Source organism: Kitasatospora humi (assembly GCF_020907985.1).
In the GTDB taxonomy this organism is placed as follows: Bacteria; Actinomycetota; Actinomycetes; order Streptomycetales; family Streptomycetaceae; genus Kitasatospora; species Kitasatospora humi.
This window is the reverse complement of sequence record NZ_JAJJPA010000038.1, coordinates 1-55,812: the sequence shown is the minus strand read 5'-3', so window position 1 is coordinate 55,812 and position 55,812 is coordinate 1. Positions and strand designations below refer to the sequence as shown.

54 protein-coding genes and 4 tRNA genes (1 of these 58 only partly in view) are annotated in these 55,812 nt (G+C 72.7%); 41 read left to right on the top strand and 17 right to left on the bottom strand.

The window, feature by feature from the left end:
* Nucleotides 1-736, top strand: the 3' portion of a protein-coding gene (locus LN042_RS27525) for a beta-ketoacyl-ACP synthase III (protein ID WP_230054088.1). It extends 209 nt beyond the left edge of the window; only the last 736 of its 945 coding nucleotides appear in the window; its start codon lies off the left edge, out of view; its stop codon occupies nt 734-736.
* A gap of 210 nt (nt 737-946) precedes the next feature.
* Here LN042_RS27525 and LN042_RS27520 read toward each other — a convergent pair whose 3' ends face one another.
* On the bottom strand, nt 947-1,594 hold the full coding sequence (locus LN042_RS27520; RefSeq protein WP_230054087.1) for a TetR family transcriptional regulator: 648 nt from the start codon (nt 1,592-1,594) through the stop codon (nt 947-949).
* Between the two features lie 406 nt (nt 1,595-2,000).
* Between LN042_RS27520 and LN042_RS27515 the strand changes: the two genes are divergently transcribed.
* A complete protein-coding gene (locus tag LN042_RS27515; protein WP_230054086.1) occupies nt 2,001-4,475 on the top strand; it encodes an outer membrane protein assembly factor BamB family protein in 2,475 nt (824 codons plus the stop codon).
* A 202-nt stretch (nt 4,476-4,677) separates the two neighbouring features.
* Entirely contained in the window at nt 4,678-5,730 is a 1,053-nt protein-coding gene (locus tag LN042_RS27510; protein ID WP_230054102.1) for a S1C family serine protease, read from the top strand.
* A gap of 84 nt (nt 5,731-5,814) precedes the next feature.
* Here the strand turns inward: LN042_RS27510 and LN042_RS27505 are convergent, their stop codons facing one another.
* A complete protein-coding gene (locus LN042_RS27505) occupies nt 5,815-6,987 on the bottom strand; it encodes a sensor histidine kinase (protein ID WP_372495830.1) in 1,173 nt (390 codons plus the stop codon).
* Nucleotides 6,988-7,236: 249 nt separating this feature from the next.
* Between LN042_RS27505 and LN042_RS27500 the strand changes: the two genes are divergently transcribed.
* From LN042_RS27500 to LN042_RS27445, 12 genes are all read left to right on the top strand, one after another.
* Nucleotides 7,237-7,653 (top strand): NADH-quinone oxidoreductase subunit A, encoded by a 417-nt coding sequence (locus LN042_RS27500; RefSeq protein WP_230054085.1) that lies wholly within the window; start codon nt 7,237-7,239, stop codon nt 7,651-7,653.
* Nucleotides 7,644-8,291 (top strand): NADH-quinone oxidoreductase subunit B, encoded by a 648-nt coding sequence (locus tag LN042_RS27495; RefSeq protein WP_230054084.1) that lies wholly within the window; start codon nt 7,644-7,646, stop codon nt 8,289-8,291. Before LN042_RS27500 ends, LN042_RS27495 begins: the two co-directional genes overlap by 10 nt.
* A complete protein-coding gene (locus LN042_RS27490; protein ID WP_230054083.1) occupies nt 8,288-9,478 on the top strand; it encodes an NADH-quinone oxidoreductase subunit C in 1,191 nt (396 codons plus the stop codon). Before LN042_RS27495 ends, LN042_RS27490 begins: the two co-directional genes overlap by 4 nt.
* A 2-nt stretch (nt 9,479-9,480) precedes the next feature.
* Complete coding sequence (locus LN042_RS27485; RefSeq protein ID WP_230054100.1) at nt 9,481-10,437, top strand: complex I subunit 1/NuoH family protein; 957 nt, start codon at nt 9,481-9,483, stop codon at nt 10,435-10,437.
* A gap of 50 nt (nt 10,438-10,487) precedes the next feature.
* Nucleotides 10,488-10,970, top strand: a complete 483-nt coding sequence (locus tag LN042_RS27480) for a 4Fe-4S binding protein (RefSeq protein ID WP_230054099.1) — start codon at nt 10,488-10,490, stop codon at nt 10,968-10,970.
* A complete protein-coding gene (locus LN042_RS27475) occupies nt 10,967-11,629 on the top strand; it encodes an NADH-quinone oxidoreductase subunit J family protein (protein WP_230054082.1) in 663 nt (220 codons plus the stop codon). The genes LN042_RS27480 and LN042_RS27475 overlap by 4 nt, the downstream gene beginning before the upstream one ends.
* Nucleotides 11,630-11,635: 6 nt before the next feature.
* Nucleotides 11,636-12,007 carry an NADH-quinone oxidoreductase subunit NuoK gene (nuoK, locus tag LN042_RS27470; RefSeq protein ID WP_230054081.1) on the top strand — a complete coding sequence of 124 codons (372 nt, stop codon included), beginning with the start codon at nt 11,636-11,638 and terminating at the stop codon, nt 12,005-12,007.
* A complete protein-coding gene (locus tag LN042_RS27465; RefSeq protein WP_230054080.1) occupies nt 12,004-13,980 on the top strand; it encodes an NADH-quinone oxidoreductase subunit 5 family protein in 1,977 nt (658 codons plus the stop codon). The genes nuoK and LN042_RS27465 overlap by 4 nt, the downstream gene beginning before the upstream one ends.
* Before the next feature lie 183 nt (nt 13,981-14,163).
* The gene (locus LN042_RS27460) at nt 14,164-15,723 is read left to right on the top strand and encodes a complex I subunit 4 family protein (RefSeq protein WP_230054079.1); all 1,560 of its coding nucleotides are present in this window, start codon (nt 14,164-14,166) and stop codon (nt 15,721-15,723) included.
* 3 nt (nt 15,724-15,726) lie between these two features.
* Entirely contained in the window at nt 15,727-17,259 is a 1,533-nt protein-coding gene (locus LN042_RS27455; protein ID WP_230054078.1) for an NADH-quinone oxidoreductase subunit N, read from the top strand.
* 153 nt (nt 17,260-17,412) lie between these two features.
* Nucleotides 17,413-18,270: a zinc metalloprotease HtpX gene (htpX, locus tag LN042_RS27450; protein ID WP_230054077.1), complete on the top strand. Its 858-nt coding sequence runs from the start codon at nt 17,413-17,415 to the stop codon at nt 18,268-18,270.
* A gap of 16 nt (nt 18,271-18,286) precedes the next feature.
* Nucleotides 18,287-18,583, top strand: coding sequence for a YciI family protein (locus tag LN042_RS27445; protein WP_230054076.1), 297 nt, complete (start codon nt 18,287-18,289; stop codon nt 18,581-18,583).
* 60 nt (nt 18,584-18,643) lie between these two features.
* On the opposite strand, the gene LN042_RS27440 is transcribed toward LN042_RS27445, so the two are convergent.
* Together LN042_RS27440 and LN042_RS27435 are read right to left on the bottom strand one after the other, a co-directional pair.
* A complete protein-coding gene (locus tag LN042_RS27440; protein WP_230054075.1) occupies nt 18,644-19,660 on the bottom strand; it encodes an MASE1 domain-containing protein in 1,017 nt (338 codons plus the stop codon).
* 59 nt (nt 19,661-19,719) lie between these two features.
* Nucleotides 19,720-20,568 (bottom strand): PP2C family protein-serine/threonine phosphatase, encoded by an 849-nt coding sequence (locus tag LN042_RS27435; protein ID WP_230054074.1) that lies wholly within the window; start codon nt 20,566-20,568, stop codon nt 19,720-19,722.
* 266 nt (nt 20,569-20,834) lie between these two features.
* Here LN042_RS27435 and LN042_RS27430 point away from each other — a divergent pair, with 266 nt between their 5' ends.
* Complete coding sequence (locus LN042_RS27430; RefSeq protein ID WP_230054073.1) at nt 20,835-21,236, top strand: YccF domain-containing protein; 402 nt, start codon at nt 20,835-20,837, stop codon at nt 21,234-21,236.
* Nucleotides 21,237-21,407: 171 nt separating this feature from the next.
* On the opposite strand, the gene LN042_RS27425 is transcribed toward LN042_RS27430, so the two are convergent.
* Nucleotides 21,408-22,559, bottom strand: a complete 1,152-nt coding sequence (locus LN042_RS27425) for a citrate synthase/methylcitrate synthase (protein ID WP_230054072.1) — start codon at nt 22,557-22,559, stop codon at nt 21,408-21,410.
* Nucleotides 22,560-22,697: 138 nt separating this feature from the next.
* On the opposite strand from LN042_RS27425, the gene LN042_RS27420 reads away from it, so the two are divergent.
* Complete coding sequence (locus LN042_RS27420; protein ID WP_230054071.1) at nt 22,698-23,927, top strand: citrate synthase; 1,230 nt, start codon at nt 22,698-22,700, stop codon at nt 23,925-23,927.
* Here LN042_RS27420 and mug read toward each other — a convergent pair.
* The 4 genes from mug to LN042_RS27400 all read right to left on the bottom strand — a co-directional run bounded on the left by mug (nt 23,897) and on the right by LN042_RS27400 (nt 27,060).
* Nucleotides 23,897-24,490: a G/U mismatch-specific DNA glycosylase gene (mug, locus tag LN042_RS27415; protein WP_230054070.1), complete on the bottom strand. Its 594-nt coding sequence runs from the start codon at nt 24,488-24,490 to the stop codon at nt 23,897-23,899. The genes LN042_RS27420 and mug overlap by 31 nt on opposite strands.
* Nucleotides 24,487-25,542, bottom strand: coding sequence for a phosphatase PAP2 family protein (locus tag LN042_RS27410; RefSeq protein WP_230054069.1), 1,056 nt, complete (start codon nt 25,540-25,542; stop codon nt 24,487-24,489). Before LN042_RS27410 ends, mug begins: the two co-directional genes overlap by 4 nt.
* A gap of 273 nt (nt 25,543-25,815) precedes the next feature.
* Complete coding sequence (locus tag LN042_RS27405; protein WP_230054068.1) at nt 25,816-26,496, bottom strand: alpha/beta fold hydrolase; 681 nt, start codon at nt 26,494-26,496, stop codon at nt 25,816-25,818.
* A gap of 192 nt (nt 26,497-26,688) precedes the next feature.
* Nucleotides 26,689-27,060 (bottom strand): winged helix-turn-helix transcriptional regulator, encoded by a 372-nt coding sequence (locus tag LN042_RS27400; RefSeq protein ID WP_230054067.1) that lies wholly within the window; start codon nt 27,058-27,060, stop codon nt 26,689-26,691.
* Nucleotides 27,061-27,270: 210 nt separating this feature from the next.
* On the opposite strand from LN042_RS27400, the gene LN042_RS27395 reads away from it, so the two are divergent.
* Nucleotides 27,271-28,305 (top strand): zinc-binding alcohol dehydrogenase family protein, encoded by a 1,035-nt coding sequence (locus LN042_RS27395; protein ID WP_230054066.1) that lies wholly within the window; start codon nt 27,271-27,273, stop codon nt 28,303-28,305.
* 233 nt (nt 28,306-28,538) lie between these two features.
* Here LN042_RS27395 and LN042_RS27390 read toward each other — a convergent pair whose 3' ends face one another.
* A complete protein-coding gene (locus LN042_RS27390; RefSeq protein WP_230054065.1) occupies nt 28,539-28,997 on the bottom strand; it encodes a MarR family winged helix-turn-helix transcriptional regulator in 459 nt (152 codons plus the stop codon).
* Nucleotides 28,998-29,097: 100 nt separating this feature from the next.
* Between LN042_RS27390 and LN042_RS27385 the strand changes: the two genes are divergently transcribed.
* The 4 genes from LN042_RS27385 (at nt 29,098) to LN042_RS27370 (ending at nt 34,897) form a co-directional block, all read left to right on the top strand.
* The gene (locus tag LN042_RS27385) at nt 29,098-30,366 is read left to right on the top strand and encodes an alpha/beta hydrolase (RefSeq protein WP_230054064.1); all 1,269 of its coding nucleotides are present in this window, start codon (nt 29,098-29,100) and stop codon (nt 30,364-30,366) included.
* A 178-nt stretch (nt 30,367-30,544) separates the two neighbouring features.
* Nucleotides 30,545-31,543 carry a 1-aminocyclopropane-1-carboxylate deaminase/D-cysteine desulfhydrase gene (locus tag LN042_RS27380; RefSeq protein ID WP_230054063.1) on the top strand — a complete coding sequence of 333 codons (999 nt, stop codon included), beginning with the start codon at nt 30,545-30,547 and terminating at the stop codon, nt 31,541-31,543.
* Between the two features lie 243 nt (nt 31,544-31,786).
* Nucleotides 31,787-32,353, top strand: coding sequence for a CYTH domain-containing protein (locus LN042_RS27375; RefSeq protein ID WP_230054062.1), 567 nt, complete (start codon nt 31,787-31,789; stop codon nt 32,351-32,353).
* Nucleotides 32,354-32,608: 255 nt separating this feature from the next.
* Nucleotides 32,609-34,897 (top strand): NACHT domain-containing protein, encoded by a 2,289-nt coding sequence (locus LN042_RS27370; protein ID WP_230054061.1) that lies wholly within the window; start codon nt 32,609-32,611, stop codon nt 34,895-34,897.
* 112 nt (nt 34,898-35,009) lie between these two features.
* Here the strand turns inward: LN042_RS27370 and LN042_RS27365 are convergent, their stop codons facing one another.
* Nucleotides 35,010-35,498, bottom strand: a complete 489-nt coding sequence (locus tag LN042_RS27365) for a YajQ family cyclic di-GMP-binding protein (RefSeq protein ID WP_230054060.1) — start codon at nt 35,496-35,498, stop codon at nt 35,010-35,012.
* A gap of 190 nt (nt 35,499-35,688) precedes the next feature.
* Between LN042_RS27365 and LN042_RS27360 the strand changes: the two genes are divergently transcribed.
* Nucleotides 35,689-35,769: transfer RNA gene (locus tag LN042_RS27360), tRNA-Tyr, on the top strand.
* A gap of 308 nt (nt 35,770-36,077) precedes the next feature.
* Here LN042_RS27360 and LN042_RS27355 read toward each other — a convergent pair.
* Nucleotides 36,078-36,548, bottom strand: coding sequence for a hypothetical protein (locus tag LN042_RS27355; RefSeq protein WP_230054059.1), 471 nt, complete (start codon nt 36,546-36,548; stop codon nt 36,078-36,080).
* A 444-nt stretch (nt 36,549-36,992) separates the two neighbouring features.
* Here LN042_RS27355 and LN042_RS27350 point away from each other — a divergent pair, with 444 nt between their 5' ends.
* The 3 genes from LN042_RS27350 (at nt 36,993) to LN042_RS27340 (ending at nt 41,585) form a co-directional block, all read left to right on the top strand.
* Nucleotides 36,993-37,214, top strand: coding sequence for a hypothetical protein (locus LN042_RS27350; RefSeq protein WP_230054058.1), 222 nt, complete (start codon nt 36,993-36,995; stop codon nt 37,212-37,214).
* Nucleotides 37,215-37,519: 305 nt separating this feature from the next.
* Nucleotides 37,520-39,571 (top strand): APC family permease, encoded by a 2,052-nt coding sequence (locus LN042_RS27345; protein ID WP_230054057.1) that lies wholly within the window; start codon nt 37,520-37,522, stop codon nt 39,569-39,571.
* A gap of 460 nt (nt 39,572-40,031) precedes the next feature.
* Nucleotides 40,032-41,585 (top strand): GlnX family signal transduction membrane protein, encoded by a 1,554-nt coding sequence (locus LN042_RS27340; RefSeq protein WP_230054056.1) that lies wholly within the window; start codon nt 40,032-40,034, stop codon nt 41,583-41,585.
* Nucleotides 41,586-41,625: 40 nt separating this feature from the next.
* Here the strand turns inward: LN042_RS27340 and LN042_RS27335 are convergent, their stop codons facing one another.
* The gene (locus LN042_RS27335; protein WP_230054055.1) at nt 41,626-42,942 is read right to left on the bottom strand and encodes an amidohydrolase family protein; all 1,317 of its coding nucleotides are present in this window, start codon (nt 42,940-42,942) and stop codon (nt 41,626-41,628) included.
* A 224-nt stretch (nt 42,943-43,166) separates the two neighbouring features.
* On the opposite strand from LN042_RS27335, the gene LN042_RS27330 reads away from it, so the two are divergent.
* The 6 genes from LN042_RS27330 (at nt 43,167) to LN042_RS27305 (ending at nt 45,901) form a co-directional block, all read left to right on the top strand.
* Nucleotides 43,167-43,239: transfer RNA gene (locus tag LN042_RS27330), tRNA-Thr, on the top strand.
* A 40-nt stretch (nt 43,240-43,279) separates the two neighbouring features.
* Nucleotides 43,280-43,352, top strand: a tRNA-Met gene (locus tag LN042_RS27325).
* Between the two features lie 82 nt (nt 43,353-43,434).
* Nucleotides 43,435-43,599, top strand: coding sequence for a 50S ribosomal protein L33 (gene rpmG / locus LN042_RS27320; protein WP_014144273.1), 165 nt, complete (start codon nt 43,435-43,437; stop codon nt 43,597-43,599).
* A 133-nt stretch (nt 43,600-43,732) separates the two neighbouring features.
* Complete coding sequence (locus tag LN042_RS27315) at nt 43,733-44,200, top strand: MaoC family dehydratase N-terminal domain-containing protein (RefSeq protein WP_230054054.1); 468 nt, start codon at nt 43,733-43,735, stop codon at nt 44,198-44,200.
* Between the two features lie 4 nt (nt 44,201-44,204).
* Nucleotides 44,205-44,627: a MaoC family dehydratase gene (locus LN042_RS27310; RefSeq protein WP_230054053.1), complete on the top strand. Its 423-nt coding sequence runs from the start codon at nt 44,205-44,207 to the stop codon at nt 44,625-44,627.
* A 377-nt stretch (nt 44,628-45,004) separates the two neighbouring features.
* The gene (locus LN042_RS27305; protein WP_230054052.1) at nt 45,005-45,901 is read left to right on the top strand and encodes a thioesterase domain-containing protein; all 897 of its coding nucleotides are present in this window, start codon (nt 45,005-45,007) and stop codon (nt 45,899-45,901) included.
* 142 nt (nt 45,902-46,043) lie between these two features.
* Here the strand turns inward: LN042_RS27305 and LN042_RS27300 are convergent, their stop codons facing one another.
* A complete protein-coding gene (locus LN042_RS27300) occupies nt 46,044-46,673 on the bottom strand; it encodes a MerR family transcriptional regulator (RefSeq protein ID WP_230054051.1) in 630 nt (209 codons plus the stop codon).
* 60 nt (nt 46,674-46,733) lie between these two features.
* Between LN042_RS27300 and LN042_RS27295 the strand changes: the two genes are divergently transcribed.
* Nucleotides 46,734-47,777, top strand: a complete 1,044-nt coding sequence (locus tag LN042_RS27295) for a UDP-N-acetylmuramate dehydrogenase (protein ID WP_372495829.1) — start codon at nt 46,734-46,736, stop codon at nt 47,775-47,777.
* A gap of 4 nt (nt 47,778-47,781) precedes the next feature.
* Here the strand turns inward: LN042_RS27295 and LN042_RS27290 are convergent, their stop codons facing one another.
* From LN042_RS27290 to LN042_RS27280, 3 genes are all read right to left on the bottom strand, one after another.
* Nucleotides 47,782-47,988 (bottom strand): hypothetical protein, encoded by a 207-nt coding sequence (locus LN042_RS27290; RefSeq protein ID WP_230054049.1) that lies wholly within the window; start codon nt 47,986-47,988, stop codon nt 47,782-47,784.
* Nucleotides 47,989-48,002: 14 nt separating this feature from the next.
* A complete protein-coding gene (locus LN042_RS27285; RefSeq protein WP_230054048.1) occupies nt 48,003-49,028 on the bottom strand; it encodes an adenosine deaminase in 1,026 nt (341 codons plus the stop codon).
* A 97-nt stretch (nt 49,029-49,125) separates the two neighbouring features.
* Entirely contained in the window at nt 49,126-50,364 is a 1,239-nt protein-coding gene (locus LN042_RS27280) for a pyridoxal phosphate-dependent aminotransferase (RefSeq protein ID WP_230054047.1), read from the bottom strand.
* A 218-nt stretch (nt 50,365-50,582) separates the two neighbouring features.
* Between LN042_RS27280 and LN042_RS27275 the strand changes: the two genes are divergently transcribed.
* The 8 genes from LN042_RS27275 to rplL form a co-directional block, all read left to right on the top strand.
* A tRNA-Trp gene (locus LN042_RS27275) sits at nt 50,583-50,655 on the top strand.
* A gap of 109 nt (nt 50,656-50,764) precedes the next feature.
* Entirely contained in the window at nt 50,765-51,130 is a 366-nt protein-coding gene (gene secE, locus LN042_RS37830; protein ID WP_230054046.1) for a preprotein translocase subunit SecE, read from the top strand.
* Between the two features lie 182 nt (nt 51,131-51,312).
* A complete protein-coding gene (gene nusG / locus LN042_RS27265; RefSeq protein WP_372495828.1) occupies nt 51,313-52,179 on the top strand; it encodes a transcription termination/antitermination protein NusG in 867 nt (288 codons plus the stop codon).
* 157 nt (nt 52,180-52,336) lie between these two features.
* Nucleotides 52,337-52,771, top strand: coding sequence for a 50S ribosomal protein L11 (rplK, locus tag LN042_RS27260; RefSeq protein WP_230054045.1), 435 nt, complete (start codon nt 52,337-52,339; stop codon nt 52,769-52,771).
* Nucleotides 52,772-52,847: 76 nt separating this feature from the next.
* Complete coding sequence (gene rplA / locus LN042_RS27255; RefSeq protein WP_230054044.1) at nt 52,848-53,570, top strand: 50S ribosomal protein L1; 723 nt, start codon at nt 52,848-52,850, stop codon at nt 53,568-53,570.
* A gap of 147 nt (nt 53,571-53,717) precedes the next feature.
* A complete protein-coding gene (locus LN042_RS27250) occupies nt 53,718-54,458 on the top strand; it encodes an SCO4651 family lipoprotein (RefSeq protein WP_230054043.1) in 741 nt (246 codons plus the stop codon).
* Nucleotides 54,459-54,779: 321 nt separating this feature from the next.
* Nucleotides 54,780-55,343: a 50S ribosomal protein L10 gene (rplJ, locus tag LN042_RS27245; protein WP_230054042.1), complete on the top strand. Its 564-nt coding sequence runs from the start codon at nt 54,780-54,782 to the stop codon at nt 55,341-55,343.
* Between the two features lie 93 nt (nt 55,344-55,436).
* Nucleotides 55,437-55,812, top strand: a 376-nt coding sequence (rplL, locus tag LN042_RS27240) for a 50S ribosomal protein L7/L12 (RefSeq protein ID WP_230054041.1), incomplete at its 3' end; no start/stop codon positions are given.

Here is a 55,812-nt window from a genome sequence, read left to right as displayed (position 1 = left end):
CGCCGAGATCGACCTGGTCGTGGTCGCCACCTGCACCGCCCTGGAGCGCAGCCCCAACACCGCTTGCGCGGTCGCGGCCCGGCTCGGCATCAGCACCCCGGCCGCCTACGACATCAACACGGTCTGCTCGGGCTTCTCCTACGCGCTGGCCACCGCCGACCACGCGATCCGGGCCGGCGCGGCCGGCCGGGCCCTGGTGATCGGCGCCGAGAAGATGAGCGACACCCTCGACTGGACGGACCGCTCGACGGCGGTGATCTTCGCCGACGGCGCGGGCGCCGCGGTGGTCGAGGCCCAGCCGGAGGGCGCGGAGCCGGGCATCGGGCCGGTGCTGTGGGGCTCGGAGCCGGAGAAGGGCGACGCGGTGACCATCACCGGCTGGCAGCCGGTGATCGCCCAGCAGGGTCAGGCGGTGTTCCGGTGGGCCACCACCAGGATCGCGCCGCTTGCCCGGCAGGCGTGCGAGCGGGCCGGGATCGAGCCGAGCGAGCTCAAGGGCTTCGTGGCGCACCAGGCCAATCTGCGGATCATCGACGCGATCGCCGGCAAGCTGGGGCTGACCGGTGCGGTGATCGCCCGCGACGTGGTCGACTCCGGCAACACCTCGGCGGCCTCGATCCCGCTGGCGTTCAGCAAGCTGGTGGAGCGCGGCGAGCTGACCACCGGCGACCCGGTGCTGCTCTTCGGCTTCGGCGGCGGGCTGGCCTACGCCGGCCAGGTGGTGCGCTGCCCCTGACCAGGGGCGGGGTGCGGACGACGCGACGGCGGTGCGTGGCCCTGCCCGGGCCGCGCACCGCCGTCGTCTGCCTGCGCGCTGCGGTACGTCGGCGAACCTCCCCCGAGGACACGGCCGCCGCCCGACGTTCCACCGGACAGGAGGCCGGGGCCACGCGCGAGCAAGGTGTTCAGTTGGTACTGCTCGATTCCGTATCGATGGTGGGCCGGACTACCGGGGCACCTTCTTGCCGGTGATGCCCAGGTAGACCAGCGGGGCGAGAGTGGGCTTGAGGTCCTTGACCTTGACGCCCCAGGAGGTGAAGGCCTTCTGGTGCTCGGCCGCCGAAGCGAGCAGTGAGATCAGGGACCCGGCCACGGCCGCGGCGTCCTGCGCCTTGTCGGCCTGGCCCTTGGCCTGGAGTTCCTTGATGGCATCCGCGAGCGGCTTGGCGACCGAGTTGAGGACGGTCATGCGGATCTTGAAGAACCGCTTGTCCCCTTCAGCGGCACCGAGCGTGACCACTCGCAGAATGGCATCGTTCTTGCGCCAGAAGGCGAGGAATCCGTCCACCAGTTCTTCGGAGGTGGTGGCGCCGGACTTTCCCGCCCAGGACTTTCCATCGATGAGCTCTTTGAGCTCGACGCTGTCCTTGGCCATTTCCTCGGCGATCTCGAGGACGGCGCCCTCGACATCCGGGAAGTACTGGTAGAAGGTCGCGGGGGAGGTACCCGCCATACGGGCGACGTCGATGACCTTGACGTCCCGGTAGGGCGACGTGCTGAGCATCTCGCGGAGGCAGTCGAGCAGCTTCTGCCGCGTCTCCTGTCCGCGTCGCCCGGCGACGCGACCGTCGACGGTGCGAACTTGTCCTGTCATGCCGTCAGCTTACCGCGCACCGATCATGGCGCGATTCGGTGATGCGACTATTAGTCCGCCCGGGGGTGGTTATCGGGTGGGAGATAGCGATATTCGAAGCCCCCCCGTGTGCTGATGGCGGCACAGAGTGACGGCGTGTGGGCTGAAGGGGACTCGGGTTGCTCTCAGTAGCGTGACCCATGAATGCGGTGACGCCGGAAAGCCCGTCAGAACGGTCCGGAAGTCATCGAGCTGACGAGGTGGCCGGAACAGGACGGCGGCACCCGACACGGTGGGGCCCCGGCGGCGGGGGGAGATTGGCTCAGACGGCGGGCGCATTGGAGAATCGGTTCCGGCCCCCCGCTGGGGGCACCTCCCGGCCGAAGGCCGGGTGGGGGTGGCGCGCGGACGGGGAGGTGGTAGCCGAGTGGACCAGCTGACGGCGCAGGATCCGAGACGGATCGGGCCCTTCGAGGTGCTCGGGCGGCTCGGCGCCGGCGGGATGGGGCTGGTGTACCTGGCACGGTCCGCCTCCGGCCGCCGAGTGGCGATCAAGACGGTGCGCGGGGAACTGGCCGAGGACGAGCTCTTCCGGGTCCGGTTCGCCCGTGAGATCGCGGCGGCCAAGACGGTCGGCGGCTTCTACACCGCGGCCGTGGTCGACGCCGACGCGGACGCCCGGGTGCCCTGGCTCGCCACCGCCTACGTGCCGGCCCCCTCGCTGGAGGACCTGGTCGAGGAGTGCGGGCCGCTGCCGGTCGACGCGGTGCGCTGGCTGGTGGCCGGCATAGCGGAGGCGCTGCAGTCCATCCACGCCGCCGGCCTGGTGCACCGAGACCTCAAGCCGTCCAATGTGCTGGTGGTGGAGGACGGCCCGCGGGTGATCGACTTCGGGATCGCCGCCGGCGTCTCGACCAGTCGCCTGACGATGACCAACGTGGCGGTCGGCACGCCCGCCTACATGTCGCCGGAGCAGGCCAAGGACAGCCGCAGCGTGACCGGCGCCAGCGACGTGTTCTCGCTCGGCTCGCTGCTGGTCTTCTGCGCCACCGGGCATCCGCCGTTCCGCGGTGGCAACCCGGTGGAGACCGTCTTCAAGCTGCTGCGCGAGGAGCCCGACCTGACCGGCCTGCCGGCCGAGCTGGCCGACCTGGTGCAGGCATGCATGCGTCCGGCCCCCGAGCACCGCCCGACGCCCGCGCAGATCCAGGCCGAGCTCGCGCCGCACCTGTTCTCCCGGGACGGCGCGGGCGAGGAGGGCGGCGACTGGCTGCCGAACGCCGCACTGGAGCTGATCGAACGTCGGCGCGGCCGACGGCCCGCCGCGGCCGCCCGGCCCGCCGCCCAGCCGCCGGCGCGGCCCGAGCCGGCGCGGGTGCCGGCCCCCGAGGCCCCGCTGCCCCCGGTGCCGAGCGTCCCGCCGCTGGTGCCGGCGCCCTACCTGGCCAACACCCCGCCGAACGGGGCGCACGCCGGGGCGCCGGCGGCCGAGAGCCCGTGGGGGGCTCCGGCGCAGCCGTCCCGGGCGCAGACGCTGGACCCGCGGACCGGCGCGCACGGCACGGTCGGCGCGGACGGCGAACCGGTCACCGCCAAGCTGGGCGCCCGGCGGCACCGGCGCGACCCGGTGCAGGAGGTCCAGCTGTCCGGCGGTCCGGTACGGATAGGACCCGGCCCGCAGGCGCACACCGACGCCGGGCAGGCCGGTGCCGCGATCGGCACCGACTGGATCCGCCGGGCACCGGGGGCGACCGACGGCTCCTCGGCGCCGGCCGCACCCGCACCGGAGTCGGCCGGCGGGCGCTGGCGGCCCTGGCGGTTCCGGATGTCCAACGACGTCTGGGGCACCCCGCTGGTGGCCGGCGGCATCCTGTTCATCTCCAGCTTCGAGGTGCACGCGCTGGACATCGCCACCGGCCGGCGCCGCTACAAGACCCGCGACGTGGCCTGGGCGGTCGCGGTGGACGCGGGCCGGCTGCACGCGGCCGACGGCCCGCACCTCTACACGGTGGACGTGGCCGACGGCACCGAGCGCTGGCGGACCTCGCTGGACGGCTGGGTCTACTCGCTGGACGCCGCCGACGGCGTGCTGCTCTGCGGGCTGCGCGGCGGCGGGGTGCAGGCGCGCTCCAGTGCCAACGGCGCCGAGCTGTGGCGGGCCGAGGACGCGCAGCAGGACTACGAGAACCCGCAGTCCGGCCCCGCGCTGGTCGGCGGCGCGGCCTACTACTACGGCGGCGGCCGGCTGCGCTGCACGGACGCCCGGGGCGGGCTGCTCCGCTGGACCTTCCGGGTCGGCGAGGACGTGCCGTCGCGCCCCGCGGTGCGCGGCGGCCAGGTGCTGGTGACCGCCGGCAGCGCGGTGTACGCGCTGGACGCGGCCAGCGGGGCGCAGCGCTGGCGGTTCGACGCCCCGGTGGTGCTGTTCACCCCGCCGGTGCTGGACGACGGCCCGTCGCCCGCCGTCTACGTCGCCGACTACCTGGGCACCCTCTACGCGCTGGACGCGGCGACCGGCCGGGTGCGCTGGCAGGCGCGCACGGCCAGCCGGCAGGGCGCGGAGCCGGTGGTGCTGGCCGGGCGGACCGCGCTGATCGCCAGCGGGGACACCCTCTACGCCTTCGACACCGCGGACGGGCGGGAACTGTGGCGCTACTCGGCGCGGGGCGAGGTGGTCGGCGCCCCGGCGGTGGCCGACGGCCTGGTGCACCTGGGCAGCCGGGACCACTCGCTGCACACCGTGGACCTGGCGACCGGCCGGCTGCGCTGGGAGCTGGGGACCAAGGGCGAGCTGACGGGGTCTCCGGTGGCCGCGCTCGGCCGGGTCTTCGTGAGCAGCAAGGACCGCTGCGTCTACGCACTGGACGCGGTCTACGGCACGGCCGTCCCGGAGCCGCGGTAAGGCCGTTCGGGGCGGCACCCGGCCGACCGGTCGGCGTGCCCTGCCAAGGATCCGGACATACCGGTGAAATGCTGACAAAGCCCGGCTCTGGTCGGGCCAGCACGCCGTATGCACGGAACCGGAGGCAGTCCAGGTGCAGCCCACGAAGGATCCCACCCGCCCGAGTCCGTCCGGCCCCCGTCCCACCGGCCCCAGGACCGCGCTGCCCGCGGCCGTGCTGGCCCTCGGCGCGGTGCTGGTGCTCGGCGGCTGCACCAGTTCCAGCAAGTCCTCGTCCTCCACCGCCAGCACCCCCACGAGCGGCTCCTCGCCGGCCCCCACCGCCAGCAACCAGCTGCAGGACGACTACGAGCGGGTGATCGCCCAGGTGCTGCCCTCGGTGGTGCAGATCACCACCGCCTCCGGGCTGGGCTCCGGGATCATCTACGACGGCAAGGGCGACATCGTCACCAACGCCCACGTGGTGGGCAGCGCCACCAGCTTCCAGGTGAGCCTGGTCAACAGCACCAGCCTGCTGAACGCCACCCTGGTGGGCAGCTACCCCGACGACGACCTCGCGGTGATCAAGCTCAGCAGCCCGCCGGGCGGACTGCGGCCCGCCGTCTTCGGGGACAGCGGCAAGGTCCAGGTCGGCCAGATCACCCTCGCCATGGGCAGCCCGCTGGGCCTGTCCAGCAGCGTCACCCAGGGCATCGTCTCCGGGACCGGACGGACCGTCACCGAGCCCAAGACCTCCGACTCGCCCGGCGCGACCATCGGCAACATGGTGCAGACCTCGGCCGCGATCAACCCCGGCAACAGCGGTGGCGCCCTGGTGAACCTGTCCAGCCAGGTGATCGGCATCAACACGCTGGCCGCGGTGGACCAGCAGCTGAACGGCAGCGCGGCCCCCGGTATCGGCTTCGCGATCCCCAGCGCCACCATCACCAGCATCGCCAACCAGCTGATCCAGAACGGCAAGGTGACCAACTCCGGCCGGGCCGCCCTGGGCATCAGCGCCCGCACCTACTACGGCAACGACTTCAAGCCGGCCGGCGTGCTGGTGGTGGCCGCCGCCTCGGGCGGCCCGGCCGCCAACGCCGGCATGCAGCCCGGCGACGTGATCACCAAGGTCGGCGACACCCAGATCACCGAGCTGAGCGACCTCACCACCGCACTGGCCTCGCTGTCGCCGGGCGCCAACGTCAGCGTCACCTACATCCGCAACGGCCAGACGATGACCGCCAACGTCACCCTGGGGACGCTCGGAGCCTGAGCCCCCGTCGGAGCAGGTCCGGCGGCGGACCGCGCAAGGGCAGCCGCCGGACCGTCGTCGCGGGACACCGCCGCTGGGGGAGCGTCAGCGGACGGCGCGGCCCGCCCGGGTGTGCCAGGGCAGCTCCACGGTCACCGTGGTGGGGCCGCCCGCCGGGCTCTCCACGACGAAGACCCCGTCGACCGAGCCGACCCGCTCGGCCAGCCCGGCCAGCCCGCCGCCCGGGCGCGGGTCGGCCCCGCCCCGGCCGTCATCGGTGACCTGGACCATCAGCCGGTCCGCCGAGCGCCACACGTCCACCGCGGCGTGCCGGGCGCCGGCGTGCTTGGAGGTGTTGGTCAGCAGCTCGCTGACGGTGAAGTAGGCGATCCCCTCCACCGCCGAGTCCGGGCGCTCGGGAGTGCCGTCCGGGCCGGCCAGCTCCACGTTGACCCGCACCCCGCCGGGCACCGTGCAGCGGGCCGCCACCGAGGAGAGCGCCGCGTCCAGGCCGCGGTCGGTGAGCACCGCCGGGTGGATGCCGCGGGCCAGGTCGCGCAGCTCCTGCAGGGCCAGCTTCACCTCGCCGTGCGCGGCGTCGACCATCCGCGCGGCCGAGACCTGCTCCGGCGACAGCTCGCTGTCCAGCAGCTTCTCCTTGGCCAGGCCCAGGTCCATGGCCAGCGCCACCAGGCGGGCCTGGGCGCCGTCGTGCAGGTCGCGCTCGATCCGGCGCAGGTCGGCGGCGGCGGTGTCGACCACGGCGCCGCGGTCCTCCTCCAGCTCGCGCACCCGTGCCGTGAGCTCGCTCGGCGCCAGCAGCAGCTCCACCAGCACCCGGTGCGCCACCGCCAGGTACCGCACCGCGAACGGCAGCAGCGGGAAGCACGCCACCAGCAGCACCAGGGTGACCGCGAAGCTGATGATCCCCCAGGGCAGCATCAGCACGCAGTAGAGCGCCGAGCGCCAGCTCAGGCCGTCGGCGAGGGAGGCGGTCACCCGACCCGCGGCGCCCGGGCGGGACGGCCGAACCGGCTCCGGCTCCTCGACCCGGGCGCCGAGCGCGACCCGGGCCCGGCTCCGGGCCCGGCCGCCGAGCCGGCGGCAGCCGCGCAGGCCGGCGGCCAGGACCGGCAGCCCGATGAAGGTGACGCTCAGCCCGGCGCCCACCGCGAAGGTGGTCACCGTGAACACGAAGGCGGCGATGCCGAACGGCAGCCCGAGCAGGTGGTGGCGGGCCTCGCGCCACATCTGCGCGCCGTAGAGCGGTCTGGCCATCGTCTGCCGTCCATTCGTTCGTACCGGTGGGACAGCCAAGCTTGACGGGTGGCGGCCGCCTCGCGCACGGGGGTCGGCGCCCGGAGATCCCGGGGGTTAACCCCACCGGGGCGCACCCGGCCGGGCCCGGTGATCGTCTTGCGGATCGTCTCGCAGGTCGGGCAGGGTGCCGGGGGACCATGGCAGTGGTCATAGACTCACGCCATACCGAAGGTTGTGAATCAGCTGAAAACCGCTGGAGGCGAACGCATGGAGGGGCCAGGGGCCGCGGCCCTCGCGGCCGACCCCACGATGGGGAGCGGGTACTTCGACGCCTACGCGGCGATCGGCCTGCTCGCGGTGGTCGGGGTGCTCTTCGTGGCGGTCGCGTTCAGCGCCAACCGGCTGCTGCGCCCGGTGATCTACTCGCCGGAGAAGCTGCTCACCTACGAGTGCGGGGTGGACCCGGTCGGTGAGGGCTGGGCGCACACCCAGATCCGGTACTACATCTATGCCTTCCTCTATGTGATCTTCGCGGTGGACGCGATCTACCTGTTCCCGTGGGCGACGGTGTTCGCCGCCGCGGGCTACGGCGCGGGGACGCTGGTCGAGATGTTCGTCTTCCTCGGCTTCCTCGCGGTGGGGCTGCTCTACGCCTGGAAGAAGGGCGTTCTGGAATGGACGTGACCCACAGCCACAGCCACAGCCACAGCCACGGCTCGGCGGGCGGTCCGGTGCCGCTCGGGCTGCCGGACCCGGGCCGGCCCGGTCCCGGTGCGCTGGAGCAGCGCCGGCTCGGCCCGCTGGCCCGGCTCGCCCCGGACCCGGTCAAGGTGGTGCTGAACTGGGGGCGCCGTTACAGCCTCTGGTGCTTCAACTTCGGCCTGGCCTGCTGCGCGATCGAGTTCATCGCCGCTTCGATGGCCAAGCACGACTTCATCCGGATGGGCGTGATCCCGTTCGCCCCCGGCCCCCGGCAGGCCGATCTCATGATCGTCTCGGGAACCGTGACGGACAAGATGGCGCCCGCCGTCAAGCGGCTCTACGAGCAGATGCCGGAGCCCAAGTACGTCATCTCGTTCGGCGCCTGCTCCAACTCGGGCGGGCCGTACTGGGACTCCTACTCGGTCACCAAGGGCGTGGACCAGATCATCCCGGTCGACGTCTACGTGCCCGGCTGCCCGCCGCGGCCCGAGGCACTGCTGCAGGGCATCCTCAAACTGCAGGAGAAGATCGCCGAGGAATCGCTGCCGGAGCGGTACACCGGGCCCAGCACCGGTGCGCTGCGCCGCCCGCTGCTGCCCGGCCCCGGGGGTGCGCAGTGACCGCCGCACTGGAACCGGAGCGGACCGCCGCCGCCATCGGACCGTGGGCGACCGCCGCCGCGGCCTACGAGCTGCTCACCGTGGACGTGCCGGCCGAGCACTGGATCGAGGCCCTGACCGCGGCCCGGGACGGGCTGGGGCTGGCCTTCTTCGACTGGCTGAGCGCGGTGGACGAGCTGGCCGAGGGCTTCTCGGTCAGCGCCCACCTGGCCGCCGTGGGCGAGCCCGGGGCGGTGCGGCACCTGCTGCTGCGCACCCGGGTGCCGCGCGACGGGGCCGTGCTGCCGACCGCCGTCGGGGTCTTCGCCGGTGCCGCCTGGCACGAGCGCGAGACCACCGAGATGTTCGGCATCGAGTTCACCGGGCATCCGCACCCGGCGCCGCTGCTGCTGCCGGAGGGCTTCGAGGGCCATCCGCTGCGCAAGGAGTTCGTGCTGGCGGCCCGCGTCGCCAAGGCCTGGCCGGGCGCCAAGGAGCCCGGCGAGAGCGATCACGGCGACGGGCCGGCGCGGCGCAAGATGCAGCCGGTCGGGGTGCCCGACCCGAACGAGTGGGGTCCGCTGAAGGGCACCCTGCCGCCGGTCGCCGAGCGCCCGGCGCGGGCCGCCCGCGGCCCGCGCGCGGCGGCGGGGGCTGCGGCCGGCGCCGAGGGGACCCGGCCGGTGCGGGCCGACCGGCCGCGCCGCAACCGCAGCATCACCGAGGGCTCGGCCAGCCAGACCGCTGCCCCTGCTGCCCAGCCCACCGAGCCGGCCGAGGCGCCCAGGACCGAGGCGCCCAGGACCGAGGCGCCCAGGGTGGCCCGGACGCAGAGCGCGGACGCCCCGTGGCACTCGCCGGTGCCCGCCTACGACGAGCCGTCGACCTCGGCCGAGGCCGAAAAGTCGGCTGAGCCGACTTCTGGTGCGCCGACTGCCGAGCCCGGGCAGTCGGCCGAGCCGTCGACCTCGGCCGAGGCCGAAAAGTCGGCTGAGCCGACTTCTGGCGCGCCGACCGCGGAGCCCGGGCAGTCGGCCGAGCCGTCGGCCTCGGCCGAGGCCGAAAAGTCGGCTGAGTCGACTTCTGGTGCACCGGCCGCCGAGCCCGGGAAGTCGACCCCGTCGACTTCCGGCTCCCCAGCAGCCGGCACCCCGGCCGAACCCCAGCCCCCCGCCCCCGAGGACCCGCAGAACGGAGACAGCGCGTGAACCTGCTCGACACGCTGCTGCGCTGCGTCGCGGTGCTGGTGGTCTTCCTCGTGCTCCCGCTGGTGATCGGCCAGACCGAGCACAAGGTGATGGCCCACATGCAGGGCCGGCTCGGCCCGATGTACGCGGGCGGCTTCCACGGCTGGGCCCAGCTGGTGGCCGACGGCGTGAAGTTCGCGCAGAAGGAGGACGTGGTCCCGGCCGGCGCCGACCGCCGCGTCTTCCAGCTCGCCCCCGCGGTCGCGCTGCTGCCCTACCTGGTGGTGCTGCTGGCCGTCCCGGTCGGCCCGCACGGCCTGGTCGGCCAGGCGGTGGACGCCGGCATCTTCTTCGTGCTCGCCGTGATGGGCATCGGCGTGCTCGGCTCGCTGATGGCCGGCTGGGCCTCGGCCAACAAGTTCTCGCTGCTCGGCGGTCTGCGCACGGCCGCCCAGCTGATGTCGTACGAGCTGCCGATGCTGCTGGCCGCCGCCTCGGTGGCGATGGCCGCCGGCACCGCGTCGCTGACCGGCATCATGGACGCCTTCCACTGGTGGTGGGTGCCGTGGCAGGCGATCGGCGCCTTCGTCTTCTTCACCGCGGGCCTCGCCGAGCTGCAGCGCCCGCCGTTCGACATGCCGGTGGCCGATTCCGAGATCATCTTCGGCGCGTACACCGAGTACACCGGAATCCGGTTCGCGTTCTTCCTGCTCTCCGAGTACGGCGGCATCCTGGTGCTCTGCGCGCTCACCTCGGTGCTCTTCCTGGGCGGTTGGCACGGCCCGCTGCCGGACAGCCTCGGCTGGCTGTGGACCCTGCTGAAGATCTTCGCGCTCGCCTTCGTGGTGATCTGGGCCCGGGTCACCTTCCCGCGGCTGCGCGAGGACCAGCTGATGCGCTTCGCCTGGACCGTGCTGATCCCGCTCGCGCTCCTCCAGCTCGCCCTGACCGGCGTCATCAAGGTGGCGATCTCCCAGTGAACCTCCCCGGCTCCGGCCTGGCCAAGGGCCTCGCCGTCACCCTGCGCACGATGACCCGCAAGTCCGTCACCGCCCAGTACCCGGACGCCCAGCCGCTGCTGCCGCCGCGCAGCCGCGGGGTGATCGGGCTGTTGGAGGAGAACTGCACGGTCTGCATGCTCTGCGCCCGGGAGTGCCCCGACTGGTGCATCTACATCGACTCGCACAAGGAGACCCTCCCCGCGGCCGACCCGAACGCCCGGGCCCGGACCCGCAACGTGCTGGACCGGTTCGCCATCGACTTCTCGCTCTGCATGTACTGCGGGATCTGCATCGAGGTCTGCCCGTTCGACGCGCTCTTCTGGTCCCCGGAGTTCGAGTACGCCGAGACCGACATCCTGGAGCTGACCCACGAGCGCGACAAGCTGCGCGAGTGGATGTGGACCGTGCCGCCCCCGCCGGCCCACGACCCCGGCGCCGAGGACCCGAAGGAGATCGCCACCGCCCGCAAGGCGGCCGAGAAGGCGGCCGCCGCGGCCGGTGATGCCTCATGACGTCGTCGCTGCTGCTCGCCGCCGGCTCGCTGGCCCCCGCCAGCCGGGGTTTCCTCTCCCCGACCGGGGTGGAGATCGTCTTCGTGCTGGTCGGCCTCGCCGTGCTGGGCGCCGCCCTGCTCACCGTCACCACCAAGCAGCTGGTGCACGCCGCGCTCTGGCTGGTGGTCGCGCTGGGCGGCCTGGCGGTGGAGTTCCTGCTGCTCACCGCCGAGTTCGTGGCCTGGGTGCAGGTGCTGATCTACCTGGGCTCGGTGGTCGTGCTGGTGCTCTTCGGGCTGATGCTCACCAAGGCGCCCATCGGCCGCTCGCCGGACGCCGACTCGGGAAACCGCTGGGTCGCGCTCGGGGTCGCCCTCGCCACGGCGGCCACCCTGGTGACCCTGGTGGTGGACGCCTTCCGCACCTCCTGGATCGACCTCGGCAGCGGCGGCGGCTCGACCGCCGCCGTCGGCGCCAGCCTGTTCCGCTACTGGGTGCTGCCCTTCGAGGCGCTCTCGGTGCTGCTGCTGGCCGCGCTGGTCGGCGCCGTCGTGATCTCCCGCAACGGCAAGGGCGGCACCGCGGCGCCCCGGGCCGGCAAGCTGCGCACGCCGCGGCCCGCGACCCGGCCCGCGACCCGGCCCTCGACCCGGCCCTCGACCCGGCAGGAGCGCTGATCGCCGATGCACCTCGCCTACCCCGTCGTCCTCGCCGCGCTGCTGTTCAGCATCGGCGTCTACGGTGTGCTGGCCCGGCGCAACAGCGTGCTGGTGCTGATGTCGGTCGAGCTGATGCTCAACGCCGTCAACCTGAACCTGGTCGCCTTCGACGCCTGGCTGCGCGACTCGCTGCACGCCGGGCAGGCGCTCACCCTGTTCACCATCACGCTGGCGGCCGCCGAGATCGGTCTGGGCCTGGCCATCGTGCTGCTGGTCTTCCGCACCCGCGGCACCGCCGACGTGGACCGCGTCACCGCCCTGGGCGACCGCGCCGCCGAGATCCCGGCCCAGGCCGGACCCGCACCTGACGCCGTGTCGAAGGGCCAGGCTCTGTGAACGTCGCCGTCCCCGCGCTCGTCCCGGCGCTGCCCGCGCTCGGTGCTGCCGCGATCTTCGCCACCGGCCGCCGGGCGCCCGGCTGGACCCGTCCGCTGGCGATCCTGCCGGTGCTCGCCGCCGCCGCGCTGGCGCTCACCGCCGCGCTGCAGCTGGGCACCGGCCGGACCCTGAACGCCACCACCCTGCTCACCCCGACCGGCGGCCCGGACATCTACCTGTCCCTGCACCTGGACGGCTACACCTCGCTGATCAGCGTGCTGGTCGGCCTGGTCGCGACCTGCGTGCAGATCTACTCCACCGCCTACCTCAAGGCCGACCCGCGCTACCCGTCCTACGCGGCGCTGGTCTCGCTGTTCACCGCCGCGATGTTCCTGGTGGTCTACTCCGGCGACCTGGTGGTGCTGCTGGTCGGCTGGGAGGTCATGGGCATCTGCTCGTACTTCCTGATCGGCCACCACTGGGAGACCGCGGACGCCCGGGCCGCCTCGCTCAAGGCCTTCCTGGTCACCAAGCTGGGCGACGTGCCGTTCCTGTTCGGCATCTTCGTACTGGCCGGCGACGCCCACACGTTCCAGATCTCCGGAGTGCTGGCCGCCGCCGCCCACGGGCAGCTGCACCACCCCACCCTGATCGCGCTGCTGCTGCTCGCCGGCGTGGCCGGCAAGAGCGCGCAGTTCCCGCTGCACACCTGGCTCCCCGACGCGATGGCCGGCCCCACCCCGGTCTCCGCGCTGATCCACGCGGCCACCATGGTCGCGGCCGGCATCTACCTGGTGTCCCGGCTGCTGCCGGTCTTCCTGCTCTCCGGCGCCGCCCTGGTGGTGCTGGCGGTGCTGGCCGCCGTCACCATGATCGGCTCGGCGCTGTGCGCGCTGGCCCAGGACGACATCAAGCGGGTGCTCGCCTACTCCACCGTCGGCCAGCTCGGCTACATGGCCGGTGCGCTGGCCTGCGGCGACCGCGAGGCGGCCGTCTTCCACCTGGTCAGCCACGGCGCCTTCAAGGCCCTGCTGTTCCTGTCGGCCGGCGTGCTGATCCACGCCGCCCACACCAACTCGCTGACCGCGATGGCCCGGATCCCCGGGCTGCGCGGCCGGGTGCCGGACGCCCGCTGGACCCTCGGCATCGGCCTGGTCGCGCTGGTCGGCCTGCCGCCGTTCTCCGGCTTCTTCAGCAAGGACGCGGTCTTCACCGCCGCCGAGCACGCCGCCGACGGGAACGCGCTGACCAACGGCGTCGGCCCGGCGAGCGCGGTGCCGCAGGCCGCCGGCTGGATCGTGCTGATCGCCGCCGGGCTGACCGCGGTGCTCACCGCCGCCTACGCCACCCGGCTGTGGCTGCTGGCCTTCCCGGCCAAGGCGGGCCAGGTGGCCGTCCCCAACGGCGGCCCCGAGGCCGGCGCCCCCTACTCGCCCGAGCTCGACGAGGTGACCCCGGGACACGCCGAGCCCGCCGCGATGCGCTGGCCGCTCTGGGTGCTGGCGATCCCGACCATCGGCTTCGGCGTGACCGGGCTGAACCCCGACTGGCTGCCCAAGCTGCTGGACGGCGGTTCGCTGCGGCCCTCGCCCGCCACCGCGGTGGTCGGCACCGGCCTGGCCGTCGCCGGAGTGCTGATCTGCTGGGCCGCGTGGCGCGGTGCCACCGCCCGTGTCCGGGCCGCCGCCGCGACCGCGGTGCCCGACCCGGGCCGGGCGCTGCTCGGCCCGCTGTACCGTGCCGCGCAGCACGGCTTCTTCGTGGACCGGCTGTACACCCTGCTCTTCGTCCGTCCGACGGTGGCCGCCGCCGAGCTGGTGAAGTTCCTGGACCGCGAGGTGGTCGAGGGCTACGTGCAGGGCTCGGGCGGCGCGGCGAAGCTGCTCGGCTGGGCGGTGCGGCGCAGCCAGACCGGCAACGCCCAGACCTACCTGAGCGCACTGCTGGCCGGTGTGGTGCTGATCGCGGTCTTCGTGGCGGTCGGCCGATGAGCGAGCGGCGGGGGCACGCCCCCGGCCTCCGGCCGGGAGGGGGCCCGACCCGGCCGGAAGCCGGGGGAGAGCGAATCATCGACAGGCGCGCCCGGGCGAACGCCCCTGCCGAGCCCTGCGAGGCCGGCGCATGACCGGGCCGCAGCCGTTCCACCGTCCGTCCCTCGCCCTCGGGAGTCCCCGATGACCGCGCTCCTGATCGCGCTCCTGCTGCTGCCGCTGCTGGGGGCCGCCGCCACGCTCGCCCCGGCCGCCGCCTTCGGCCCGGACGAGGAGACCAGGGAGCGCCGCGCGCTCGGCTTCAACGCGCTGGTCACCGGCCTGGTGCTGGCCCTCGCGGCAGCACTGGCGGCCGGCTTCGACCACCGGCAACCGGGCCGGATGCAGGCCGTCGTCGACGTCCGCTGGATCCCGGCGCTCGGAGTGCGGTTCCACCTCGGGGTGGACGGCGTCTCGCTGCCGCTGGTGGTGCTCACCGCGCTGCTGACCTTCCTGTGCGCGGTGTACTCGCTCAAGCGGCGGCCGACCGCCGAGGGCACCCCCTCGGCGCGCGCCTTCACCGGGATCTTCCTGCTGCTCGAGGTCGGCATGCTGGCCACCTTCGTGGTGCTGGACCTGCTGCTGTTCTTCCTGGCGTTCGAGATCGTGCTGGTCCCGATGTACTTCCTGATCGCGCGCTGGGGGAGCGGCGCCAAGGTGCCCGCGGCCAACCGGTTCATCCTCTACACACTGCTCGGCTCCGCGGTGATGCTGCTCGGCTTCCTGCTGGTCGGGCTGAAGGCCGGCACCTTCGACATGACGGCGCTGGCCGCCGCGCACGGTCACGGCCTGTCGCACTCCACCCAGGTGCTGGCGGCGCTGGCGATCGGCCTCGGCCTGGCCGTCAAGGCGCCCGCCTGGCCGCTGCACAGCTGGCTGCCGGACGCGCACACCTCGGCGCCCACGGTCGGCTCGGTGCTGCTGGCCGGCGTGCTGCTGAAGATGGGCACCTACGGCCTGGTCCGGGTGCTGCTCCCGATCGTGCCGGACGGCACCGCGGCCTTCGCCCCGTACCTGGGGGCGCTGGCGGCCGTCGGCATCGTCTACGGCTCGCTGGCCTGCCTGGCGCTGGCCCGTCCGGGGCGCCGGGGCGACCTCAAGCGGCTGATCGCCTACTCCTCGGTGGGCCACATGGGCTTCGTGCTGCTGGGCATCGCCTCGCTCACCCCGGTGGGCGTCAACGGCGCGCTGTTCGCCAACATCGCCCACGGCCTGATCACCGGCCTGCTCTTCTTCGTGGTCGGCTCGCTGAAGGACCGGTACCGGACGTCCGACCTGGACACCCTCTCGGGTGGGACGGGCGCCGCGCTCTACGGCCGGGCGCCCCGGCTGGGTGCGCTGCTGGCCTTCGCCGCGGTGGCCAGCCTGGGCCTGCCGGGCCTGGCCGGCTTCTGGGGCGAGCTGCTGGCGATGTTCGGCGCCTTCCAGCCCGCCGCCGGCCTCTCCCGCTCCGCCTTCCTCACCTACATGGTGCTGGCCGGCCTCGGCACCCTGCTGACCGCCGCCTACCTGCTGCAGGTGGTGCGCCGGGTCTGCATGGGCGACCCGGCGCAGCCGGCCGTCGCCGAGCCCGCCGAACTGCGCGGCTACGAGGCGGTCAGCTGGACCCCGCTGGCCGCGCTCACCGTGGTGGCCGGGCTCTGGCCGGCGCTGCTGCTCACCCTCTCCGACCCGGTGGTCAAGCGGCTGCTGGGGGTGGGCTGACCGATGACGACCTCACAGCCGATGGGCACTCATCTGATGGACCTCGCCCTGCCGCACGCCGGCTCGCTGATCCAGTCGGTCGACTGGGTGGCGATCGCCCCGCCGCTGATCGCCGCCGTGGCCGCGCTGCTGGTGCTGCTCGCCGACCTGCTGCTGCCCGAGTCGGGCAAGCGGCTGCTCGGCCCGCTGACCGTGCTCGGCCTGCTGGGCTCGCTGGTGGCGCTGCTGCCGCTGACCGGGCGGACCAGGTCGACCTTCTGCTTCCCCGGCGCCGGCTGCTCGTACACGGCCGACCACTTCGCACTGGCCTTCCAGCTGCTGGCGCTCGGCGGTGCGCTGATCGCCGCGCTGCTCTCGCTCAGCACGGTGACCGACGACCGCCTGCCGGCCGGCGAGTACTGGTTCCTGCTGCTCAGCAGTGCGACCGGGGCGGCGCTGCTGCCCGCCGCCCGGGACCTGGCCACCCTGGTGGTGGCCCTGGAGGTGGTCTCGCTGCCGTCGTTCGCGCTGGTCGCGCTCAAGCGGGACGCCCGCGGCGGTGAGGCGGCGCTGAAGTTCTTCCTCTCCTCGGTCACCGCGACGGCCGTGATGCTGCTCGGCGTCGGCTTCCTCTACGCGGCCACCGGCAGCCTGCAGTTGGACGCGGTGGCGCACGGGCTGACCGTGCTGCCGGCCCAGCTGAAGCCGCTGGCCGAGGCCGGGGCGATGCTGGCGCTGGTGGGCTTCGCCTTCAAGGTGGCCGCGGTGCCGTTCCACTTCTGGGTGCCGGACACCTACGCGGGCGCCCCGATCCCGGTCGCGGGATACCTCTCGGTGGTCGGCAAGGCGGCCGGCTTCGCGGGGCTGGCGCTGGTCACCAGCATCGGCCTGCGGCCCTACGGCCACACCTGGGGCCTGCTGCTGGCGGTGCTGGCGGCGGTGACCATGACGGTCGGGAACACCGCGGCGCTGCGCCAGCGCTCCGACTCGGCGCAGGGCGCGGTGCGGCTGCTGGCCTGGTCCTCGGTGGCGCAGGCCGGCTACCTGCTGGTGCCGCTGGCGGCGGCCGGCTACGCGGGCACCCCGCACCCGCTGGGCGCCACCCTCGCGTACGCGCTGATCTACGGGCTGGTCAACCTGGGCGCCTTCGGTGTGGTCGGGCTGGTCGCCCGGACCAGTCCCGCCAACCGGCTCGACGACTACCGCGGCCTGTTCGCCCGGAACCGCTGGGCCGCGCTGGCGCTGGCCTTCTTCCTGCTCTGCCTGGCCGGGCTGCCGCCGGGCGTGGTGGGGCTGTTCGGCAAGGTGGTGGTCTTCCAGGCGGCAGTGAACGCCGGTCTGGGCTGGCTCGCGGTCATCATGGCCGTCAATGTGGTGATCGCCCTGTACTACTACCTGCTCTGGCTGGCGAAGCTCTTCACGCCGGGCGAGCAGGTGGCGCCGACCAGGGCGCCGGCGCCGCTGGCCGCCACCCTGGGCCTGGCCACGGCCGGCGCGGTGGTGCTGTCGGTCGCACCCCAGCTGGTGCTCCAAGTGGTGGGCGGCAGCCTGTTCTGATCTGCTCCGCCGCCCGCCAGGTGGCGGATGCTCTGCGTGCGATCCGGCCCCCCACATGCGAGGAAGGGAACCCGGGCCCCGATCTCCTCCGTTGTCGATGTGACCGAGGGATGAGACAGAGGGCTTCCCACCGCACCACTTGGAGGGGCTGCCGTGCACCGCCACCACAACGGACTCAGAACGGCCGTGCTGCTCGGCACCCTGTCGGCGCTGATCCTGGTGATCGGCAGCTTCTTCGGACGCAACGGGCTGCTGATCGGCCTGGCGGTGGCGCTCGCCACCAACGGCTACGCCTACTGGAACAGCGACAAGATGGCGCTGCGCGCCATGCGGGCCCGGCCGGTCAGCGAGATCGAGGCACCCGGCCTCTACCGGATCGTCCGCGAGCTCTCCACCTCCGCCCGGCAGCCGATGCCCCGGCTGTACATCTCGCCGACCCCCGCCCCGAACGCCTTCGCCACCGGCCGCAACCCCCGCAACGCGGCGGTCTGCTGCACCGACGGCATCCTGCGCCTGCTGGACGAGCGCGAACTGCGCGGGGTGATCGGCCACGAACTCAGCCACGTCTACAACCGCGACATCCTCATCTCGTCGGTGGCCGGAGCGCTGGCCTCGGTGATCATGTTCCTGGTGAACTTCGCCTGGCTGATCCCGTTCGGCCGCGACGAGCGGGACGAGGGGCCCGGCCTCTTCGGCATGCTGCTCATCATGATCCTGGGCCCGCTCGCCGCCTCCCTGATCCAACTGGCCGTCAGCCGGTCCCGGGAGTACCAGGCCGATGCCGACGGTGCCCGGATCACCGGCGACCCGCTGGCCCTGGCCAGCGCGCTGCGCAAGCTGGAGGTCGGCACCCAGCGGCTCCCGCTGCCGCCCGAGCCCCGGATCCAGACGGCCAGCCATATGATGATCGCCAGCCCGTTCCGCCCGGGAGAGGCCGGATCCCGCCTGTTCTCCACCCATCCCCCGATGCGCGAGCGGATCGATCGGCTGGAACGGATGGCCGGCCGCTGACTCCCAGGAGATCGACGTGTTCATCGTCACGCTGACCTACACCGCGCCGCTGGAGGCCGTCGACCAGCTGCTGCCCGAACACGTCGCATGGCTGGAGGAGCAGTACGCGGCGGGCACCCTGCTGGCCTCCGGCCGCCGGGTGCCGCGGACCGGCGGGGTGCTGCTGGCCCGCGCCGCCGACCGGGCCGCGCTGGACGAGGTGCTCGCCTCCGACCCCTTCCACCGGGCCCGGGTCGCCGAGTACCAGGTGGTGGAGTTCACCGCGAGCATGACCGCGCCGGGCCTGGAGGCGCTGCGCGAGCCCGCCGCCTGACCCACCCGGCCTCCGCCCCCCGGGCGCTCGCGGCCACGCCGCCCCGGGGGTGGGTGGGGGCTACCGCCGGTTGCCGTCCTCGGGCGGCAGCCAGCGCGCCGTGGCCTCGCTCGGGGCCAGCCGGTGCACCACCTCGGCCAGCTGGACGCAGGCCTGCTCGATCCGCTGGTAGGTGTTGCGCTGCTCGGCGATGATCGCGGCCAGCAGCAGCCCGGTCAGCGCCGCGCAGCCGTTGAGCAACTGGAGCACCACCATGTCGGCGACCAGTCCGTGGTGGCCGAAGGGTCCGGCGTGGTCGGTGGCCGCCGCGATGGCGAGCACCGAGACCAGCAGCACGCAGGGCGCCGCGCCGATCAGCTGGAACCGCAGCGCGGCCCAGATCAGGAACGGGAAGACCAGGAACAGCAGGTTCAGGGTGCTGGTCGTGGCGACGACGGTGACGGCGGCGGTGCCGGCCAGCAGCAGGGTCGGCTCCACCCAGTCCCACGGCCCCGGATCGGTGGGCAGCCGCACGGTGCGCAGGGCCAGCAGCAGCGGGGTGACCACCAGCACGCCCATCGCGTCGCCGGTCCAGTAGGCCGACCAGGTGGACCAGAAACCGGCGGCCGGCAGCGTGCCGTCGAACACCAGCGAAGCCGTGCCGATGGTGGAGCTGATCAGCATCGCGCCGAGCGCGCCCAGGAAGACCAGCGCCACCCCGTCGCGCAGCCGGTCCAGCTCGATCCGGAACCCGGCCCGGTGCAGCATCACGCAGGCGGCCACCGGGGCCAGGGTGTTGCCGGCCACGATGCCGAGCGACCCCAGGTGCGGCGGGCCGCTGGTGACGATCACCAGGAAGGCGCCCAGCGCCACGCCCGGCCACAGGCCGAGCCCGAACAGCAGCAGGCAGGTGACGGCGACCCCGGTCGGCGGCCAGAGCGGGGTGACCTTCGCCCCGGCGACCACCACCTGGAGCAGCAGGCCCAGTCGGCCGACGGCGAGGTAGACCGCGGCGACCGCGAGCAGGCGCGCGGCGGCCACGGCCGGCCGGCGGAGGTCGCGGTGGCGGAGCACGGTGGTCGGCGGCACAGCAGTCATCAGACTACGACCGGGCGGCGAAGGCGGGTGTGACACGCGCGGCCCGCGCGGCGCTGGTGCTAGTCGTCGTGGCCCTGGCCGTCCAGGGGCCCGTCGTCGTGGCGCAGCACCAGCACGGCGGCGTCGTCGGTGTGTCCGGTCAGGTCGGCCACCCGCAGCAGTTCGGTGGCCAGCTCGTCCGGTTCGGCCGTCACCCGCGACCGCAGCACGGCCGCCACCCGGTCCAGGCCCGCCTCGATCGGGAACGCCGGTCCCTCGATCACCCCGTCGGTGACCAGCGCGAGGACTCCGCTGCCGGCCAGCCGGTGATGGGTGACCGGGTACTTCTCGCCGGGCAGCACGCCGAGCGGCGGCCCGCCCTCGTCGGTGCAGTGGCCCCAGCGGCCGTCGGCGTTCGCCCAGACCGGCGGCACGTGCCCGGCCCGGGCGTGCGCCAGGTCCCGGCTGCCCGGGTCGTAGCGCAGGAAGCTGCAGGTGGCGAAGAGCCGGCTGCCCAGCGATATCAGCAGGTCATTGGCCCGGTCGAGGACCTCGCCCGGATCGGCGGCCATGGTCGCGACCGCCCGCAGGCCGACCCGGACCTGGCCCATGAAGGCCGCCGCCTCGACGTCGTGCCCCTGGACGTCGCCCAGCGAGAAGGCGACCGAGCCGTCCGGCAGCCGGAAGCCGTCGTACCAGTCGCCGCCGATGCTCAGGCCGTGCCGGGCCGGCGCGTAGCAGGCGGCCGCCCGCAGCCCGGGCAGCTGCGGCAGCGCGGACGGCAGCAGCTCCCGCTGCAACGCCTCGGCCAGCTCCACCCGGACCTGCTGCAGCTCGGCCTGCTCCAGCGCCTTCGCGGTGAGCCGGCCGAGCTCGGTCAGCAGGTCGTCGGCGCTCGGATGGTGGCTGGCGGGGCGGCGTCGGCTCATCGACCCTCCGACGGCGGGGCAGGGCGAGGTGGTCAGAGCCAGCGTATGTCGGCTGCCCGGGTGACGGCTGCTCGAACTGCCGTGCTCCCGCTCTTCCGGCGGCCCGCCTCGCGGCCCGCCGGTACCACGGCGGACGGTGGCAGTGCCCCGCTCCGGGGGAGGCGGCAGCCGGGGCGAGGAGCGGGTGGGCGCCCCGGCGGCGTCAGCGAGACGCCCTTACGCGCGTTCGGGCCACCCTGCCGGCGGGTGCGTGCGAGGCTTGAACCATGACGCTGATCAGATTCCTTCTGAACGTGTTGTGGTTGCTCCTGTGCGGGCTCTGGATGGCTCTGGGGTACGTCATCGCCGGCCTGATCTGTTGCGTGCTGTTGATCACCATTCCCTTCGGCATTGCCGCCTTCCGCATCGCCGGCTACGTGATCTGGCCGTTCGGGCGGACGACGGTGGTCCGGCCGGACGCGGGGGCCGGCTCGCTGATCGGAAACGTGATCTGGGTCATCGTCGCGGGCTGGTGGCTGGCGCTCGTGCACCTGGTGACCAGCATCCCGTTGTTCGTGTCGATCATCGGGATCCCGTTCGGCTGGGCGAACCTGAAGCTGATCCCCATCTCGCTGATGCCCCTGGGGCGCGAGGTGGTCCCGAGTGACGAGGGATTCGGTTACCGCTGACCCCTGAGCCGGCATGTCGGGTCGACATGCCAGGCATGCCAGGCGTTCCGGGCGTTCCAGGCGGACCAGGCGGGTGGACGCGGGGGCGCCGTCCGTGCGCGGGGAACATGATCGGCCGCGAGGGCGTCAGCACCGAGGACGGGGCCTTCGGCGCGCGCTGGGGTCCGGGGGTCAGGCCGTCGGCAGCGGCTGCGGAGGCGTCGGGCCGGTGTAGCGGGCGGCCGGACGGATGATCTTGGGGTCGGCTGCCTGCTCCAGGATGTTGGCGCTCCAGCCGATCGCCCGGGCGGCGGCGAAGGTCGGGGTGAACATCTCCCTGGGCAGACCGCACAGGTGCATCACCACGCCGGCGTAGAACTCGACGTTGGTGTGGAGTTCGCGGCCCGGCTTCAGCTCGGCCAGGATCGCCTCGACCCGGGCCTCCACCGCGACGGCGAAGTCGACCAGCTCGCCGCCGAACGACTCGGCGACCCCGCGCAGCATCCGGGAGCGCGGGTCCTCGGTGCGGTAGACCGGGTGGCCGAAACCCATGATCCGGTCGCCGGCCAGCACGTGCTCGCGGATCCAGCCGTCGATCCGGTCCGGGGTGCCGATCTCGTCCAGGGTGTCCAGTGCCCGGCTCGGCGCGCCGCCGTGCAGCGGGCCGGAGAGCGCGCCCAGACCGCCGACCAGGCAGGCCACCAGGTCGGCCCCGGTGGAGGCGATCACCCGGGCGGTGAAGGTGGAGGCGTTGAAGCCGTGGTCCACCGTGGAGATCAGGTAGCGCTCGATCGCCCGGGCCCTGGCCGGCTCCGGCTCCTCCCCGGTGAGCATGTAGAGGTAGTTGGCCGCGTAGCCGAGGTCGTCGCGCGGCTCCACCGGCTGCTCGCCGCGCTGCAGCCGGTGCAGCGCGGTCAGGATGGTGGGAACCAGCGCGGTGGCGAACAGCGCGTCCTCGATCCGCTGTTCGGGCGCGGTGTCGTAGAGCGGCCGGATACCGCGATCGGCGGCGGCGACCGAGAGCGCGGCGCCCAGGGCGGCGAGCGGGCCGCCGTGCGCGGTGCTCGCGGCCAGCGCGGGCAGCAGCGGGCGCAGCGCGTCGGGCAGGCGGCGCAGCCGTGCGGTGCGGGCCAGGAAGGCGGCGCGGCGGGCCCGGTCGGGCAGGTCGCCGAGCAGCATCAGGTGCCAGACGTCCTCCAGGGTGCGCTGCTCGGCGAGCTCGATCGCCGAGTACTGGCGGTAGTGGTAGAAGCCCTCCAGGCCGCGGACGTCGCTGAGTTCGGTCTCGGTGACCACGACGCCCTTGAGGCCGCGCGGAACCTCGATCTCGGTGGTGCTCGACATGGCGGCAGCCTTCCTCTTGGGTGCTCCGGTTGACGTTCTGTACTCTGCGAGCATTGATCCACGTTGTCAACGTTGATTGAGATCAATATGGAATACTGCGAGTCATCGTCAAGGCGCGGTGAGGAGGACGAGGGGTCCATGGCCGAGATCCGCAGCGAGCGGCTGACCACCCAGCAGGTCGCCGAGCAGCTCGGCGTCAAGGTGGAGACGGTGTACGCGTACGCCAGCCGCGGCCAGCTCAGCAGCGAGCGCGCCCCGGGCGGCAAGGGCAGCACCTTCGACGCCCGTGAGGTGGCCGAGCTGGCCGCGCGGGGGCGCCGCACCCCGGTGCGGCCGCCGGCCGGCGAACCGGTCACGGTGCGCACCGGGCTGACGCTGATCGAGAACGGCCGGCTCTACTACCGCGGCCGGGACGCCGTCGAGCTGGCCGCCCGGCACGGCTTCGAGGCGGGGATCGGCTGGCTCTGGGGCCTGGGTGCCGACGCCCCGGTGGCGCTGCGGGTGCCGCCCGCCACCGCCGGGGCGCTGGCCCGGGCCGCCGCCGCGCTGCCCGACGGGATCCGGCTGCCCGACCGGCTGCGGATCTCGGCCACCGTCGCCGCCGCGCTCGACCCGCTCCGCTTCGACCTGCGCGAGCAGACCGTGCTGGCGGCCGGGGCGGCGCTGATCGCCGGGATGGTGGAGGCACTGCCGCGCACCGGGCCCGATCCCGGGCCCGACGCGTCGCTGGCGGCGCGGCTGTGGAGCCGGCTGGCGTCCGCCGCGCCCGCGCCCGAGGCGGTGGCCTGCCTGGACCGCGCCCTGGTGCTGCTGCTGGACCACGAGCTGGCGGTGTCCACCGTGGCGGCCCGGGTGGCGGCCTCGGCACGCGCCCATCCGTACGCGGTGGTCTCCGCCGGGCTCGGCGCCACCGACGGCCCGCTGCACGGCGCGGCCAGCTCGCTGGCCCACCGGATGCTCGTCGAGGTGCTGGCGGGTGGCGCCGTGCCGGTGGTCTCCGACTACCTGCGCACCGGTCGGCCGATTCCCGGGCTCGGCCACCGGCTCTACCCGCAGGGCGATCCCCGGGCCGTGGCGCTGCTGGACGCGGTGGGCGGCCTGGCCGGCGGGCCACGGGTGGTGGCGGCGGTCGCCGAGGTGGAGGCGGCCGCGGGCCCGGCGGGCCGGCCGGCGTTGCGGGCCAACATCGACCTGGCGCTGGCCGCGATGGCACTTGCCGCCGACTTGCCGCCGGAGGCCGGCGAGGTGGTCTTCGCGGTGGCCAGGACCCCGGGCTGGCTGGCCCACGCGGTGGAGGAGTACCGCGAGGAGCCGCTGCGGATGCGAACCCGGGGCAGCTACACCGGGCCGCGTCCGCAGGCACCCTGACCGGGCCGGCGCTCGACGGCCTCGCGCAGCGTGCGGAACTCCCCGGCCAGCGCGTCCAGCGTGTAGTGCGCGTTCAGTCCGCTGGGATTGGGCAGCACCCACACCTCGGTGTCGCCCAGCCGCTCGGCCTGCCGTCCGATCACCGCCTTCGGCCGCCCGAAGGCGGTGCGGTAGGCGCCGATCCCGAGGACGGCCAGCACCCGCGGCCGCAGCGCGGCCACCCGCTCGCGCAGCGCCGCGCCCCCGGCGCGCAGTTCCGCACGGCTCAGCTCGTCCGCCTTGGCCGAGGTCCGGGCCACCACGTTGGTGATGCCCAGGCCCAGCGCCGGCAGCTGGTCCTGCTCGTGCGGGGCCAGCTGCCGCGGGGTGAAGCCGGAGCGGTGCAGCGCCGGCCAGAAGCGGTTGCCGGGCCGGGCGAAGTGGTGCCCGGTGGCGCCGGACCACAGGCCCGGGTTGATGCCGCAGAACAGCACCCGCAGCCCGGGGCCGGTCACATCGGGGATGGTGCGGCCCTGGGCTGCGGCGAGGTCGGCGGGCGTGGGGCGCGGCGGGGGAGTGGTCACCCGGCCAGTGTGCTACCCACCGGATCCGCCGGTTCCCCGAGGGCCACCTCGGCGGCCGGGCCCACCGCCCGGGCGTCCCCGGTGGCCGCGCGGCGGGCGGCCCGGCGGTCCATCAGCCGGCCCAGGCCCAGCACCACCACGGCCGCGTACGCCCAACCGAACAGGATGTCGATGACGAAGTGCTCGGCGCCGTAGACCAGGGTGAACGCCATCGCCGGCGGATAGAGCGCCAGCAGCACCCGCAGCTTGCGCCCGGCCGTGGGCCAGAAGAACAGCGCCAGCAGCATCGGGTAGGCGGCGTGCAGCGAGGGCATCGCGGCCACGTCGTTGTCGAACCGGCTGCCGTTCTCGAAGATCGAGCCCGCCCGGGGCAGGCCCGACTGGGTGAGGACGTCCGAGACCACGCGGGTCAGCTGCGGCAGGTGCCCGCTCTGCGCGGTCAGCCACGGCGGGTCGGCCGGGTAGAGCACATAGGTGGCGAAGGCCGCGAAGGTCAGGACCAGGTAGAGCGCGACCAGCCGGGTGAACCGGTCGTGCCGCCGCTTCCAGAGCGCCGCCATCACCAGGAAGACCGCGAAGAAGTGCGACATGTAGACGACCGTGCAGAGGTAGTCGTACCAGTGCGGGTGGCCCGGGGTGTACAGCCAGTGCTGGAGTCGGACGGACCACACCTGTCCGAAGCCGACCGCCTTGTCGAAGGCCAGCTGGGGCGCCCAGTGCACCGCCCAGGGGGTGTGCGCGCCGTAGCCGCGCAGCAGCGAGTACGCGTAGACCGCCGCCATCACCGGCACCCAGTCGCGCAGCACCTTCAGCCAGCGGAACCAGTGCCCGCTGTGCACGCCGGCGGCGGCCAGCGCACCCATCAGCCAGCAGAACACCAGGTCGTTCTGGTACGGCAGCCCGTACTGCTCGTAGCAGTACCAGAACAGCCAGAAGTACGTGGGCCAGGCCAGCCACCGCAGGTGTCTGGCGTACCGGAGCCGTCCCAGTAGCGCCGACGCCCGGGCACGGTGGTCGGGGGCAGGGTGTGCGGACTCGAGCAGGCTGGTCACCGGTGGCGTCCCCTTCGAGAGATGCAGGTGGGGCAAGCCGGGTCAACCTAGTGCCCTTTTTTTAATATTTACTGAGCATGCGCCATTCGCATCCGCAGGCTTTCGATCCCGCGCGCCTCCCCACGGCCGTCATGGCGCGGTAGCCTCCTCAGTGGGCACACACCGAACTCTCATGAACTCACAGCCGGCACGCAATGGGCCGCCGCCCCTTCAATGTGGCCTGACCACGTATTTGCTCGCTCTTTGCGTTCCGATGGCAGGGCCGTCGTGGGCTCAGCGCGGTTCGAGCAGCAGCCTGGCCAGCTCCGCCGGGGCGGTCAGCATCGCGTCATGTCCCGTGGCCAGCTCCACCTGCTCCCAGCCGAACTCCTCGGCCGTCGCGGCGAACGGCAGCCGGGCCGGCACACACAGGACCGCCCGGCACGGGATCGCGTCGACCGCGCCGGTGAGCCGGGTCGGCTCGCTGAAGGTGCGGCGCGGCTGCGGGGTCAGCAGCGGCTCCAGCCAGGCCGCCGTCGCCGGATCGGTCACCCCGACCGCGGCCGCCTTCGGCGCCCGCAGCACCTCGCCGTCGGTGGCGGCGTCCAGCCACTGCCGGAACCGTTCCGGGGCCCGGTCCTGGAACGACTCGCCGTCCCGCCCCGCCCAGGCGTCCACCATCACCAGTCGCCCCACCCGGTCCGGCATCCGGTCCGCGGCCTCGCGCACCACGAATCCGGCGTAGCTGTGGCCCACCAGCACCGCGTCCCGCAGCTCCTCGTACCGGAGCACCCCGCAGACGTCCGCCACGTGCGTGGCCAGCCCGGTCCGGGCCGACCGCAGGTGCGCCCGCTCGCCCAGCCCGGTCAGCGTCGGGGTGAACACCCGGTGCCCGGCCGCCCGCAGTCGATCGGCCACCTCCCGCCAGCACCAGCCGCCGTGCCACGCGCCGTGCACCAGAACGTACGTCGCCATCGCCTTCCCCTCCTGAACGGATCGAGGGCGGTGCCGGAGCCCCGGCCCGGCGCCGCCCTCCACATGATCGCTGGGGCTGCCGCCGGGGACATCCTCCGCCTGGGGGCACGGGGTCACGGGTGTGGTTCATGGGGCCACGGGGTTCAGGGCCTCAGGGGTGACGTCGGGGGGTCATGAGGCCTCGGAGAAGAGTCATGAAGCCTCGGAGAAGCGGTCGATGTTGAGCTCGACCCAGCTGCGCAGGTGGGCCAGCGGGACGCAGGCGTCCGCACCCAGGTCGGTGAGGCTGTACTCGACCCGGGGCGGCACCTCGGCGAAGACCTCGCGGTGGACCAGGCCGTAGTCCTCCAGGCGGCGCAGGGTCTGGGTGAGCACCTTGGGGCTCACCCCCTGGAGCCGGGTGCGCAGGGCGCCGAAGCGCTGCGGCCCGTCCTCCAGGGCACCCAGGGCCAGGGCGCTCCACTTGTTGGCCAGCAGGTCGAGCATGTCGCGGCAGGGGCAGGCCGCCGCGTAGACATCCTTGGGGTCGGTGCAGGAGGCGAGGCGTGCGGCGATCGTCGTCATGCGGTGATGGTACCCAATGGGTACCAATGGTCCTTGCGGGTAACTACTTCCCCCCTCGTACCGTCGCAGACGTGCCCGAACACCTCGGGCTGACCGACCGGAGAGCCTGGCGCCCCTCCGGGCCACTGATCCACCTCTCCGCGCACCCGCCCCCCGCAGGTCCATCTTCCGCACCGATCCGCATCGACCGCCTGAAAGGCAGGACCCACCATGAGTGGAACCCACGAGGGCACCATGCCCGCCGTCGCCTACCGCAGGAGCCTGCCGGTCGACGACCCCGAGAGCCTGGTCGACATCGAGCTCCCGGTCCCCGAGCCGGGCCCCCGCGATCTGCTGGTCCGGGTGGAGGCCGTCGCCGTCAATCCGGTGGACTACAAGGTTCGCCAGAACGCCGACCCGGCCGGCGAGCCGAGGGTGCTGGGCTGGGACGCGGCCGGCACCGTGGTCGCCGTCGGCGCAGGCGTGGAGCACTTCCAGATCGGCGACGACGTCTACTACGCCGGTGCGCTGGACCGGCCCGGCGCGAATTCCCGCTTCCACGCCGTCGACGAGCGCCTGGTGGGCCGCAAGCCCGCCTCCCTCTCGTTCACCGAGGCCGCCGCGCTCCCGCTGACCTCGCTCACCGCTTGGGAGGGCCTGTTCGACCGGCTCGGCCTGCGCACCGGCGCGCTGGAGCAGACCGGCACCCTGCTGGTGACCGGCGCGGCGGGGGGTGTCGGCTCCATCGCGACCCAACTGGCCCACGCCCTGACCAGCCTGACGGTGATCGGCACCGCATCCCGTCCGGAGACGGTCGGCTTCGCCCACGCGATGGGTGCCGACCACGTCATCGACCACCACAAGCCGCTGGTGCCGCAACTCGCCGAGGTCGCACCGGACGGCCTGGACCACGTCTTCAGCACCACCGCCACCGACCGGAACCTGGCGGCCTACGCCGAAGCGCTCAACCCCTTCGGCCGGATCGTCGCCATCGACGACTTCGACTCCCTGCCGATCGGCGTGCTCAAGCCGAAGAGCATCTCGTTCCACTGGGAGTTCATGTACACCCGCTCGATGTTCCAGACCCCCGACCAGGCCATGCAGCGCCACATCCTCACCCAGGTGGCCCGGCTCGTGGACGCCGGGATCCTCACGACCACCGCCACCACGGACCTCGGGCGGATCAACGCGGCCAACCTCCGCGAGGCCCACCGCCTCCAGGAGTCCGGCGCGGCCATCGGCAAGACCACCCTGACCGGCTTCTGAGGCCGGCCGCACGGCAGCGGCCCCGACCGGCGGCCGTCACCGCCTCGGGTTCCCGGCTGCGGGCTCAGGGCCGCGGGTTTCCGGCCTCGGGGTTCCTGCTCGCGGCTCCCGGTCTCCGGCCGCCCCCTGGCCACGGCTCCCGGCCTCCGGTCCCCTGGCCGCGGCTCTCGGCCTCCGGCCGCCCCGTGGCCACGGGCCTCCGGTCCCCTGGCCACGGCTCCCGGCCCCCGCCCTCACAGTCGGTCGTAGACGGCGGACAGCAACTGCAGCACCTCGGCGGCGCTGTCGAGGGCGGCGGCGTCGTAGTCGGCCAGGTCGGCGTGCAGGGCTTCGCTCAGTACCCGCTGGCGCTCGCGGTGCCGCGACCACCCGGCTTCGGTGAGGGCCACCTGCACGGACCGCTTGTCCTCGGGCGCGCGCTCGCGAGTGACGTAACCCGCTGCGACCAGCCCGTTGACCAGCTGGGTGGTGGCCGCGCCGGTGGTCTCGGTGCCCGCGGCGAGCCGGCTGATGGTCAGCGGTCCCTGCTCGGCCAGGGTGCGCAGTGCTCGGGCGTGCGTGAGGGACAGGGCCCCCGGGGTGCGGGTGGCGCGGCCGCGCAGCCGCGCGTCCGCGGCGCTGAGCCGGTAGGCGGCGCGGGCCAGGCGGTCGAGCGCCTGGGCGCGGTCCGGGGTGAGCGGCGGTTCGGTCATGTTCGGGCTCCTCCGATGGGTCGACTTGACACCAGATTATCCTAAGTACTTAATAGCTAAGTACTTATTCGAACCCTGCCCCCTTCAGACAGGAACCGCCATGACGATCCGTTCGACAGGTCAGAGCTGGGCCCTGGACATCGCCCTCGCCCAGGGCGGCTTCGACGCGCTGCACCCCGAGGCCGTCGGCACGATGGAGCAGCTCGGCCACGACCACACCGACTTCGCGAAGGTGTTCGCGCTCGTCAAGAGCGGTGCGATGCTGCCCAAGGCGTGGGCGACGGTGGCCTTCCAGGCCGAGCAGCGGGCCGCGCACCATGAGCACGGTGGATTCGCGCAGACCGCCGCCGACCTCTACCTGCGGGCCGCGGTGATGTGGGGCCGCGCCCAGTACTCGATCTTCGACGCGGCCGACCCGCGCAAGGCGGCCATGCGCGAGCACACCAACCACTGCGTGGCCCGCCTGGGCGCCCTGCGCGGAAACCGGGTGCGCCGGGTGGTGCTGGACTTCGAGGGCGGCGAGATCCACGCACTGCTGCACCTGCCTGCCGGCCGGGTCCAGGGCGCACCGGCCGTCATCCTCGGTCCCGGAATGGACATGATCAAGGAGGATTACATCTGGGCTGCCGAGCGCTACTACACCTCCCGCGGGACCGTGGCGCTGTCCATCGAGGGGCCGGGCCAGGGCGAGAGCCGGGCCGGCGGCCTCACCGTCGACCTCACCAACTACGAGCGGGCGATCGGCCGCTACCTCGACCACCTGACCGCGCTGCCGGAGGTCGACCCGGCCCGGATCGGCATGTTCGGCATCTCCATGAGCGGCTACTGGGGATCGCGAGCCGCCGCGAGCGACCGCCGCCTGGCCGCGCTGGCCGCTTTCGAGGCCGTCACCGGCGACTTCCGGACCATTTTCGAGCGTGCCCAGCCGACCTTCAAGAACAACTACATGTACATGGCCGGGTACACCGACGAGGCCGCCTTCGACCGGGACCTCGCCCAGCGGATGCCGCTCGGTGACCTGGTCGCCGACATCACCTGCCCGGTGCTGTACGGCATCGGCGAGTTCGACGAGCTGACCGACCTGGGCCAGGCGCTGGCGAACTTCGAGAAGGTCCGCGCGCCGAAGGAACTGCGGGTCTACGAGGACGAGTTCCACCCCCTCGGTGGCGTGGCGGCCGAGGCCTTCCGGTTCGGCGCCGAATGGCTGGAGCGAGCCCTCGCCGGCGAGTTCAGTGCCCCCGGCCGAGACGTGCGGCACTACGTGCACCGCGACGGGCGCACCACCGACCGCACCGCCGACCCCGCCTGGTGGCTCGGCGCCGCCCCGACGCACCTCGCCGACGTCCGGCGTGGCGCGCGGAGCCACTGACGGCGCCTTTGGCGCCAGCTCCAACGTCAACTTCCAGTCCCTCCAATGTGGAACCCCGCCTCAGTCCTTGGGTCCTGGTGGCCGGGGTTCCGCCGGGTGCTGCGTCGGATCCGATCCGGACCGAACTCTTGCTGTGGGGCCCTTCCCGTTGTCGTCCGGTTCTTCTAGCGTCATCGGCATGACGGGTCCGCAACTTCACGAACGGTGGCCCGAGTTGGCCGACTCGCTGCCGCACCTCGCGCTGGGGCGGGCACCGACGCCGGTGCGGCTGCTGGAAGGGCTCGGCGGCCGGTCGCCGGTGTGGGTGAAGGACGAGAGCGGCTACGGGGACGGCGGTTGGGGTGGGAACAAGGTCCGCAAGCTGGAGTGGCTGCTGCCCGAAGCCCGCCGTCGCCGCGCGCACACGATCCTCACCGTCGGCGGACTGGGGACGAACTGGGGCCTGGCAGTGGCGCTCTACGCCCGCGCTGAGGGGCTCGATGTCGCCCTCGGCCTGATCGACCATCCGATCGACGAGCACACCCGGGAGCAACTGCGACGGTTGCGGGCGTCCGGTGCCAGGCTGCACTTCCTGCACACCAAGGCCCGTCTGGTCCTCGCCGCGCCGTGGCTGATCGCCCGGCACACGCACGGCGGCCGCCTCCCGTACTACCTGCCGGCGGGCGGGTCCTCCCCGCTGGGGGCGCTCGGGTCCGTCGAGACGGCCCTCGAACTGGCGAGTCAGGTCTCCCGTGGGCTGCTGCCGGAGCCCGGCTGGATCGTGACGCCCGTCGGCTCGGGCGGTACGGCGGCCGGCCTGGCCCTGGGCCTGCGGCTGGCCGGTCTGCGCACACGAGTCCTGGGCGCCGTCGTCAACGACACGCTCCGTCTCGACAGCGCCGCACTCACCGCCCTGGCGGCGAAGTCCCTGGCGTTGCTGCGGGCGCGGGGTGCCCGGCTGCCGCAGGTCGGGCTCGGCGCGGACGACATCGTCGCGGAGCGCGGCTGGCTCGGCCCCGGCTACGCCCACCCCACCGCGCAGGGACGCGCGGCGCTCCAGCGCGCCGCCGGCCAGGCCGGTCTGCGGCTGGAACAGACGTACACGGCGAAGGCCTTCGCAGCGCTCCTGGACCTGGACGCGTCAGGCCGCCTGGGTGGCGAGCCGGTGCTGTTCCTCAACACCTTCGGGCCACGGTAAGCCGCCGGGCGGCTCGACGGCACGAGGAGGCCGGAACCACCAGGGCAGAACGACCCCCACCGCGAACCTCGTCCGCACCCCCCGGCATCCACACGGACGTCGCCGTCGCCTGGCAGCGACCCGCTGCCGGCGACCGGGGCGACCGTGCCGCCGAGCACAGCCGGCGGGCGAGGTCGACGTGACCCTGCTAAGGCCACTGAAACGCGCTGGCAGGGAGGGGGAAGCAACTGGGAAGCTGCCTTCATGACGGACAAGGCCGGTGGGGTGCAAGGGCAGTCGGTTCTCCCGGGAAAGTACGCGCGCGTCGAGCGGGAGCGACGGTTCCTCCTGGCGGAACCGCCGGCGCCGGCAGCGGTGACGGCCACCCGGGTGATCACCGACCGGTACCTGGTGGGAACGCGCCTGCGTCTGCGCCGCGCCGAGTTGCCGGACGGTGGCTGCGAGCTCAAGCTCACCCAGAAGGTTCCAGTCGCTCGGCCGGGCGCGATTCAGGGACTGATCACGAATACGTACTTGTCGCCGGCCGAGTACGAGCTGCTCGCCACACTGCCGGCCGCGGTGCTGTCCAAGACACGTCTCAGCCTGCCTACCTTGGGTGTTGACGTCTTCGACGGCCCTCTGCGGGGCCTGGTCCTAGCGGAGGGCGAGTTCACCACCGACGAGGAGGCCCAGTCCTTCGTGCCCCCTCCGGAGTGCGTGGCAGAGGTGACCGACGACGCCCGCTTCACCGGAGGGCGCCTTGTCCAGGCCTCTCGCCAGGACCTGCTCCGCTGGCTGGCCGAGTACGGACTCCGTCCAGCGACTCATTAGCGGACGAAGCCTCTCGCTCCCCGGGCAATCGGACAACTCCCGTACCCGACGCCACCGTTGCACCGGTGGTCGGACGAGTAGGACACGACGAGGGCGGCGATCGAACCACCTCCAGTGCGGGGCTCTCGCTGTGCTCGTGGCGTGGGGGAGGCCGGCGGAAGCCAGCCGGGGCAGGGCTTTCCACGCCACGTCCAAGGGGTGTTGCCGTTCCCCGAAGGCGCTTCTCCGAGGCCGGACGTTCGGCAGAATGAGGTGATGGCGAATCACATCGGGGGCGGAGCGTTTCGCGGTCCGGTTGTTCAGGTGGGCCGGGACGTGCACGGAGGGCTGCACGTGTACGCCGGTTCGCCGCCGGCGGGCGATCGGCTGGCGGGCTACCTCCAGGCCGCCGTTCAGCTTGCAGCCGAGCATCCATACCCGGCGGTGCTCCCCGGCGTTGTTCCGCCGCTGGCTCGGATCCACCTGCGGCAAGCGGTGCACCGCCAGTCGCCGACTGCCTGCGCAGCAGAGAGCACCCATTCAGCCGTCCCGGCCGACGAGGCGTTCGGCGATGTCGCACGCCCGACCGTCGTGGTGGCTGAGCCGGGTGGTGGCAAATCCAGTCTGCTGCGAATGCACTTGACCAAGGTGTGCGAGCGCTGGCTCGGTGGGGAACGTCGCGAGGCACTGCCAGTGATCGTCCATGCCTCGGCCTTGATCGCCGGGCCCCTCGCGGATTGCCTGGCCAGGGCGGTGAATGCCGACCTTCCGGGACTGGTGGAGGAGGTACCTCCGGACTTCTTCCAGCAGCCGCCGGCAGCCGGAACGCACTGGCTGGTGCTGGTCGACGGTCTCGACGAGCTACCCGAGCCGCGCGACATGGAACGCGTCCTGCGGCAGGTCATCTGCTGGCAGAAGACCCACCCGGACCGCTACCGCTTCGTGCTCGCCTCTCGCCCGCTGGCCGACTGGCTTCTCCAGTTCGGCGAGGACATCACTCTCTACGAACTGCAGTCCTTCGGCCCGGCGGAAATCGGGCAGGTCGCCGCTCGCTGGTTCCGGGCGTTCGGGCTCGCCCAGCCCGAGACCGTCGCGGAGCGCTTCCTGGCAGCTGTCCGGCATGCCGGACTGACCGCGCCGGCCGGGGCTCCGCTCATGATCGCGATGCTCTGTCAGCTGCACGCCGCCTCTCCCGCCGAAGGGCTTCCGACGTGCCGCGGTGCGCTTTACGAGCGCTTCGTCGAGTTGCTTCGCGAGCGCCGGCGACCCATCGACCCAACGGCCCGGGCTTTCGTCGGGCACGGTCCGGTCGCGGTGGCTGCCGCCGACCGGGTGCTTGGCGAGCTGCCGGAGCATCTCGCGGCTATCGCCCACCAACTGCTCTTTGCGGACCAGGGCGCCCGCACCGTGCTGGACATGCTGGCGGAGCGGGTCGCCGCACCGGGCCGCGTCCCGCTCGCGGAGTGGCGACGCTTCCTGCTCTCGGCTCTGCTCTCGACCGGTCTGCTGACCGCGACGGCGGGAGGCCACGTCGTGGCACACCGCAGCGTTCTGGAGTTCCTCGCCGCGCGGCACGCCACCCGGTCCCCTGCTGTCCGGGATGCCGAGTTGCGTCGCGCCTTTCGTGCCGTTCGCCATCGCGGCCTAGGGGCTCCGAAAGGAGTCCGTCCGCGGCTGAGCCAATGGCGGCCGTGCTTCTGCCCCGACCTGCCGGACTCCTACCTTGGTTTCATCATCGACGCCGCGCCCGTGCAGGCGGCTCGCTACCTCACTCGACTGGCCTACGGGAGCGCCGGACCGTACGGCTGCTGGTTCGTTGTCGATCAGGCGCGGCTCGGCACCGGGTTGCCGGCCGGCCTGCTGACGACCGCGCTCAGGGAACTGCGGCTCGAAGGAGGCCACCGGTCACGCCCTCCGCATGCGCGGGTGGTGGCAACGGTCGCCATGGCCGACACCTGGGCCGAGCTGGGGGATGCTCGGGGCGCCGAGGTCCTTGCGGGACTGACCGCCAACCCGCGACTTCGGTTCGCCGAGCGGTGGCTCGCCGCGGCAACGCTGGTTGAGCTCGGTGACACCCGAGGAGTTGACGGACTGGCCGCACTGGCGGTCACCCGCGGGCACGCCCCGGGCTACCGCGGGGCGGCGATCAAGCGACTGGTCGAGGTGGTGGGAATCGAGCGAAGCATCGCGACGTTCCGGCAGGCGATCGCCGACCCGTCCGTCAAGAAGCTCGACAGGGTGTTCCTCGCGATCCTGCTCGCCAAAGCCGTCAGTGCCCGCGCCGGCGGCGAGGAGCTGTACACCTTGGCCACCGACCTGGACCTTGCCCCCTCCCACCGGGCCTTCGCCGCGCGGCAGCTCGCTGTCACCGCTGGCGACCCGCGCGGTGTCGAGGTGCTGCGTTCTCTCGTTGCCGACTCCGGCCTGCGGAATCGTCTGATCGTGATCGGAGACTTGGGCAGCTGCCCGGGAGGGCCTGCGGCGCTGCGGAAGCCGGCAGCGGATGCCACCCTGCCACGGCTGGTCCGCTGGGCAGCGCGCCGCGAGGCCAGCCGGGAGAGGTGAACAGCCAGCCGGGAGGGCAAGGGGAGCAGCAGGCCGAGTGTCCTCAGCGCTGCGCCCCCGATGCGCCCTCCTGGGCCGGGAACCTGGCATCTCTGCAGGTCAGCGCCGTCTGCTAGCGGTAGTTCACGAACTGGACCGCGAAGTCCAGGTCCTTGTCGCGGAGCAGCGCCTGCACGGCCTGCAGGTCGTCCCGGCTCTTCGAGGAGACCCGCAGCTCCTCGCCCTGGATCTGGGCCTTCACGCCCTTGGGGCCCTCGTCCCGGATGATCTTCGAGATCTTCTTGGCGTTCTCCTGGGAGATGCCCTCCTTGATGGTCGCGAAGATCTTGTACTCCTTGCCGGACAGCTGCGGGTCGCCCGCGTCCAGCGCCTTGAGCGAGACCTTGCGCGCCACCAGCTTGCTCTGGAAGACGTCGAGGATGGCCTTGACCCGCTCCTCGCCGTCCGCCTTCAGTTCGATCTTCTCGCCCGACCAGCCGATCGAGGCCCCGACGTTCTTGAAGTCGTAACGGGTAGAGATCTCCCGGGAGGCCTGGTTGATCGCGTTGTCGACCTCCATCCTGTCGACCTTCGAGACGATGTCGAAACTGGAGTCGGCCATCTGTCGTCGTCTCCTTGACTCGGCGCCTGTCCCCGCCGCTGCGGGGTCTTCACGAGCCCACAGCCTATCCAGCGCCGCCCTGCCCACCGCCCTTGATCATCACGTGACCAACCGAGTGGCGGAGCACCCCCTGCCATCAGGTATCGTTTACCCAGTCGAACGGGGCAGGCCCCCGGGAGGCAAACATCCTGGCTGGTTGCCCGAGTGGCCAAAGGGAGCAGACTGTAAATCTGTCGCGCAAGCTACGCAGGTTCGAACCCTGCACCAGCCACAGGACAGAAACAGCCCCCTGATCTGCGGAAACGCGAATCAGGGGGCTGTTTCGTCGTGTGATGCCGCTCAGGCCGCGAACCGCCCGTCTTGAGTGGCCGGTCCCAGTTTGCGACCCTGCGGGCGCAGCGCTGACCAGGGTTTTCGGACCAGCCGCGGACCAACCGACCTGAGCCGTGACGACATGGGTATCCGCGCTGCGGCCGCTGACCGCGGTGGCGCCGACCGCGATGCCCGCCGCCGCCCGATCCCGGGGGCGGTCGGCGCCGTGCATCGGGGGCCGGGCCGGGCCGGTCGGCCGGTGGGGCGTCAGCCGGTGATGTCCACCGTGACCGTGAAGGTGGTCTGGTCGGGGCGGCAGGCCATGGCCTCTCCGCAGACGTGCCGACTGGCCGTCAACTGCGCGCTGCCCGCGGCCTTGGCGACGAAGCTGCTGGGCTGGGCCCCGCAGCCGCCGCCGGGTGGGCAGAACGCCGGGCTGGCGCTGGTCATCGGGTGGGACTGGGCGATCCGCTGGAGCAGCTGGGGCGCCGAGCTGGTCACCTCGGACCAGTAGCTGCTGCCGAGGGCGACCACGACCGTCTGCCCGACCGTGACGTGCACCGTGGTGTTGTCGGCGCCGTCCGTCAGCCGCAGCGCCGCCGCGGTGGGGGACGTGGAGACGCTGACCGCGCTGGCCGACGGCCCTGTCCCGGGCCTGCTCGACGCACTCGATCCGCACCCCGCGACCGTCACTGCCAACCCCAGTACCGCCCCGCCTGCCAGAAGCACTCTGCGCATGACCGCCCCGCCTGCCTTCCCGCTCTCTCGTCGCCCAGCCTGGACACCGGTCAGACGCACGCCGCCTCGAAACGGATCCAGCCCCTGTGAACGGCGCGTCAGGGATCGCCCCGACGGCGTATCGAACGCGTATGGAACGCCGATCCGGCCCCCGGCCGCCTGGGGACGACGCACCGAGCGCCGGTCCGGCGCTCCGAGCGTTGAGGAGCACCGCGATGTCACTGACCCCCAGGTCCCCCAGGTCAGTCCCCCAGGTCGGTCCCCCAGGTCCCCCCCAGGCCGCCCGGGCCGCCGAGCCGGCCGATCCACCTGGACCCGAGGCCGGGTCACCAGCTGGGCGGGACGGGCAGCACGACCGGGACGGCACGGCGGGACAAGCTGACGCCGAGGACGCGCAGGCCATCCAGGCGCTGCGCCGGGACTGGGGGCTGTGGCGGCCCGGGGGTGCCGCTGATCGGGGTGGCCGACGCGCACCGGCGGCTCGGCCGCCCGCTGGTCGGCTTCGTGCGGGGGCTGAGCGCCGAGCGGGCCGCGGTGCTGATCGCCGAGGTGGAGCCGGTGCGGCTGTGGCAGCGGGCGCTGCGGAACCAGCGCGGGGTGCTGATCGACCGGGTGCTGCGACGGCACACCGATGCGGTGGTCCGCCGGCTGCGGTTGCCCGTGTGAGCGTGGGGGAGAGCCCCCGGAAGATCCAACTCTCAAAGCGTCGGCTGCCTAAGCATGTAAGGCTCGTAGCACGCTTTGACCCTAATAACTGAGCCCAAACGTCACGATTAGCGTCTGTATGAGATAACGGCTGGGTATTTTGACGAGCTCTTAACGCCGGCTCTTAACGCCGCCTCGCGGCCCTCCCTCTGCTACTCGCACCAGGTTTGGCCTGCGGAAACTCTCCGAGGGGCCGGGCCGGGCGGCGTCCCGAGGGCCGCGGAACGCCCATTGCCCGTACGCCAGGGCCGCATACGCTCCCGGATGTGTTCAATGTGCCTTCGGCGCTCAAGCGCCTCGTGATCGGCAGGGCGATGCGCAGTGAGGAGCTGGGCGAGACCCTGCTCCCCAAGCGCCTGGCGCTGCCGATCTTCGCGTCCGACCCGCTCTCCTCGGTGGCCTACGCCACCGAGGAGATCCTGCTGGTGCTCACCATCGGTGGCACGAGCTTCCTCTACCTGACGCCGTGGGTCGCCCTGGGCGTCGTGGTGCTGATGGCCGTCGTGGTCCTCTCCTACCGCCAGGTGGTGCACGCCTACCCGGGCGGCGGCGGCTCCTACGAGGTGGTGACGCGCAACCTCGGCGCCAAGGCCGGTCTGGTGGTGGCCGCCTCGCTGATGGTCGACTACGTGATGACCGTCGCGGTGTCGGTCGCCTCCGGCGTGGACAACATCATCTCGGCGTTCCCGGGGCTCGGCGCCTACCGGGTGGCGATGGCCTGCGGTTTCGTGGTGCTGCTGGCCGCGATGAACCTGCGCGGGGTGCGGGAGTCCGGCAAGGCGTTCGCCGCGCCGACCTACATGTTCATCTTCGGCATCCTGCTGATGGTGGCCACCGGCTTCATCAAGATGGCCTTCGGACACGCCCCGGTGGCGTCCAGCGCCAAGTACGCGATCCTGCCGACCGACCACAACGGGACGCTGGCCGGCATCGCGCTGATCATGCTGGGCCTGAAGGCCTTCGCCTCCGGCTGCACCGCGCTCACCGGTGTCGAGGCGATCTCCAACGGCGTGCCGGCGTTCCGGGCCCCCAAGTCCAAGAACGCCGCCACCACGATGTCCTGGATGGGCATCATCGCCGTGGTGATGTTCATCGGCATCACCGCGCTGGCGCTGATCGCCAAGGTGCACAAGACCAATGACACCTGCCAGCTGGTCGGGTTCCAGGGCGACTGCCACACGGCCTCGCAGCCCACCGTGATCGCCCAGCTGGCCTCGTCGATCTTCGGCGGCGACCACAGCCCGATCTTCTACTTCATCCAGGCCGCCACCGCGCTGGTGCTGATCCTGGCCGCCAACACCGCCTTCAACGGGTTCCCGCTGCTCGGCTCGATCCTGGCCCAGCACCGCTACCTGCCCCGGCAGTTCCACACCCGCGGCGACCGCCTGGCGTTCTCCAACGGCATCATCGCGCTGGCCGCGGTGAACGTCCTGCTGCTGTGGTTCTACAAGGCCAACGTGGACAACCTGATCCACCTCTACATCCTGGGCGTCTTCACCTCCTTCACGCTCTCCCAGATCGGCATGGTCCGGCACTGGAACGAGGTGCTGGGCTCCGAGACGGACCCCAAGGTGCGGGCCGGCGCCCAGCGCTCCCGGGTGATCAACGCCTTCGGCGCCTGCACCACCGGCCTGGTCTTCGTGATCGTGATGGCCACCAAGTTCCTGGAGGGCGCCTGGCTGGCGGTGCTGGCCGCGATCGTGCTCTTCGTGACGATGCGGGGCATACGCAAGCACTACGACTCGGTCGCCGACGAGCTGGCGATCGACGACCCGCAGGCCGAGTCGGTCCGCCCCTCCAAGGTGCACGGCATCGTGCTGGTCTCCAAGCTCCACAAGCCGACCCTGCGCGCGCTGGGCTACGCCGAGGCGTTCCGCCCGGACACCCTGGAGGCGGTCACGGTCTCGGTGGAGAAGGAGGACACCGAGGAGCTCAAGGAGCAGTGGCAGCGGTTCGACGTCCGGGTGCCGCTCAAGGCGCTGGACTCGCCGTACCGCGAGATCACCAAGCCGGTCGTCGCCTACGTGCGCTCGGTGCGCCGGACCAGCCCGCGGGACGCGGTCGCGGTCTTCATACCCGAGTACGTGGTCGGTCACTGGTGGGAGCACTTCCTGCACAACCAGTCGGCGCTGTGGCTGAAGAGCCGGCTGCTCTTCACCCCCGGCGTGATGGTGATCAGCGTGCCCTGGCAGCTGGCCTCGGCGCCGAAGGGGGACCACCCGGCCCGGCGCGGTCCCGGCGCGGTGCGCCGCGGCGAGCCGCTGGCCGATGGCGGCGGCAAGCGGCGCGAGCCGATCAAGGCACCCGAGCGCGCCTGACACAGCGCGGGAACGAACGCAGCGGGCCCTGGAGCGAGCACCTCGCCCCAGGGCCCGCTGCCGTCGGGTCGGCCGGCGTGGTCGGGTCCGCCTGCCGTCGGGGTGGCCCTTGTGGTCGGGTCCGCCTGCCGTCGGGGTGGCCCTTGTGGTCGGGTCCGCCTGCCGTCGGGTCGGCCGCTGCCGCCGGGTCCGCCAGCCGTCAGGTGGCCGTTGCCGCCGGGTCCGCCTGCCGTCGGGGTCGGCCGCCGTGGTCGGGTCCGCCTGCCGTCGGGTCGGCCGCTGCGGTCGGCGCTAATGATCCGTCAAGACCGTGGCACCGGAAGCCGAAGACGAGCCGATGAGGCGCAGAATCCTCGGTGCGCGCGGTCGGCTCCGGTCGCGCGGAAACGGCACCGCCACCGGGGGAGCCGGCCTGGAGGCCGGTACGGGAGCGGGCCGGAAACGGGGAGGACGCGCGGCGATGGCAGTCGAGGAGAGAACCGCGGTGGCACCGGGGGAGGGCCGGTCCGAGGGGACGGACCCCGAGGCCGGGGATGCGACTGCCGCGCCGCGCGCCGCCGTCCGGGCGGTGGCCGGCGGGCTGTTCCTGCTCGACCGGCTGCAACGGATGCGGGCGGCCGGCTACTGGACCACCCCGCGCCGGGTCCGGGCGCTGACCGCGGCGGTGCTGGCCGCGCTGCTGCTGGTGATCGGGCTCACCGCGAGCCTGCTGACCGGCGCCCGGGACGGCGTGGACGAGATCGGCCACCGCACCGCCCCGCAGGCCGAGCGGGCCGCCGACCTCTACTTCGCGCTCAGCGACATGGACGCCCAGGCCGCCAACCTGCTGCTGGTGGGCTCCGACGCGCAGCACACCGGCCAGCGTGACGGCGCCCACGCCGGCTACGAGCAGCGCCGCGCCCAGGCCGACAGCGACCTGGAGCAGGCCACCGAGGCGGTCGGCGGCAGCACCGCGGCCCGCCGAGCGGCCCGGGACGAGCTGGACGCGCTCGGCCAGTACGAGGGCCTGGTGGCCCGGATGGACGAGCAGGAGGGCACTGCCGAGGCCGCTCCGGGGCGCCCGCCGGCGGCCGCGCTCGACACCTACCGGCAGGCCACCGACCTGCTGCGGTCCAAGCTGCTGCCGGGCGCCGACCAGGTGGCCGAGTCCAACGCCGCCACCGTGGACCAGCGGTACGCGCAGGAGCGGTCCGCGCTGGGCGACGGCTTCTGGGAGCTGCTCGGCAGCGGCCTGCTGGCGCTGGTCGTCCTGGCCGTGCTGCAGCGCACCCTGGCGGTCCGCTACCGCCGGCTGGTCTCCCCGCCGCTGCTGCTCGCCGCGGTGCTCACGCTGGCCGGCACGGTCTGGGCGGTCACGCTGACCTCGGGCACGTCGGACCGGCTGCACACCGCCAAGGCGGACGCCTACGACTCGGTGCTCGCGCTCGGCCGGGCCAGGGCGGTGGCGTACGACTCCAACGCCGATGAGAGCCGCTGGCTCCTCGACCCGGAGCGGGCGAGCCGGTACCAGCAGAGCTTCCTGGACAAGAGCCAGCAGATAGTCGGCTTCGACGGCCTCGCCGACTACTCCGGCTACCTGCCGAAGCTGTCCGCCGCGGTCGACGCGCACCACTCCTCCGCCGCCGCCGTCGACTTCCACGGCTACCTCGGCGACGAGCTGCGCAACATCACCTTCCCGGGCGAGCAGCAGGCCGCCGACAAGCTGCTGGACGACTACCAGACCTACCAGCAGGACGACGCCGAGCTCCGCGACCTCGACCGGCAGGGCAGGCTCGCCGACGCGATCGCCTTCGACACCGGCACCCACCAGGGCCAGTCGGACGGTGACTTCACGGCGCTCAGCAACGACTTCGACCGGGTGGTCGGGATCAACCAGCAGGCCTTCGACCATGCGGTGGGCCAGAGCGACGACGAACTCGGCGCGGGCAGCGCGGTCGGTCTCGGGGTGCTCGGCGCGGGGGCCCTGGTGCTGGTGGTGCTGGCGGTGCGGCCGCGGCTGCGCGAGTACCGCTGACCGTCGGACCCGGCGGAGAAGCCACTACACATCCTCACCGTCAGTCGAGGTGGTGACCGCCCTGCCGGGGCAGCGCCAGCGCCACCGTGTCCGCGAACTCCCGTACCGCGCTGGTCCGGGAGACCACCCGGCCGCGGTGCACCACCAGCCGGCTGTGCCCGCCGGAGAGCGCGTCGGTCAGGCTGTCCCCGCGCACCGCGAGCAGCTCGGCGGGGAAGCCCGCGTCCACCCGTACCGGTGGCAGGTCCATCAGCGCCCGGGCCCGGCCGCTGACCGCGTCATAAGCCGCTGCCGGGCTCAACACCCCACCGGCGGCGAGCAGATAGGCGGCCTCCAGCGGATCGGCCCGGCCGACCGGATTGGCCGCGTCACGCAACGCCCCGCTGCCCGCCGCGAGTTCGACCTGTTGGCGGGTCAACTCCCGCAGTGCTTCGGTCGGCAGGCCCTCGGGCGGGCCGTCCAGTCCGCCGCAGCCGCCGCTCTGCGGCAGGCAGAGCACCCGCGCCCCGGCCGCCCGCAGCGCCGCCACGCCACCCGGTCGCAGCCGGTCGCAGGGGCCGAGGGTCAGCCGCGGGCGCAGCGGGTCTAGCGGCGCCAGCAGCCGGGCCAGTTGCGCCGGATCGCCGCCCCGCAGGTGCAGGTCGAGCGGGCGGTCGAACTCGGCCGCCAGGGCCGCTGCCAGCCGCACGAAGTCCACCGGGTCCGGGTCGAGCTCGGGGCAGCCGCCGACCGCGTCCGCGCCGAGTCGCAGCGCCTCGCGCAGCCGGGCCAGCCCGTCCGCCCCCGCGCGGCCGGTGAGCGGCCCGGGCACCGCCACCGCCTGCAGCTCGGCCAGGCCGCGCAGGGCCTGCCGGGCGGTGAGCACCGCGTCCAGGCGGCGCAGGCCGTGCGGTGGGCCGATCCGCACGTGGGTGCGCTGGGCGGTGGCGCCGTAGCCGAGCGAGGTGAGGGCGGCCTCGGTGACCCGGCGGACCAGTCGGCCCGCCTGCTCGCCGGGCGGCGGGGCCGGGGCCGGGTCCGGCGGCGGGGCGGTGAACGCGCTGTCGTGGTGGGCGTGCGGCTCGGCGGGCGCGGGCAGCAGCAGATAGCCCGTCAGGTCGATCCGGGCGCCGGAGGCCACCACCGGCTCGGTGCCGCTGGCCGCGCCGGCCGGCAGCGCGGCCAGCGGCAGCGGGCCGAGGCAGCCGGCGGTGCCCACCGCCTGGATCCGGTCGCCGCTGATCCGTACGTCCACCAGTCGGCCGTCGGCCAGTCGGGCGCCCGCCAGCAGCAGCACCGGCCCGTGGTCCAGCGGGTTGCCGCCCGGGACGCCGGAGCCACCGGGCGGGCCGTCGGAGGGGGCGCTGCGCTCGCTCACCGGCCGGCTCCTCCCTGGAGATCACTGGCCGCCGAGCCTACGAGCCGCCGGGCCGCCCGTCGTGCAGGCTCGCGCGGGCCCGCCCGGTCAGCGGTGCCGGCCGGCCGGATCCGGATGCCGGACTCGCGCATCCGTACGAGCTCGCGACCTGCGATCTTGCCGCCGGGATACGGATTTCACCTTGGGACGGGAACCGTGTAATGTCTTCCTCGTTCAACCGGTTCGCCCCTATAGCTCAGTCGGTAGAGCGTCTCCATGGTAAGGAGAAGGTCTGCGGTTCGATTCCGCATGGGGGCTCTGAGGGTCAGTGTTCGTCTTGACGGGCATCGATCGTCAAGGCGGTGTAGCTCAGTTGGTAGAGCAAGCGGCTCATAATCGCTGTGTCACCGGTTCAAGTCCGGTCACCGCTACCCCGCGTAGTCGGTCGGAGGCTAACCCCCCGATCGGCTACTCTTGTTGTGTCATCACCCATTGTCCAAGGAAGGCACTCCCGTGGCTGCCACCGACGTCCGCCCGAAGATCACGCTGGCCTGCGTGGAGTGCAAGGAGCGGAACTACATCACCAAGAAGAACCGGCGTAACGACCCGGACCGTCTTGAGCTGAAGAAGCACTGCCCGCGTTGCAACTCGCACACGGCGCACCGCGAGACCCGCTGACCCTTTAGGGCATCGTCGGGCCTGGCATGACAGGTCGTGACTTCAGGCCGTACCCCTTCCCGGGGTGCGGCCTGAAGTCGTTCTCCCGTGTGACCCGACGTCTTTTTCCATCACCAAGCTGAGGAGCACGTCAATGGCGCTGGACCCCTCGTTCATCGGGCGGAGCTACCCGCCCACCGCGCCCTACGAGGTGGGCCGGGAGAAGATCCGCGAGTTCGCCGCGGCGGTCGGTGACCTGAACCCCGCCTACCTGGACCAGGCGGCGGCCAAGGCGCTCGGCTACCCGGACGTGATCGCCCCGCCGACCTTCGCGATCGCCCTCGCCATGCCGGCCTCCGACCAGGTGATCGAGGACCCGGCGCTGGGTCTGGACTTCAGCCGGGTGGTGCACGGCGACCAGAAGTTCAGCTACAGCCGCCCGCTGCGCGCCGGCGACCGGGTGCGGGTGACGGTGCGGATCGACAACATCAAGTCGCTGGCGGGCAACGACGTGCTGACCGTCACGGGCGAGATGCACGAGGAGAGCGGCGAGCACCTGGTGACCACCGTCATGACCCTGGTCGCACGGGCGGTCTCGGACGACGAGACGAAGGACGAGTGACCTGATGGCGATCAGCTTCGACGAGGTCGAGGTCGGCACCGAGCTGCCGGCACAGTCGTTCCCGGTGAGCCGCGCCGCGCTGGTGCGCTACGCGGGCGCCTCGGGCGACTTCAACCCGATCCACTGGAACGAGGAGTTCGCCGTCTCGGTGGGCCTGCCCGATGTGATCGCGCACGGCATGTTCACCATGGCCGAGGCGATCAGGGTGGTCACCGACTGGGTCGGCGACCCGGGCGCGGTGGTGGACTACGGCGTGCGGTTCACCCGCCCCGTGGTGGTGCCCAACGACGACGCCGGCGCCGTGATCGAGGTCTCCGGCAAGGTGGCCAAGCTGCTGGACGGGCGCCGGGTCCAGGTCGACCTGCTGGTGACCAGCGGCGGCCAGAAGGTGCTGGGCCAGTCCCGCGCGGTGGTGCAGCTCGGCTGACGCCGCCCGACCGCTCGGAATCCCGCAGCGCGCCGCTCCCGGTCCCCGGGGGCGGCGCGCCGTGCTTTTCGGGGAGCAGTCGAACACGTTGCGTGATCACAGGTCGGGGCGTACGGTCCTGCGCAGCGCCGCGGCGCCTGAGGTCCCAGCCGGTCGACCAGGTGCGCGGCCGGCACCGCGGCGCCGCTTCCAGCCCGTCCGGCAACGAACCCATCGACCCGGGCACCCGTGTGTCCGGAGCCAGAACGGGCGTACTCGAACGGCCCTCCGGCGGCCGTCGGCAACGCCCCGGAAGACCGCTTCCGCGTCTTCCGCCGTCCGTTCCCCGAACCACTCCTGACGGCCCGGCAGGGCCTTGAGCGTGAGGGATGCCTCTCATGTCCACCACCGTCATGCGGTCTCGTTCCGACCTGGCACCCGACCTCGTCCGGCCGCTGCGCGAGGCCCGACCCGGCCTGGGCACCGTCTACCTGGTGCACCCCGGCGGGCCGGCCGCGAGCGTCTACCGGTCCCTGGCCGGCGCGCTGCCGCAGGGCGTCGGGCTGACCGTGCTCGACCTGTCCCGGCCGCCCGCGCACCACCAGGGGCCGCTCACCGGCGACCGGACCACGGCCACGCTGGCGGGGCTGGCCGACCAGCTCGCCGACCGGCTCATCGAGCTCACCGCCGCCGCACCCGGCTCGCCCTGGTCGCTCGGGGGCTGGGCGTTCGGCGGGGTGCTGGCGCAGGCCCTGGTGGAACGGCTGCCGGCCGCTCGGCGCCCCGCCGAGCTGGTGCTGCTGGACAGCGTCGCACCGGTCGACCCCTACCGCTGGTCCGACGGGGAACTCGAGCCGTCGCGGCTGATGCGCTGGTTCGCCATGCACCTGGGGGTCAGACGCGGCCGCCGGATCGAACTCGATCCGGAGCGGCTGGCCGGCTGCGACACCGACCGGGGCCTGCTGCTGGTGCTGGACGCGGCGGTCGGGGCCGGCGCGCTGCTCCCCGACGCCCCGCCGCCCGGGCTGCGCAAGCTCTACGAGGCCTACCTGGACACCCTGTCGCGCCACAACCGGCTGGTCGCCGGCCACCGGCCCGAACCCGCCTCGGTACCGCTGGCGCTGGTCACCGCCGAGCACGGGCTGCTCCCCGGCGACGACACGCTGGGCTGGGGCGGGCTCGCCGGGGCCGGCCTGACCGTCCACCGCTGCGCCGGGGACCACTGCACGATGCTCATCAGGCCCGACGCCACCGCGCTGATCGCCGGGCTGCTCCGGCCCACCGCGCGCCACTGACCCGCCAACGGCCCTGCGCGTGCGACGCCGCCGACAGCGGACCGGCAGCGGGAGGTGTCGCCGTCGACCCGCGGAGGTCCGCCAGGCCCGGGCGTCCCCGGGCCGCACCGAACGCGGCGCCCCGGCAGCCGGCGCCCCGGCCTCAGGGCGCCTCGAAGGCCCGGTGCGACGCGTCCGCCTGGGCGAGTCGCCGCAGTGCGCCGATCGCCGCGTCGCCCAGCACCGTGCCCAGCACCGCGCCCTCGACCCTGCTCCCGGCCCCGGCGCGTCGGCCGATCACGGTCAGCTCCGCCTCGGCGAGCTGTTCGGCGGCGGTCGCGTACTCGTCCAGCAGGTCCAGCAGATCGTCCTGGCCGAGGTCGCGGATGGTCATCACCAGCTGGACCAGCGCCCGCCGGGCCGACCGCGCCGGCTCCACCCTCCAGCCGCGGCGCGCCAGCAACTCGTCCACCAGCCGTTCGGCGCGGGCCCAGGCCTCGCCGTCCGCCGCCGTCACCCGCGGGGTGACCGCCTCCCGGGTGACGCCGAGGGCCTCGGACATCCCGGCCGACGGCTCGTCCATCGCAGCCAGCACCTCCCGGGTGGCGGTCACCGAGAGCCCGCCCACGTCCGTCATGGCCCGGATCAGCTTGAGTCGGCGCAGGTGGCCCTCGCCGTACTGGGCCTGGTTGTGGCTGGTCAGCACGCCCGCGGGCAGCAGGCCCTCGCGCAGGTAGTACTTGATCGTCGGGATCGGCACGCCGGTCCGTTTGCTCAACTCTCCGATGCGCACATGGATAGTCTACGTCTCCATATGCCGGTGGCAGCCGGTCCGCCCGTATACCGTGGTCCGGTGCACGTGACCGAGAACGCCCCGCTCGCCCCGCTGACCACCCTGCGCCTCGGTGGGCCGGCCCGCCGCCTGGTGACCGCACGGACCGACCAGGAGGTGATCGCGGCCGTCCGGGACGCCGACGCGGCCGGCGAGCCGCTGCTGGTGATCGGCGGCGGCAGCAACCTGGTGATCGGCGACGACGGCTTCGACGGCACCGTGCTGAGGATCGCCACCACCGGTTTCGAGCTGGACGGCACCGTCCTGGAGCTGGCCGCCGGCGAGAACTGGGCCGACGCGGTGCGGACGGTGGTGCTGGAGCACGGCCTGGCCGGCATCGAGTTCCTGGCCGGCATCCCCGGCTCGGCCGGCGCCACGCCGGTGCAGAACGTCGGCGCCTACGGCCAGGAGGTCGCCCAGACCATCACCGAGGTGGTCGCCTACGACCGGCTGGCCGGCGAGGTGGTCACCCTGGGCAACGCCGAGTGCGCCTTCTCCTACCGGCACAGCCGGTTCAAGGCCGAACCGGACCGCTGGGTGGTGCTGCGGGTCCGGTTCGGCCTGGCGGACCACGGCGGTCTCTCCTCCCCGGTCCGGTACGCCGAGGTGGCCAAGCACTACGGGGTCGAGCAGGGCGAGCGGGTCGACCTGACCGCCGCCTGGAACGCGGTGCTGGCGCTGCGGGCCGGCAAGGGCATGGTGCTGGACGAGGCCGACCACGACACCTGGTCGGCGGGCTCGTTCTTCACCAACCCGGTCCTCACCCCCGAGCAGTACCAGGCATTCCTGGCCCGGCTCGGTGATCTGCGGGCGCCCGCCTACCCGGCCGAGGACGGCCGCACCAAGACCTCGGCGGCCTGGCTGATCGACCAGGCCGGCTTCAAGAAGGGCTACGGCAGCGGCCCGGCCACCCTCTCCACCAAGCACACCCTGGCGCTCACCAACCGGGGCCGGGCCACCACCGCCGACCTGCTCGCCCTGGCCCGGGAGATCCGCGCCGGGGTGCACGCCGCCTTCGGCGTGGAGCTGGTCAACGAGCCGGTCTTCGTCGGGGTGGAGCTCTAGTAGCTCATCGCCGGGCCCGCCTGCTCCACCAGACCGCCAGCGCGATCAGCGCGATCAGCAGCACGGTCCAGAAGAAGAGCCCGCCGCCGGGGCCGGGGGCGTAGTAGCGCCCGTAGTAGTGATGGACCACCACGTGATGGGTCACCACGTGGTGGGTGACGGTGGTGTGGTGGGTGACAGTGGTGTGGGTGCTCCCCGTGGTTCTACTCACGGGAGATCAGATTGTCAGAAGAGCGGCTTGGTGAGCCAGGCGTCGATCTCGGCGAGCAACTCCTTGCGCACCCCCTCCGGGGCCCGCGAGCCGCGCACCGACTGCCTGGCGAGCTCGGCCAGCTCCGGATCCGTGAACCCGTGCTCCTCCCTGACCAACTGGTACTGCGCGGCCAACCGGGAGCCGAACAGCAGCGGGTCGTCGGCCCCCAGGGCGAGCGGCACCCCCGCGTCGAACAGGGCCCGCACCGGCACCGCACCGGCCTTCTCGTAGACGCCCAGCGACACGTTGGACGACGGACAGACCTCGCAGGTGACCTGACGGTCGGCCAACCGCCGCAGCAGCCGGTGGTCCTCCGCACTGCGCACCCCGTGCCCGATCCGCTCCGCCCCCAGGTCGTCCAGGCAGTCCCGCACCGACTCCGGGCCGGCCAGCTCGCCGCCGTGCGGGGCCGCCAGCAGCCCGGCCCGCCGGGCGATCGCGAACGCCCGGTCGAAGTCGCGGGCCAGCCCGCGCCGCTCGTCGTTGGAGAGCCCGAAGCCCACCACGCCGTGGTCCGCGTACCGCACCGCCAGCCGGGCCAGGGTGCGGGCGTCCATCTCGGACTTCATCCGGTTGGCCGCCACCAGCACCCGGATCCCCACCCCGGTGGCGGCCGAGGCCTCCCGCACCGCGTCCAGGATCAGCTCCAGCGCCGGGATCAGCCCACCCAGCCGGGGCGCGTAGGAGGTCGGATCGACCTGGATCTCCAGCCACCGCGAACCGTCCGCGACCTCGTCCTCGGCGGTCTCCCGGACCAGCCGGCGGATGTCCTGCTCGTCCCGCAGCACCGAGCGCGCGGTGTCGTAGAGCCGCTGGAACCGGAACCAGCCCCGCTCGTCGGTCGCGCGCAGCCTGGGCGGCGCTGCGGAGCTCAGCGCTTCCGGGAGCCGCACCCCGTGCTTGTCGGCCAGCTCCAGCAGCGTGGCGGGGCGCATCGAGCCGGTGAAGTGCAGGTGCAGGTGGGCCTTGGGCAGTGTCCGGACGTCTCGCTGTTCCATTCACGAATCCTGCCGCAAACACCGCAGCAACGGGAACCGCCCCGGTCGGATCCCTCGATGGGGTGAACGGGGCGGCTCACGGCAGGCTGACGGGAGGTCAGTCGCGGGCCTCGGAGAGCAGCTTCTGCATCCGCGCCACGCCCTCGACCAGGTCGCTGTCGCCCAGCGCGTAGGACAGCCGCAGGTAGCCCGGCGTGCCGAAGGCCTCGCCCGGCACCACCGCGACCTCGGCCTCGTCCAGGATCAGCGCGGCCAGCTCGGCGGAGCTCTGCGGGCGCTTGCCGCGGATCTCCTTGCCCAGCAGCGCCTTGACCGACGGGTAGACGTAGAAGGCGCCCAGCGGCTCGGGGCAGTAGACGCCCTCGATCTCGTTGAGCATCCGCACGATGGTCTGCCGGCGGCGGTCGAACGCCACCTTCATCTCGTCCACCGCGGACAGGTCGCCGCTGACCGCGGCCAGCGCGGCCCGCTGCGCCACGTTGCTCACGTTGGAGGTGGCGTGCGACTGCAGGTTGGCGGCGGCCGCCACCACGTCCTTGGGGCCGATCAGCCAGCCCACCCGCCAGCCGGTCATCGCGTAGGTCTTGGCCACGCCGTTGACCACGATGCACTTGTCGGCCAGCTCCGGCAGCAGCGCGGGCAGCGAGGTGAACGCGGCGTCGCCGTAGACCAGGTGCTGGTAGATCTCGTCGGTCAGCACCCACAGGCCGTGCTCCAGCGCCCAGCGGCCGATCGCCTCGGCCTCCGCCTCGGTGTAGACCGCGCCGGTCGGGTTGGACGGCGAGACGAAGAGCACCACCTTGGTGTTGGCGGTCCGGGCGGCCTCCAGCTGCGCCACCGAGACCTTGTAGTCGGTGGTCTCGTCGGCCACCACCTCGACGGGGACACCGCCGGCCAGCCGGATCGACTCGGGGTAGGTGGTCCAGTACGGCGCCGGCACGATGACCTCGTCGCCCGGGTCCAGGATCGCGGCGAAGGCTTCGTAGATGGCCTGCTTGCCGCCGTTGGTCACCAGCACCTGGGAGGCGTCGACCTCGTAGCCGGAGTCCCGCAGGGTCTTCGCCGCGATGGCCGCCTTGAGCTCGGGCAGGCCGCCGGCGGGGGTGTAGCGGTGGTTCTTCGGGTCCCGGCAGGCCTCGACGGCGGCGTCGACGATGTAACCCGGGGTCGGGAAGTCCGGCTCGCCGGCGCCGAAGCCGATGACCGGGCGGCCGGCCGCCTTGAGGGCCTTGGCCTTGGCGTCGACGGCAAGGGTGGCGGACTCGGCGATGGCGCCGATCCGGGCGGATACCCGGCGGTCCGCGGGACGGGTGTTGGCGGGGGTGGAAGCGCTCATACAGGCATCGTCGCAGAAGGGGACGGCCGACCGGACCGGGGTTTCACCATGCGTACGCGCCGAGTCCGTCTGGCGAGAGGTTCGACCAAACGGCATTCACCCCGTACACTCACTGATCAACGCCCCGGGCCAACCGGAAGCCGCTCCGAAAAGCGTTCACCACGCCGACGGTCGGATGAGGTAGGTTATGGGACGACCGAGGCACCGCGAGGCGCCGAAGGGCACTAGCTCAATTGGTAGAGCACCGGTCTCCAAAACCGGCGGTTGGGGGTTCGAGTCCCTCGTGCCCTGCAGCTTGATCCAATTCCAGCCCGTTCGCTCCATGGAGCGAGCGGGCTTGATGCGGAGAGGGCCCCAGTCCGCTTTGCCCAGCAAACGACCCGGATTCAGGTGAGGACGAGTGACGGAGACCACGGGCTCCACCGCAACGCCTGAGAGCGGTAACCACGACGGCGCCGAGGACGCGGTGGACGCCGAGGCGACCGAGGACGGCGCGGGCCTCTCCCGCCGCGACCGCAAGCGTGCCAACAAGGCCAAGGGCGGCGAGGGCAAGTCCGGCGGCAAGCGGGCCAAGCGCGGCCTGTTCTCCCGCATCGCCCTGTACTACCGGCAGATCATCGCCGAGCTGCGCAAGGTGGTCTGGCCCACCCGCAGCGAGCTGATCAACTACACCACCGTCGTGGTGTTCTTCGTCGGCATCATGATGACCATCGTGGCGACCCTGGACTGGGGCCTCGCCAAGGCCACCTTCTGGATCTTCGGCTGACCGAGCCGGACAGCGCGCTCCACCACCCGACCCGGGACGGACCCTCACAGCACCAACGGGGGACCGCCCGGGTCGAGCTGTCGTCACCTGCCGGGCGAGCCCGCTACCGTTGAGTCGGTACTGTTGAGGCTTGCCCCCGCAGCGGTACCCATCTCCACCTCTCCAGGAAAGAAGCAGCCACCGTGTCTGAGTCCCCCCTGTACGACGCCGACGAGACCGTCCGCGAGGCGGATGTCGCCGCCGAGCTGGATGCGGCTGAGGCTGCCGACCCCGAGGACGCCGAGCAGATCACCAACGGCGTGGACAGCGACGAGGACGAGGTCGAGGCGGCGGACCAGGCCGAGGCCGGGGTGCCCGCCGAGGAGGCCGCGCTGCACGTGGTGAGTGAGGACGCCGCCGAGGCCGGCGAGGAGGCCGAGGCCGCTGCCGAGGAGGCCGCCGAGGTCGACCCGGTCGCCAAGTTCCGCGAGGAGCTGCGGTTCATGCCCGGCGAGTGGTACGTGATCCACACCTACGCGGGCTACGAGAACCGGGTGAAGCAGAACCTGGAGCAGCGCGCCGTCTCGCTCAACGTCGAGGAGTACATCTTCCAGGCCGAGGTGCCGCAGGAGGAGGTCGTCCAGATCAAGAACGGCGACCGCAAGACCATCCGGCAGAACAAGCTCCCCGGCTACGTGCTGGTCCGCATGGACCTCACCCCCGAGTCCTGGGGCGTGGTGCGCAACACCCCCGGTGTCACCGGCTTCGTCGGCAACGCCTACGACCCGTACCCGCTGACCCTGGACGAGGTCGTCAAGATGCTGGCGCCGGACGTCGAGCGCGCCGCCGCCAAGGAGGCCGGCAAGCCGTCGCCGGTCAAGCCGAGCGAGATCCAGGTGCTGGACTTCGAGGTCGGCGACTCGGTCACCGTCACCGACGGTCCGTTCGCCACCCTGCAGGCGACCATCAACGAGATCAACCCCGACTCCAAGAAGGTCAAGGGCCTGGTCGAGATCTTCGGCCGCGAGACCCCGGTCGAGCTGTCGTTCGACCAGATCCAGAAGAACTAGTCACCGAAGCTTCTCGGGGGTGGGGCCGCGGCCCCGCCCCCGAACTCGTTTTGGACCAGCGGCGCGCACGCGTTAGCCTGGTCCGCTGTGTGTACTCTCGCCCGGGTGTCGCCCCGGAGCCGTGCACACGTCCATCGAAGGAAGGACCCGGAGAGACATGCCTCCCAAGAAGAAGAAGGTCACGGGGCTTATCAAGCTCCAGATCAACGCCGGTGCGGCCAACCCGGCGCCGCCGGTCGGCCCCGCGCTGGGCCAGCACGGCGTCAACATCATGGAGTTCTGCAAGGCCTACAACGCGGCCACCGAGTCGCAGCGCGGCATGGTGATCCCGGTGGAGATCACGGTCTACGAGGACCGCACCTTCACCTTCATCACCAAGACCCCGCCGGCCGCGAAGCTCATCCTGAAGGCCGCGGGCATCGAGAAGGGCTCCGGCGAGCCGCACAAGACCAAGGTCGCCAAGCTGACCTCGGCCCAGGTGCGCGAGATCGCCACCACCAAGCTCCCCGACCTGAACGCCAACGACCTGGACGCCGCGGAGAAGATCATCGCGGGTACCGCCCGGTCCATGGGCGTCGTCGTCGAGGGCTGAGAACCCTTTTCATCCCCTCAGTGGTAGGGCCCGGCGCGGCCCGGCACACCACGACTCCACCAACACAGGAGCAGCAGTGAAGCGCAGCAAGGCCCTCAAGGCCGCGGACCTCAAGGTCGACCGCGACCGTCTCTACGCCCCGCTCGAGGCCATCCGCCTCGCCCGCGAGACCTCCACCACCAAGTTCGACGCGACCGTCGAGGTTGCCATGCGCCTGGGTGTCGACCCGCGCAAGGCCGACCAGATGGTCCGCAGCACCGTGAACCTGCCGCACGGTACCGGTAAGACCGCCCGGGTCCTGGTCTTCGCGACCGGTGACCGTGCCGAGGCCGCGCGTGCTGCCGGCGCCGACATCGTCGGTGCCGACGAGCTGATCGACGAGGTTGCCAAGGGCCGCCTGGACTTCGACGCCGTCGTCTCCACCCCGGACCTCATGGGCAAGGTCGGCCGCCTGGGCCGCGTGCTCGGTCCGCGTGGTCTGATGCCGAACCCGAAGACCGGCACCGTCACCCCGGACGTGGCCAAGGCCGTCACGGACATCAAGGGCGGCAAGATCGAGTTCCGCGTCGACAAGCACTCGAACCTGCACTTCATCATCGGCAAGGCGTCCTTCACCGACGAGCAGCTGGTCGAGAACTACGCCGCCGCCCTCGAGGAGGTGCTGCGGGCCAAGCCGTCCGCCGCCAAGGGCCGCTACATCAAGAAGACCGCGGTTTCGACCACCATGGGCCCCGGCATCCAGGTGGACCCGAACCGCACCCGCAACCTCATGGTCGAGGAGGACCCGGCCGCGGTCTGATCCGCGCCCGGTCCGATTGACTGACCGTCAGGGCCCGTACTCCCTCGTTGAGTACGGGCCCTGACGCGTTGTCCGGCGGGCCGCCGGCCGGCGCCGGGCTCCGGCGTGGCAGGCTGAGCCGACGGCTGGACTGATCGGGAGGCGAGGGTGGCAGCGCTCCTGAGGGCGGTGGCCGCGGCGGCGGCCGCGGCCGCACTGCTCGGCACCCTGGCGGCCTGCGGACCGACCGCCCGGTCCGGGACGGCGTCGGCCGGTCCGCGGTCCGCGTCGGCCGCGCCCGCCCTGTCGGTGCCCCCGGCGCCCCGGCCCGCCGACCGCTCCCCGCTCGGCGTGCTGTTCTCCGCCGAGCAGGTGCTGCAGACCGCCGGCCGGGCCCGGCTGCACTACTGGTTCGCGTCTCCGGGCGGCGGCACCGACTGCGCCGACGGGGTGCTCAGCTGGACGCCCCGCACGGCCCTGCGGCTCACCCGCACCGCGCCGGGGCCGCGGGCGCCGTACGCCGAGCTGGCCGACCAGCTGGACCCGCTCCAGGCGGTGACCGCGGCCGCGGCCGCCGGGGACCTGCGGCTGGTGGGGGAGGAGCTGCTCGGCGAGGTCCCGGTGGGCCACTGGGCGGCCAGCACCACGGTGTCCGGCTACGCGGCCGCCGAGGCCGACCTGCTCAGCCCGGCGCGCCGGGACCGGCTGGCGGCCGCGCTGGGCACCGGCGGGGTGACCGCGCTGACCCTGGACCTGTGGCTGAACGACCGCGACCAGCTGGTCCGGCTGCGCCGCACCGGCAGCGGCCCCCAGGGCGTCCTGGACCAGCTGATCGAGTACCGCGACTACGGCGGCCGACTGGCCGCGCCGGCCCCGCCGGAGGGCGACGGCCGACCGGGCGGGGCGTGAGCCGATTTGGCGTTGCGCGGCGCTTGACAGTAGTCTGAGCTCTGCCGAAGACCGCTGGTTGTCGGGTTGGCCCTCCGGGCCGCTCGACCGAAGGTTCTGCGCTTGTCGCAGGCAGCCCGCGCAGGAGTGTTTGGAGCTTTGACTTCCGGTTCGTGCGAGTTCTCGTGCGTCCGTCGAGGTCGATCGGAGCCCCGTGCCTCTGCGCACCGGGGCTTTTCTCATTCCCTGGCGAGTTGCCCTTCTCCGCCGGTGGCCCGAGGCACCGTAGGTCGACTGTCCATGGTCGGCCGACCTCGACATCACGGAAGGAGGCGTAAGCCTATGGCCAGGCCTGACAAGGCTGCCGCCGTCGCGGAGATCACGGAGAAGTTCCGTGCCTCCAACGCGGCCGTGCTGACCGAGTACCGCGGTCTGACGGTGAAGCAGGTCAAGACCCTGCGTCGCTCGCTCGGCGAGAACGCCCAGTACGCCGTGGTGAAGAACACGCTGACCAAGATCGCGGCCAACGAGGCCGGGATCACCGAGCTCGACGACCAGTTCAACGGTCCGACGGCTGTCGCCTTCGTCACCGGTGACCCGGTGGAGTCGGCGAAGGCTCTGCGTGACTTCGCCAAGGAGAACCCCGCCCTGATCATCAAGGGTGGCGTGCTCGACGGTAAGGCGCTGAGCGCCGACGAGATCAAGAAGCTCGCGGACCTCGAGTCCCGCGAGGTGCTGCTCGCCAAGCTGGCGGGTGCCATGAAGGCCAAGCCCTCGCAGGCTGCCGCGGTCTTCCAGGCCCTGCCCTCGAAGCTCGTCCGCACCGTGGACGCGCTTCGCGAGAAGAAGGCCGAGCAGGGCGGTGCCGGTACGCCGGCTCCCGCCGAGGACGCCGCCGCCGAGTAATCGGCGGTGGGCTCACGCCCTCGCAGCGGGCCCGCGCCCGCCATATCCCGTACATACCGGCACCACCTGCCGATTTAGTGGAAGGACGCCATCATGGCGAAGCTGACCCAGGACGAGCTGCTCGCTCAGTTCGAGGAGATGACCCTCATCGAGCTCTCCGAGTTCGTGAAGGCCTTCGAGGAGAAGTTCGACGTCACCGCCGCCGCCCCGGTCGCCGTTGCCGGCGTTGCCGCCCCGGGCGCCCCGGTCGAGGCCGTTGAGGAGAAGGACGAGTTCGACGTCATCCTCGACGGTGCCGGCGACAAGAAGATCCAGGTCATCAAGGAGGTGCGCACCCTGACCTCCCTCGGCCTGAAGGAGGCCAAGGACCTCGTCGACACCGCCGGTGCCGTTGTCCTGGAGAAGGTCAACAAGGAGACCGCCGACAAGGCCAAGGCCGCCCTCGAGGGTGCCGGCGCCAAGGTCACCG

What these genes read in the sequence shown, in the direction of transcription:
- LN042_RS27285 (WP_230054048.1), bottom strand. Translation starts at nt 49,028, where the DNA reads ATGGAACAGCGAGACGTCCGGACACTGCCCAAGGCCCACCTGCACCTG.
- LN042_RS27315 (WP_230054054.1), top strand. Translation starts at nt 43,733, where the DNA reads ATGGCGCTGGACCCCTCGTTCATCGGGCGGAGCTACCCGCCCACCGCG.
- LN042_RS27395 (WP_230054066.1), top strand. Translation starts at nt 27,271, where the DNA reads ATGAGTGGAACCCACGAGGGCACCATGCCCGCCGTCGCCTACCGCAGG.
- LN042_RS27505 (WP_372495830.1), bottom strand. Translation starts at nt 6,987, where the DNA reads ATGGCCAGACCGCTCTACGGCGCGCAGATGTGGCGCGAGGCCCGCCAC.
- LN042_RS27440 (WP_230054075.1), bottom strand. Translation starts at nt 19,660, where the DNA reads ATGACTGCTGTGCCGCCGACCACCGTGCTCCGCCACCGCGACCTCCGC.
- LN042_RS27390 (WP_230054065.1), bottom strand. Translation starts at nt 28,997, where the DNA reads ATGACCGAACCGCCGCTCACCCCGGACCGCGCCCAGGCGCTCGACCGC.
- LN042_RS27305 (WP_230054052.1), top strand. Translation starts at nt 45,005, where the DNA reads ATGTCCACCACCGTCATGCGGTCTCGTTCCGACCTGGCACCCGACCTC.
- LN042_RS27420 (WP_230054071.1), top strand. Translation starts at nt 22,698, where the DNA reads ATGGCCGAGATCCGCAGCGAGCGGCTGACCACCCAGCAGGTCGCCGAG.
- LN042_RS27435 (WP_230054074.1), bottom strand. Translation starts at nt 20,568, where the DNA reads ATGAGCCGACGCCGCCCCGCCAGCCACCATCCGAGCGCCGACGACCTG.
- LN042_RS27380 (WP_230054063.1), top strand. Translation starts at nt 30,545, where the DNA reads ATGACGGGTCCGCAACTTCACGAACGGTGGCCCGAGTTGGCCGACTCG.
- LN042_RS27375 (WP_230054062.1), top strand. Translation starts at nt 31,787, where the DNA reads ATGACGGACAAGGCCGGTGGGGTGCAAGGGCAGTCGGTTCTCCCGGGA.
- rplK (WP_230054045.1), top strand. Translation starts at nt 52,337, where the DNA reads ATGCCTCCCAAGAAGAAGAAGGTCACGGGGCTTATCAAGCTCCAGATC.
- rplJ (WP_230054042.1), top strand. Translation starts at nt 54,780, where the DNA reads ATGGCCAGGCCTGACAAGGCTGCCGCCGTCGCGGAGATCACGGAGAAG.
- LN042_RS27455 (WP_230054078.1), top strand. Translation starts at nt 15,727, where the DNA reads ATGACGACCTCACAGCCGATGGGCACTCATCTGATGGACCTCGCCCTG.
- LN042_RS27495 (WP_230054084.1), top strand. Translation starts at nt 7,644, where the DNA reads ATGGACGTGACCCACAGCCACAGCCACAGCCACAGCCACGGCTCGGCG.
- LN042_RS27460 (WP_230054079.1), top strand. Translation starts at nt 14,164, where the DNA reads ATGACCGCGCTCCTGATCGCGCTCCTGCTGCTGCCGCTGCTGGGGGCC.
- LN042_RS27310 (WP_230054053.1), top strand. Translation starts at nt 44,205, where the DNA reads ATGGCGATCAGCTTCGACGAGGTCGAGGTCGGCACCGAGCTGCCGGCA.
- LN042_RS27385 (WP_230054064.1), top strand. Translation starts at nt 29,098, where the DNA reads ATGACGATCCGTTCGACAGGTCAGAGCTGGGCCCTGGACATCGCCCTC.
- LN042_RS27480 (WP_230054099.1), top strand. Translation starts at nt 10,488, where the DNA reads ATGACCCGCAAGTCCGTCACCGCCCAGTACCCGGACGCCCAGCCGCTG.
- LN042_RS27430 (WP_230054073.1), top strand. Translation starts at nt 20,835, where the DNA reads ATGACGCTGATCAGATTCCTTCTGAACGTGTTGTGGTTGCTCCTGTGC.
- nuoK (WP_230054081.1), top strand. Translation starts at nt 11,636, where the DNA reads ATGCACCTCGCCTACCCCGTCGTCCTCGCCGCGCTGCTGTTCAGCATC.
- LN042_RS27400 (WP_230054067.1), bottom strand. Translation starts at nt 27,060, where the DNA reads ATGACGACGATCGCCGCACGCCTCGCCTCCTGCACCGACCCCAAGGAT.
- LN042_RS27500 (WP_230054085.1), top strand. Translation starts at nt 7,237, where the DNA reads ATGGAGGGGCCAGGGGCCGCGGCCCTCGCGGCCGACCCCACGATGGGG.
- LN042_RS27475 (WP_230054082.1), top strand. Translation starts at nt 10,967, where the DNA reads ATGACGTCGTCGCTGCTGCTCGCCGCCGGCTCGCTGGCCCCCGCCAGC.
- LN042_RS27365 (WP_230054060.1), bottom strand. Translation starts at nt 35,498, where the DNA reads ATGGCCGACTCCAGTTTCGACATCGTCTCGAAGGTCGACAGGATGGAG.
- LN042_RS27355 (WP_230054059.1), bottom strand. Translation starts at nt 36,548, where the DNA reads ATGCGCAGAGTGCTTCTGGCAGGCGGGGCGGTACTGGGGTTGGCAGTG.
- LN042_RS27425 (WP_230054072.1), bottom strand. Translation starts at nt 22,559, where the DNA reads ATGTCGAGCACCACCGAGATCGAGGTTCCGCGCGGCCTCAAGGGCGTC.
- LN042_RS27405 (WP_230054068.1), bottom strand. Translation starts at nt 26,496, where the DNA reads ATGGCGACGTACGTTCTGGTGCACGGCGCGTGGCACGGCGGCTGGTGC.
- LN042_RS27340 (WP_230054056.1), top strand. Translation starts at nt 40,032, where the DNA reads ATGGCAGTCGAGGAGAGAACCGCGGTGGCACCGGGGGAGGGCCGGTCC.
- LN042_RS27280 (WP_230054047.1), bottom strand. Translation starts at nt 50,364, where the DNA reads ATGAGCGCTTCCACCCCCGCCAACACCCGTCCCGCGGACCGCCGGGTA.
- LN042_RS27520 (WP_230054087.1), bottom strand. Translation starts at nt 1,594, where the DNA reads ATGACAGGACAAGTTCGCACCGTCGACGGTCGCGTCGCCGGGCGACGC.
- LN042_RS27370 (WP_230054061.1), top strand. Translation starts at nt 32,609, where the DNA reads ATGGCGAATCACATCGGGGGCGGAGCGTTTCGCGGTCCGGTTGTTCAG.